A 54,325-nucleotide genomic window follows, 5' to 3' on the forward strand; every position below is an offset into this window, starting at 1 on the left:
AGAACGATTTCAAAAAGATAGCCATAGTAGGATATACTAATGCCGGTAAAACAACACTTTTTAACGCTTTAACTGGCTTAAGACAAAAAGTTGACTCCTCTATGTTCACCACAACATCTCCTAAGCGTTACTCAATCCCTATAAAACTTGACGGTAAAAAGGAGAAAGTGTTGCTAATAGATACTGTAGGGTTTATAAGGGGAATTCCTCCACAAATAGTAGAGGCTTTCTTCGTCACTTTATCTGAAGCAAAATATGCTGATATTCTCGTCTTAGTGTTAGACGCATCAATCAATGATAGTATGCTAATAGAAATGCTTACCAGTTCAATTGAAGTATTACGTGAACTAGGAATATCAGGCAAACCTATGCTTATAGTCCTTAATAAGGTAGATCTAGTCCAGAAAGAAGACGTAGAGAATAAGATAGCTATAGTAAAGAAAATAAGTGAGAATCTTTACTCCCCGATAGAAGATATAATTCCAGTATCAGCTTTGAAAGGTATTAATCTTAACTATTTAAAGGAGAAATTAACCCACATGGTATGGGCGTAGAACTTAAAGATATTTACGTATTAAGACTTGGACACAGACCTTTCAGAGATAAGAGAATAACAACTCATGTAATTTTAGTTGCTAGAGCATTTGGCGCTAAAGGAGTTTTCGTTGAGGGAGAAGATTCTCAATTAGCTAAGACTATATATAGTGTCTTGGAAGAATGGGGAGGAAAATCTTACTTTAAGTTAGAGTTTGTATCTAATCCTAAAACTTTGGTCAAAAACTGGAAAGAAAAAGGAGGTAAGGTAGTTCATTTAACAATGTATGGACTAAATCTTACTGAAAAAGTATCAGAGCTCGCTCAGATTAACGTTCCCTTATTAGTAATAGTAGGCTCAGAAAAAGTAGAAGGATGGTACTATTATAACGCTGATTATAATATAGCAGTAAGCAACCAACCTCATTCAGAAGTGTCTGCATTGGCTATCTTTTTAGACAGAATATATAAGGGTGAGGAACTAAATATATCATTTAGTGATGCTAGACTTCTTATTATTCCAAAAGAAAGAGGAAAGGAGGTGGTAAGACGTGAGTGATAAGACTGATACTTTAATCTTACAATTAGCGAAGGAATTGGTCGGTGAAGATGCAGCTGATTTATTAAAGTACTTACTAAAGAAAAGAACGGAAATAACTGATGAGGAACTGGCTAAAGAACTTAACGTTAAACCTAATGAGGTAAGGAAAAAACTCTATTTACTCTCTGAGCAGGGTTTTGTTACTAGCAGGAAAACAAAGGACAAGGACTCCAGCTTATATATTTATTATTGGAAGGTAAATCTAGATCAGATAAACGATGTTCTTTTGAATAGGAAGAGGATGATACTTGATAAGCTAAAGATTAGGTATGAACAAGAAAAAGACTCGTTATTCTACTTCTGCCCCCAAGATAACATAAAGTATACTATGGACGAGGCCTTAGAGAATGAGTTTAAGTGTCCTAAATGCGGAAGCGTTCTTCAGTATTATGAATCAGAAAAAGCTAGGCAGTTTTTAGGACAAAAAATTAAACAGTTAGAAGATGAAATAGAAAGAGAGACAAAACGTGGGAAAACTAACGGTAGTTGATCTATTCTCAGGTGCGGGAGGTTTTTCTTTAGGTTTCAGGAAAGCTGGATTTGAAATCAAAGTAGCTATAGATATAAATCATTCGGCAGCAAGGACATATTCAGCTAACTTTCCTAACACAATAGTCATTGAAGATGATATACGTAGCATATCTGGTGACGATATAATACATTTAGTTGGAGGAGAGGTTGATATAGTTATAGGTAGTCCCCCTTGTGAACCTTACACTGGAGCAAATCCGCTAAGAATGAAAGAGCCTCTTGATAGACTTTACTTAGACGAAAAAGGAGAACTAACTCTTGAGTACATAAGACTAGTAGGAGAGCTTTCACCTAAAATATTTGTAATGGAGAACGTTCCATCAATTACTAATACAGAAAGCCTGAAGGATGCAATTAGATTGGAATTTAGGAGAGTTGGTTATGAGAAAATATTCTTTAACTATCTAAAAGCTGAGGATTATGGAAATCCATCAAGAAGAATAAGGGTATTTATTTCTAACATACCTTTGGATCCTCCTAAGTCAAGTAGATACGTTATGGTATGGGATGCAATCAAAGATCTATCCGATCCTAAAACCTATAATGAAGTCCCAAATCATGAAGTTCAGGAGGTTAATGAGAGAAAGCTTAAGGAAATCGCAAAGACGGAAATTGATGATTATCTAACAATGTTCAGAGGGAGTTCTGGTAGGAATATCCCATTATACATAAGGCTTAACCCTAATAAGCTAGCTCCTACTGTAATGGGTAATTCCAGATTTATACACCCATACGAGAACAGGTTTTTAACAGTCAGAGAGCAAGCAAGATTAATGAGCTATCCTGATTTTCACGTGTTTCTTGGAAGTAGGGATGATCAGTTTAATCAAGTAGGTGAAGCAGTGCCAGTAGCCTTATCTACTGCGATCGCACGACAAATAATGAGTGAATACTATGCCCGAGATATTCGTAGTGTTGCATAATGTAAGTAGTGTTCAGAAGTTATTAGATTTCGCAAAACTAGCGTTTAATTTAGAAATTAAGTATGTTATAGTGACTAAAATAGGTGGGGTAGCCGCTCAAGCAGGAGTAGCAGATGCAAGTAAATTAGCTTATAAATTAAACAAATCATTTATAGTACTACCAGACTTAAAGGATGCTATAGAGCTTTTCTCGCCAGATACAATAATCTTAATTTCTCAACAAGCAGATAAGGTCTTTTCTCCATCAATAATTTCTAACAAAAAGAGAGTTATGTTAATCTTTTCAGGCATAGAATCTGGATTTAGTAAGATAGAGCAAAGTTTGGGAGAGGTTTATAAGTTACCTATCTTTAAGGGTGAAGTTCCACCAGTTGCTTCATTAGCCGTAATTTCATATATGTTAAGTGGAGAAGAATTTAAAAAAGATCAAAGCTAAAAAAGATGTAGTGGGCCCGTCGTCTAGCCTGGTTAGGACGCCGCCCTTACAAGCTCTGCTAGGAGAGGCGGAGGTCCTGGGTTCAAGTCCCAGCGGGCCCACTTTTATTTTAAAATAATTTTTAGGTGAAGTATGTAAGAAAGTATCATGCTACTTTTTTGTTAATAAATTTAAATTCACGCCAATTGCTTTTCTAAACTCGAGAGTTCCTACTTACCATTTTAGGTCCTCGATTAGTTCCTCGACAGTTTTAAATATTTTATATGATTAAAAATATGGTTTTGAGAAATATCAGAGCCAATTATGAAAAACGAGGAAATAACCGATATCAAAGAAATAAGGAAGAAAATAGGAGAAACAACTGGTAAATTAATTTTTTATATAGTACTCTATGTGGTAATAGAAGCGATAATCAACATCCTAGTTTTTCCCCATTTTAGAGAAAATGATTACCTCATTACCTAGTATATCTTATATCAGTTCGTCTAGCAGTTCTACCAACGCCTCTGCAAGTACACAATCAGTAGCCGGCTACGAACATTACATAAATGTTCTATTATCGCTATTATTTGGATACTTTATAGTTCAAGCGTTTGTTAATGTTTTATACTGGAATTTGAGATTAAAATATGACCATTCGACAGCTGCTTCAATGAGAAGTGTTTTAGACTAATAGGAATTGGAGCATTAGTAGCTGCAATAGCCGGTGGAATAGCTGGGGGGCCGCAGGTGTAGCATTAGGTGGTTTTATAAAAATTGTAATAGGTTTTGCATCACAACAAATTCTAGGCCAGGCAGTGGCTAGCATGTTCATCCTTCTAGCTAGGCCATTTAGAATTTTAAGGATCATATTAATATTCTCAGTGAAGAAAGAATAATTGAAGAAGTTAGTACATTATTATTCACATATTTAAGCAAGTCAGAGGAACAATAGTGCTGGTACCAAATAACTCTATAATAGGAAATAAGATCTATCTACTACATAAATCGGGACAGCAAGAAAAGAAGAGTTAGTTACTTTCTGAGTTCCATTTTAATACTCAGTAATACTTAACGTAATTTGTGGATAGAATAAAATTTTGGAATAGGTTCGTCTTACGTTTTTTAGAGATTTTCGCTGCACCATACTCAGTTCTTAGAAAAATATACCCTCAATTAGCAATTCTATCAATAGTAGTTTACGTAATAGCACTAGTATTCGTCTATTATCAACATCTCGACTGGATTTCAGCAATTTACGCTGCTGTAAACGTCATAACTACTGTAGGTCTTTACGCTCCAGACATCAACACCATGCCTAGTAATGAGAAATTGTTCTTAACCGTTCTTATCTTGTTCACGGTAGGTCTTTTTGCATCTATGATTCAATCTTTAATTGGAACCCTTGTAAATAAAAATATATGGATAGATGCCAGAGCGAGATGGAGAGGACAACACATGCTAAACCACATAGTCTTGATAGGAAATGCTGAAAGCATAGTTTCAGCTGCCAGAAAGTTACAGCAGTTAGGAAGGGATTACGTAGTTTTAACTTCGTCTAAGATTCTTTATGAAGAACTAAAAGGGGATAATGTAATCCTGGGAGATCCAAAAGACGAGAGTAATCTAATATCAGCAGGAGTTAAGAAGGCATCAGCCGCGATAATTGCAATGGACGACGATTCCGAAACACTTCTAGTAACATTAAGAGTTCAAAAACTAAATCCTCCTTTAAAAGTAGTTACCATGGTTAAGGACATTTCAATGGTAGATATTATGAAAACAGCTGGTGCAGATGTAGTTATACCCTATGAGGATATAATGGGAAGAATGCTAGCATTTGCCTCACTTTCTGACTCCTTTGCAGGTATTATCTACTCAAGCAGAGAAAGAGAGTACTCAATAGGAGTGTTCGACGTTAAGAAGGGAATAAAGTTAAAAGATCTTCCTCCCAGGGTAATTCCGATCGCAATTCTTAGAGACGGACATTTAGATCCCTATTTCGATAAAGAAACTGAAGTGAAGCCGGGGGAATCCTTGTTCGTTTTAGGAGATCCTTCAGCGTTTAAAGAGGTTGAAAAGCTTCTGAGTTAAAAAGATTGTTTTAAGTTCCGTATCTCCACTGTTTCATATATTCTATCTGCTCCTTGGTCATAGGCTCTAGCTCTATTCCCATTCCTCTTAGTTTTAGCATAGCTACAGTTTCGTCAATCTCTTGAGGAACATTATACACTTTCGGCTCTAACTTGTCTTTATTCTCGATGAGGTACTTTACTGACAAGGCTTGATTAGAGAAGCTTAAATCCATAACTTCGCTCGGATGTCCTTCAGCCGCCGCAAGGTTCACTAATCTACCGTCAGCTAATAAGTATATTCTTTTACCGTTATCTAGCGTGTACTCCTCAAGGTAAGGTCTTATAGTCCTTACTTGCTTTGCTATTTCTCTCAACCCTTTCACATTTATCTCCACGTTAAAATGACCTGAGTTAGCTAATATCGCTCCGTCTTTCATTTTCAGAAAGTGCTCTTTATTTATAACGTTAATATTTCCAGTTGCTGTTACGAATATCTCTCCGATTTCCGCAGCCTTACTCATAGGCATGACGTCAAAACCATCCATTACCGCTTCTAAAGCCCTTAAAGGCGATACCTCAACTACAATAACCCTAGCTCCCATACCTCTAAGCCTTTGAGCTATACCTCTACCTACCCATCCGTAACCTGCCACCACGGCAACCTTACCAGCTATCAAGATATTGGTAGCCCTCAAAATTCCATCGATAGTACTCTGCCCAGTCCCTATTCTGTTGTCGAATAAATACTTTGTAAATGCATTATTTACTGCTATCACGGGGTATTTCAACACTTTCTCCTCTTCCATAACCTTTAGTCTGATAACCCCCGTCGTTGTCTCCTCAGTTCCTCCTATTAGTTTCCCTGAGTAGTTCTCGTGTATGTAAGCATGTAGGTCGCCGCCATCGTCCATAACTATTTGAGGCTCATACTTCATTATCTCTTTGATGTTGTTGTAATAATCATTCTCGTTCTCGCCTTTCCATGCGAAGACGCGTATACCTTCTTCAACTAAGGCTGCGGCAACATCATCTTGTGTTGATAAAGGATTACTCCCAGCTAAAGCAACCTCAGCTCCTCCTGCTTTTAACGTCTTAACTAGTGCTGCTGTTTCCTTAGTCACATGAAGGACTGCACTTATTCTGATCCCCTTAAGAGGTTTTTCCGCTTCAAACTGTTTTCTGATCTCCATTAAAGCTGGCATGTGAAGTTCTGCCCATTCTATTTGCTTTTTACCTTGCTCTGCGAGTGAGAGGTCTTTAACCTTATAGTCCATATTTTAACCTCCTTTGCTTAATCTTCACATGGAAATTTAAGTATACCTACGGTGAATTTTCCAAAGAAAGGATTTAATGATAATAACGTGTCTTTCAAACTCTAGTATTTCATCAATTTTCATAGATATACTCTAGGTGCTCTTTCTATGACCCTATTATCATGTTGGACATGGAAAAATTAATTAGATAGGGAAGCTTTTTCCAAGGTTTGATTTAATCATAGTGTATCCGGTCTACTAATAGTAGGAATGATAAAGCTATACTTGATTTTATAAAGTTGTTGAACTTAAGTTCCTTTTCCCTTTATGGATTAACTCAGTTAACTAATTCTGATAGCGTGTAATATCGAGGGAGAGATGGGGATTACTCTGTTAGGTTTAGTTGGTAAAAGCGACCATAACATTTTTAAAACATTCCTTATCTACTAATATTGTATTTGGGCCCGTAGCTTAGCCCGGTAGAGCGCCCGGCTCATAACGTCTTTGAGAGACCGGGTGGTCCGGGGTTCAAGTCCCCGCGGGCCCACTGGTTTTCCTTAGTTCGTTTAATAAACAGGTTGATTTTCATAGGTGACTACACTTTTTTATATGTGCTCAAAATAAAAGGAGTATAAAGAACTTTCTAAAGGGTATATTATTTCTAACTAGAATGTGATTTAAAGATGAAGAATAACAATACAAAAAGCATGCGGGGGGTGGGACTTGAACCCACGCAGGCCTACGCCAGCGGATCACTTCCGCGGAGTCTTAAGTCCGCCCCCTTTGACCAGCTCGGGCACCCCCGCGCAAATATTTCATATTATGTCTGACTTTATATTTCTTTCCCATGCTATTTAAGGATCTATTTTACTCGTTCATACCTTATCTCCTCCCCGCCCTAAAAGGGCTAGAGCGGGGAGGTTTGGGACTACATCTTCCCGCCTAAGCAGGGATTTAGCCCGTCTTCAGCCCATTACCCCTATCCCCTTTGCGGAGACTCGGGGTTATCGAGATTCCCCTCGAGAGTATGTTATACGCTCCTACCAAGTCAGCGTTGAATGCCTTGCTCAGCCTAGCACATTTGAATAGCCCCTCAAAATCCTCTTCCCACAGCCTTTACCGTGCAGTGGACATGTTGAAGAGGTATATGACTCTGACATGAATCGTAGTTTGACTCCCTCCTCAGCAACCTCCTTGAGCCTCCTCTTGACGTACCCATACATCCGTATCCTTACAGTGTACTCACTATCTTTTTCATGGACAATATCATGTGGAAGCCCAACTACGGGAGCTCTTGTAGTAGTAGTCTTGCTGTCTTACCCTTGATATGTGCAGGGGCGAGGCGAGGAGGACAAATGGCAAACAAGTGAACATATCAGGCGTAACCTCCAGTGATTTAACTGAGCAACTCTACTCTTGTTCAGCTATTTTGACTATAACTCCTCTAGCTTCTTAGCTACTGAACCTACTAAGACATTCCCTCGATATCTAGGAACCCACACGAAGTGGTACCCACAGTGGTACTTTACATACCTTATGTTATAGTAACTATCTGTGGCCCTCTCAAACCTTGCCACCGTAGTCTAGAGAATTCACAACTTATAAGTTTTTTACCCTTCCTCCCCGCTTTAAAAAGTGAGGACCTCGGACATACATAAATGGTGAACTTATATAAATTAATGAACAGTATAGGGATTGTAATAAAAAGCAAAAATCTTAATTTATACCCCGTTTGTAGTTTTTAGGGGTAAATATAGTATGGTTGCTCACTCTAAAGGTTATAGGACTAGAACTAGAAAGTTACTAACAAAAAGTGTCAGGGAGCGTGGTGCTGTACCACCTTTGAGTTCTTTAATGTACGAGTATAAGGAGGGAGAATACGTAACAATAAAAATCAATCCCTCTATACATAAGGGGATGCCCCACAGAAGATATCATGGTAGAGTAGGTATAATAATGGGAAAAAGAGGAAAAGCCTACGAGGTTAAAGTAACCCTTGGTGATAAGGAGAAGGTAATTATCGTCAGACCTGAACATTTAGAACCTTTTAATGGCGTTAAAAGGTGAAAATTTTTGTCCTATTCCATTCGAGTTATAGAAGAACATTATATTCCTTATTCTGTAGCTAAAAAATACCTACAAGATTTAATAAGTAATGGTAATTCATCGAATCTACTTCAGAGGACGTTCGATTACTTAAATTCTATCTCAAAGTGTGATAGTAAGGGAGCAGAACAAATGATGGAGGAGTTAAAGGAAATAGTTAAAAAAGAAGAACTTAGGGCTATGATTGCTAGCCTATGCCCTCAGTCTATAGACGAGGTTAGAATTATTTTGGCAACTGATACTTCCACAACTTATACTACAGAACAAGTCCAAAAGATTATTGAAATAGTCAAGAACCATATGGAGAGTTGAGGTTTTTACTTTTAAAATTATATAATACAGTGTATGCAAAGGAAAAGACCAATTAAAGAGCGGATGGAGAAAGCAGTATACGTGCTAGACTATCTAAGGGAAGGTAATCCTCTTGATAAACACACTATGCATAAAAACAGACCAGTACTTCAATTAGTAGGAGAAGATTATTTCATGCTTATGGAAGCTTCTCCTCTTAATTCTCATCAAGACTTTCAGTTGGAGCAGAGAATAGAGTTGATAGATAACTCTTACCTGAAGATAGACTTTCACATCACATACGAGGATCTTACGTCTGTGGCTAAGGATGAATTACTGAAAGTATTGAGAGTAATAGTAGAAAATAAAGCTCAATTGTTTACGGAGTTTTTCAATAAAGCTGAACCTTTAACGTTAAAACTACACGCACTAGAGCTATTACCTAATATTGGGAAAAAGACGCTGAAAACAATTCTAGAAGAACGAAAGAAAGAACCCTTTAAGGATTTACGAGATATTGAACAAAGAGTCGGAATAAAGGACGTTATTGGAATAATAGTGGAAAGGATAATAAAGGAAATACAAGGGGGTGAAAAATATTATCTCTTTGTATATCCATTGGAAGAGAAGAAAAAACCCACAGAACACTTCGTGTATTTGGGCTATTTGGAAAGATTGAGTAAAGATGCCCAGTAAGGGTCAAAATTTTTTAATAGATTTAGCATTCATAAAGAAAGTAATTTCTTACGTTGATTTTTCTAAGAGACCTATTATTGAAGTAGGAGGAGGAAAAGGCGCTTTAACTACGTTACTAAGACCAGACTTAACTATTGAGATTGATAGTTCATTAGCTAACTATTTGAAGGATTATAACCTCGTAATAGCCGACGCTCTAGCTCCGCCCTTTTTTAGAGGGCAAGTGGTTTCATCACTTCCCTATTATATAACTTATAATTTTATGAGAGAAATGATAAAAAATTCTAGTATATCAAGACTAGTTCTAGTATTACAGAAAGATTTCATAGACAAAATTTTAAACAGGGCTGTATATATATCATTTACACTACACTATCATTTTAAAATACAGTCTAAAGATATAATTCCTCCTAGAGCTTTTTCACCTAGACCTAGAGTTTATTCTCAGATAGTAATCTTCGAGAGGGTTAGAAGTTATAATCAGTATGTGGACGATGTTCTGCAGTGTGTTAGTTCATATAAGAATAAAAAACTGAATTCAGTAGCTAAATTGTGCGGAATAAACGTCACTTCAGATAGGAGGGTAAGGGACTTTAAACCATGGCAAGTAATAGAGTTATTGAATTTTCTAGGTATAGAATATGTATAAATGAACACGTTTATGAACCAGCGGAAGATACAAAAATACTCCTAGATCTTTTGAAGATCAATCAAGGAGACAAAGTATTAGACATGGGATCTGGGAGCGGTATTCTAGGTTACTATGCAATAAGAAAAGGGGCTAAGGTTACGTTTATTGATATAAATCCTTATGCAACTGAGGCAACATTATGCACCCTTAAACTGAATAACGTAAATCCTGAGAAATTTGATATAATTAACTGTGATCTCCTCTCTTGTTTACGTAATGACGTAATTTATGACGTAGCTATTTTTAATCCACCTTACCTTCCTTTCGAAGAATACAATTCTTGGATAGGGTATAGTTGGTCTGGAGGTAAGAATGGGATTGAAGTCATAATGAGATTTTTTAATAATATTAGGGCTAAAAGAATATATATAGTAGTCTCCTCTTTATCAGATTTCGACAAGTTATTTATAGAAGTTAAACGTATGAATTATAAAATAACAGATAAGAGGGAAATAACAATAGGTTATGAGACGATTATGGGATTGGAGTTGGTAGCTGATGATACGACTCATAGTCGTGGAACCTGAAGGAGCATATAACGTAGGTTTTATAGCTAGGCTCGTAAAGAATTTTAGTGTAGATGAATTCTATTTAGTTAATCCTAAATGTAATATGCAGGAAGCAATTAATTTCTCTGCACAAGGCAGGGAGATATTAGAAAAGAAAGCCGTTATAGTTTCCAATTACGATGACACCATCAAAGACCTTGATATAAAGATAGCTACCTCGAGCATAGCGGATAATGAAGGAGATTTATTGAGAAAGTCAATCAAACCATGGGATCTGGATAGATTTATTGAAAATAATAAGAAAATAGGGTTAATATTTGGTAGAGAAAGTGTAGGATTAACAAGAGAGGAGATCATGAAGGCAGACTTCCTGCTACACATACCTGGAAATCCTGAATATCCGGTCTTAAATTTATCCCATGCAGTTGGTATAATTTTATACGAAGTTTTTAAGTTGAGAAACGTTAAAAATACAGAAAAAAATGAGGATGAAAGAATTTCGAGTGAGTCCATTAAACTCCTAGACTATTACTCTAAAAAAATAGTGGATATACTAAAACGTAGTGAAGGGGACGAGAATATGTATATTGCTCTTAAGAGAGTTCTTCTAAAAGGTGTAAGTGATGAGGTTGAAGCAAGAACTGTCATAAGGCTTTTACGAAAGATATACGTAAAAGTTAACATTGCTGAGGGAAAGAGTGAAGATGAAATGGAGTGAAAATTTTTATAAAGGTTGTTGGATTAAAAGTTAGTCATGTCATCAAAAGCTAGCTCGGCGATTAAGGACAAGTGGAAGCTTAAGAAGTGGTTTACGATCCTAGCACCTAAAGTATTTGGGGAAGTACCCTTAGGTAGTACTCCGGCCTTCGATGTATCACAGACGATTAACAGAAAAGTTGAGGCAACGCTTTATGATTTAACCGGAGATTTTAGCATGGTTTATGTGCACTTGTATTTCAGGATAGTAGGGAATGAAGGAGAAAGAGTAATAACGAGATTCGCAGGTCATGAGTTATCCAGGGACTATATTAGGTCATTAATTAGAAGAAAAAGTTCGAAAATAAACGCAATAATAGATGTAACAACTCAAGATGGGTATGTAGTTAGGGTTAAGGGATTAGCTCTTACTACATACAGGGCTCATAGGTCACAGAAAACAGCTATTAGGAAGATAATGGCTGACATTGTTACAAAGAAGGCTGCAGAATCTACATTTGATCAATTTGTACAAGATGTTGTATTTGGCAAATTAGCTAATGATATATTTCAAGAGTCTAAGAAGATATATCCTCTTAGAAAAGTTGAGGTTGAGAAAACTAAAGTAATTAAAGTCCCTGCATCATAACATTTTTATGAAAGCTGTAATATTAGCTGCAGGTCAGGGTGAAAGATTAGAACCTATTACTCATACTCGCCCTAAACCTTTTATTCCTATCTTAGATAAACCCTTGATTCTTGATACGATAGAGCAAATAAGGAAGTACGTAAGTGAGGTTTTTGTCGTAATAAGTCCTAGCCATAAAGAATATTTCGAAAAAAACATAAGTGGTGTAACGCTAATCGAACAGAAGGAAGGAAAAGGAACTGGAGCTGCACTGAAAGCTGTATCTTCAGTAATTAATGATGACTTTATCTTGATTTATGGTGACGTATTTATAGGAGATAAGAGTGTTCTTAAGCAATTCTTAAGCGAAAAAAACGCAATCCTTGGCGTAGAGGTGAAGAATCCTAAGGACTACGGAGTTCTGGTAATGAACAACGGTAACTTATCAAAAATAGTAGAAAAGCCAGAAATACCGCCTTCTAACCTTATCAACGGAGGGATCTACAAGTTTTCTCCTGACATATTTGCCTACCTAGATAAAATTTCCTTATCCGAAAGAGGTGAGCTAGAACTTACTGATGCCGTGACAATGCTAGCTAAAGAATCACAAGTCAAGGTTATTAGATATCAAGGATTTTGGATAGATATAGGGAAGCCGTGGAACATATTAGACGTGAATAAATGGGTTTTAGACAATTTACCTTCCAGTGAAAATTTCGGTAAAGTAGAAGAAAATGTAAAAATTAAGGGAAAGGTTGTCATTGGAGATGGAGTAGAAATAAAATCCGGTACATATATAGAAGGACCAGTTTTTATAGGGGAAGGAAGTGTTATCGGTCCCAACTCTTATCTACGTCCTTATACTGTTCTAGTAAAAAATAATAAGGTAGGTAATGCTGTGGAGATAAAGGAGAGCGTAATCATGGAAGAAAGTAAAATCCCTCATTTAAGTTATGTAGGGGACTCTGTTATTGCTGAAGACGTGAATTTTGGGGCTGGTACTCTAATCGCTAACCTGAGGTTTGATGAGAATGAAGTAAAGGTTAATATCAAAGGTAAAAAAGTAGGAAGCGGACGAAAAAAACTTGGTGCTATAATAGGAGGTCACGTGAGAACGGGTATAAATGTTACAATTCTACCCGGTGTTAAGATAGGAGCTTATGCTAGGATATATCCTGGGGCTGTAGTAAATAGAGATGTAGGGCTTGGTGAATTTTTCAGGGCTTAGCAGTAGATGAAACTATTTTTATTATATCGTTATTTTGTAACTTATAATCATCTCCTACTCTCATTTTGTTTCTAACATTTATTGCATAGAGAAAACCTTTGGCAAGCTCAGAGTGTATTTCTTGAGCTAAATCTTTCGGCGTGGATCCTTTTCGTATTAATATCGCGTCCGGAAGTACGTTACCATTATGGTCGGTTAACTTTTTCTCGTCCTCTACGGGATAAACAACTATCATTCCCAGAGCATCAAATACAGCTGAGTTTATCGCCTGCTGAACTCCGGTGCTCCCGTACTCCTCTAAAACGTTTTTCTTTATATAATCTAATGCGTCTCTCTGTTTTTGAGGGAGTTGTTTTAGCACCTTAAAGTCTCTTTCACCTGGAATATATTCTATCAAGCCGCTCTTAGCGGCTTTTCTTAGAGCTAATTCTGCCTCTGCGCTAGTTGGTATTACCCACTTGTATTTTTTAGTAAGTTTTTGGATAAATTGTTTTGCTTCTGGGATATCTGACTTGTTTGCTGCTATGATAATAGGTTTAGAAATTTCCCTAAGTTTTTTACTGAAATTTCTGAGATCTTCTTCACTCCATTGCATTAATTTTAGATTTTCTAACTTTGTTTCTCTGAGTGTTTCTATAATGTGATATTTGTTAATTGATAGCCCTGATAGCTTAGATAAAAGCTCGTCTACGGGATCTCTGTTAGTGAGATCGACAGTTCTTGCAAACTTTTGCCAATCTTTAGATATAATAGAGAAGAACCATTCCTCAATTTCTTTTTCTATGAAACTTATGTCTTCTTCAGGATCCCTTACACCCGGTTTTACTGGAATTCCTTCTTCATTTGTACTGCCGCTAGCATCTACTACATGAATTAGCACGTCAGCTTTTCTCAAATCGTCAAGGAATTTATTTCCTAATCCTCTTCCCTCATGCGCACCTGGAATTAACCCCGCCACATCTACTAGCTTGACTGGAATAAAGCGATAATCGTTGATGCATATTGAATTTCTGGGGTTACATTTAACATTAAACTCTTTATGTACACAGAGTTGTTTTACGTATGCAACACCTACGTTAGGTTCAATAGTTACGAAAGGTCTATTAGCTATCTCTACATCTAACATAGTTGCAGCTGCAAAAAATGTACTTTTCCCTACGTTCGTTTTTCCTATCAGTCCTATAGTTATCATTCAAGATATTATCGGACAAATGAGTTTATTAATTAGTTGTTGATTAAGTGAGTAGAAGAATTATGGCATTATCAATGTATAGTTACATAGAAGCGACATGGCAAAAAGAGGAGTGGAAAAAGAGTGTGCTGAGGAAAAGGTTAATAGAATGGAGAAGAGATGAAGCTATTGTAAGAATAGAGAAGCCGACTAGATTAAATAGAGCGAGGGCTTTAGGTTACAAGGCTAAGCAAGGTTTTGTAGTGGTCAGAGTCAGAGTAAGAAGAGGAGGTTTAAATAAGCCTAGACCTAACAGCGGCAGGAGACCCAAAAGAATGGGTGTTTATGGATACTCTCCATCTAAGGGATATAGGTGGATTGCCGAAGAAAGAGCTGCAAGAAAGTTCCCCAACTTAGAAGTCTTAGGTAGTTATTATGTCGGAGAGGACGGTTTATATAAATACTATGAGATAATAATGGTCGATCCAAACCACCCAGTCATTAAGGCTGATCCTAACTTAAAGTGGTTACAAGACCCTGCTAATAGGAAGAGGGTATTTAGAGGTTTAACAAGTGCTGGAAAGAAAGCTAGAGGATTAAGGAAGAGTAGAGGGTTAAAAGGAACGATATCACATAAATGGAAGAAGAAACAGAAGGAGAGAGAACTAAAGAAAAGACACGAAGCTTCAAAGTACTATAGATTGCAGAATTTCGATAAGATACCTGGGAAATGAAGGTAGCTTTTGTTTCAATTTCTGTATTTTGTCACGAAACAGAAGATAGAAATAAAATACTTAGCTCATTAGAGTCCTTTTTTAGCTTAGACAATGCCGAAGTCAAGGATAGCGTAGTTCAAGGCCACTACGGCAATAGAATTGAAATTATAGAATACAAAATGAAAGGAAGGGAGGCTCAAAATGTTTTCGAGAAGATTCTTAACTCATTAGACAAGATGGATCTAATTTTGTTAGCGTCTACTTTACAGTCAAGGACTGACAAAGGAAAATTACATTTAAGGATAGATAAACAGAGATTTATAGAGGAAAATAAGATTTTCCTAAGAGATGGAGATGATGTTATAAAATTAGTAATATCCTTTAAGAACTTTAGGAATACAGATGAAATTGTTGAAGAGCTGAAATATCTTGTTAGTAGAGACCTGCGTAAAGACAATTGAATTAAGAGAGTATGCTAAAAAACTGGGTTACGATGAAGTTCTTTCGGAGGATAAGTACGACTTCAGATATAGACTTTCTTTGGAATTAAGTTCTAAAGAGGAGATAGCTAAGTATATACGTAAGATTAAAGATAATAAGGTAATCTTGTTCGTAAAGCCACTATCATTTGAGGTTTTTAAGTATTCTTTACAATCTCCCAAAGTAGCAGCTTTAATACTAGACAGAAAAAACATAGGACTAATTGGTAAGAAGGGTAGTTTGAATTTAATAAGACAAGCCAAGAAGCCGGTTGAAATACAGTTAAAAAACCTAGAGATAGACGTCATCTACAAAGTAATCCAGTGGAATAAATGGATTGAATATCCTATCCTCTCATCTTGTGCTTCAAAGTTTAATGAAATATGGTCTCCATTATCAAAATTTTCCCTCTTAGTAACATTGGGTGCTAATGAGAGCGACGCGTTAAAGTGGATTTATAATAACCCTACATTACTAATTGGTAATTATGATAGGACAACTACTTATTGATGTCGTTATATTTATCTGGCTTGTCATTCTCACACTATACTCTATTAAGTATAAGGTGATATATTTCAAAAAATTGAGGGCTAGTAAAAACGTTAAGGTGAAAAGATATATAGTTTTCGAAATGATTCCTACTACTTTTCCACAAGCGGAATTAGAATTGGCAATTCGTAATGCTGTAAAGGAATTGGGAGGTAAGACTTGGCTAGAAATTTCTAACCCGAAAGTGATCTTAATTTACCAAAATTACGGGGTTATAGCAAGTACCAGAGCTGGATACAAAATAGTTATCGCTAGTCTACCTCTCGTAAAGAGCATTAACGGGCAAGAAGTTTTACTAGTTCCTAGAAGGACTACAGGAAGTTTAAAAAGGGCAAAGAAACTAATAGGTATTGGATGATGACGCCGTCCCAGACTGTAAGAATGATGTGTACGCGACGAGCTGAATAACACTTTTTTACCTAAAGTATGTACTCATAATTGGGAGAAAAAATTGGCATTTGGACCAGCTGCAATGGGATATGATAGAGCTATAACAATATTCTCTCCAGATGGCTCATTATACCAAGTAGATTATGCATTTGAAGCTGTAAGAAAAGGATGGACTACTTTGGGAGTTAAAACAAAGTCTGCAGTAGTACTATTATCAGAGAAAAAGAAAGCAACACAATTATTAGATGTTGACAATATAGAGAAAGTTTACCTGCTAGATGATCATGTAGGTTGTAGTTTTGCCGGTTTAGCTTCCGATGGCAGAATTTTAATTGACTATGCTAGATCTCAAGCATTACAGCATAGGTTAATTTATGACGAGCCTATAAATATTGACTATTTGACTAAACTTGTAGCTGATATAAAGCAAGCTTATACACAACACGGTGGAGTAAGACCCTTTGGTGTAGCACTGATAATCGGCGGAGTTGACAAAGGAGGAATACCAAAATTACTTATGACGGAGCCTAGCGGTCAGTTCATGCCTTATTATGCAGTAGCAATTGGACAAGGAGGTTCTGTGGCAACTGAGTATCTAGAGAAGAATTATAAAGAAGATTTATCAGTGGAAGATACGATACTTTTAGCACTTAGGGCTTTAGCTTCTACGTTAAAACCTGGTGAGAAATTAACTTCCTCTACAGTAGAAATAGGCTATGCCTCTACAGATGTCGGAATTTTCAGGAAGATGACGTTTGAGGAAAGAACTTCTATTTTACAGAAGTTATAGGGGGGCGTTAAGAAATATATGACGAAAAAGGAGGAAATGGTTATTGCTAGATACGAACACGGGGGAGAAAGGTTTGAAATATTAGTGAGACCGAAAGAGGCTATGGATTTAAGAAATGGGAAGAGTGTTAGCTTGTCTGACGTAGTCATTTCAGATACTATTTATAAAGATATTAAAAAAGGTTTGAAAGCATCGCCTTCTTCCCTAAAGAAAGTATTTGGAACTACTGATTTTGAAGAAGTGGCTAGGCAGATAATACTAAAAGGTGAGATACCGCTAACAGCAGAACAAAGAAAGGAAATACTAGAGAATAAAAGAAAACAAGTGATAGATTATATAGCGAGGAACGCGATAGATCCAAAAACTAATTTACCAATTCCTAGAACTAGAATAGAAATGGCTATGGAACAAGCTAAAGTTCAAATCGATCCAAATAAGGACGTCGAGGGACAAGCTTTACAGATTGTAAAGGAAATAGCTAAAGTAATTCCTATAAAGATAGCGAAGGCTTTAATTGAGATAAAAGTAGATCCTAAATACAGTTCAAAGGTTAAGTCCCAGTTACATAATTTGGGAGAGGTAAAGAAGACTAATTGGCTAGGAGATGGGACATTAGTAGCTGAAATAGAGATACCAGCTGGTGCTCAACAAGAAGTTATAGATAAACTAAATTCTCTAACTAAAGGAGAGGTTGAAGTAAAAATTGTTCTGGTGAAATAGATGGTAGAAAATTCAGGTTCTAAAATTTTCTATCAAGATAGGAGTATTGTTACACCTGGTGATTTAATAGCTGAAGGAGAATTCCAAGTTCCGTGGTCTCCTTATTTTTACAAGATAGGTAATAAGTATTATTCAGCAATTACGGGGCTTCTCAGTGTGAAAGAAGGAAATATTTTCGAGGTAATACCTCTTGAGGGTCAGCGTTATTATCCTAGAATCGGGGATACAGTAATAGGTTTGATTGAGGATATAGAAATATATGGATGGATAGTTGATATTAAATCTTTTTATTCTGCCTATTTACCAGCGTCTTCCTTGCTAGGAAGGGCAATAGCACCGGGAGAAGATCTGAGGAGGTTTCTAAACATAGGTGATTATATATTAGCAAAGGTTGAAGCATACGATAGGACAATTAATCCAGTTTTAACAGTTAAAGGTAAAGGATTAGGTAGAATATCTTCTGGGATTATAGTGGAGATCTCTCCTGCTAAAGTACCAAGAGTTATAGGTAAAAATAAGAGTATGTTAGAGGTTTTAACATCAGAGACTGGTTGTGATATCCAAGTAGCTCAGAACGGGAGAATTCTCGTAAAATGTGCAAATAGCTTAAGTGAAGAAGCGTTAATAAGTGCGATCAACGCCATTCAATCAGAGTCGCATATAAAAGGCTTAACAGAAAGAATAAGAGCTTATTTGAGAGAGAAATTAGGTGGGAGTAAAAATGATGCAAGTGCAGAAGCCAAGACTAATACTTGAAAATGGGCTAAGGACTGACGGTAGAAGACCTGACGAGATGAGGCCCATAAAAATAGAATTGGGAGTATTGAAAAACGCAGATGGTTCGGCTATTTTTGAAATGGGTAATACGAAAGTACTAGCGGCTGTTTATGGACCAAAGGAGATGCATCCAAGGCATTTAGCTTTGCCAGATAGGGCATCTTTGAGAGTAAGATATCATATGACACCTTTTTCGACAGATGAGAGGAAAAATCCGGCACCCAGTAGACGTGAAATTGAGTTATCTAAAGTTATAAGAGAGGCCTTAGAGTCTACAGTATTAACCGAATTATTTCCGAGAACAGTTATAGATATCTTTATGGAAGTCTTACAAGCAGATGCAGGAACTAGGTTAGTCTCTCTTATGGCAGCATCGATGGCTTTAGCTGATGCTGGTATACCTTTGAGGGATTTGATAGCAGGAGTGGCAGTAGGAAAAGCCGATGGAATAATAGTTTTAGATCTTAATGAGCCGGAAGATATGTGGGGAGAAGCTGATATGCCTATCGCAATGCTTCCCTCTTTAGGACAAGTTGCTTTGCTTCAACTTAACGGTAATATGACTCCTGAAGAGTTTAGGAAAGGTCTTGAACTTGCACAAAAAGGGATTAATGTTGTTTATAATTTACAAAAGGATGCTTTGAGGAAGAAGTATGCAGAATATAAGGAGGAGTAGAAAAAATGTCAATAACACCTTCTAATCAAAACATAGTTCCGTTTGTTAAAAAGGAGAGTATACTAGCAGCATTAGATAGAGGAGTTAGGATAGACGGCAGAAAGTTGAATGAGTATAGAAAACTTTCAATAACTTTGGGATATGCAAAGAAAGCCGAAGGTTCAGCCCTAGTTAAGTTAGGTGACACTACTGTTTTAGCTGGTGTAAAACTAGAAGAAGAGGAACCATTTCCAGATACTCCAAATCAAGGTAATTTGGTCGTTAACGTTGAGTTATTACCATTAGCTTATGAAACTTTTGAACCAGGCCCACCAGACGAGAATGCTATTGAGTTAGCTAGAGTAGTTGATAGAAGTCTAAGGGATTCCAAAGCAGTAGATCTTTCAAAATTAGTGATTATCCCTGGTAAAAAAGTATGGACAGCATGGGTTGACGTTTATGTACTTAATTATGACGGGAATATTCTTGATGCTTGTACTTTAGCTTCAGTGGCCGCGTTGTATAATACAAAGTTACCAAAGGTAGAGGTTGAGGGAGAGAATGTTCGCATTATAAGAGAGGAAAAAACTGATATTATTCCGATTAATTATCCAGTTGTTACTGTAACTGCAGCGAAAATAGGAAATCATATTATTGTAGATCCGAACATTGATGAGGAAAGTATAGCTGATGTGAAATTATCAATCTCATATACTAGAGATGGTAGGATAGTTGGTATGCAGAAGAACTTCAGTGGTAGTCTAACTTTGCAAGATGTAGATATGATGGAGAATATAAGTAGGAGTACAGCTCAGTATTTATTCGAAGAACTTAAAAAGTACCTTAACCTTTAAGAGTGTGAAGAAGTATGGGGAAAGTTACCGGAATAGCAGGTAGATTTGGACCGAGATATGGTTCATCGCTGAGGAAAAAGTGGAAAGAGATAATGGAGAAAAGGTATAAAGATCATCAATGTCCTGTGTGTAAAACTACCGGTAAGGTAGTCAGGTTAGCGGCCGGTATATGGTATTGTGAGAAGTGCGGCGCAAAGTGGGCGGGGCTTGCCTATACGCCGTACTAGAGTTATTCTCACGTCTACTAGAGACGCCCCTGTTAGAGTTAGATCGTTTTTGAATGAACTCGAAGATGTTATACCTTTTTCAAGGCGTATAAACAGAGGTAGGCAAGGCCTAGATGCGATTCTTAGGAAAGCCAAGTTTTTTCAAGCATCGTATCTTGTGGTTGTTGGGATAAGAAAGGGTAATCCCTGGTTTTTTCTAGTTTATGATCTCTATACCTCTTCTCTAAAGTATAACCTTAGAATTTTAGGAGTAACATTGAGGAAAGAAATACTAAAGGTCGAAAAAGATTCAAAAAAAGTAAGAAAAGGATGTATAGGGTCAATAGAACATGATATAATAAAGAAACTGCTATTAGATTTAGGCTATTATTCGATATCTTCATGTGATGCATATGCATATGGCGAGGTGATTATCACTGAAGATGATAGGAAGTTGTATCAAGTAAAGTTCTTAGATAACCAAAATAATATTTTGGGTCCTATAATTAGGTTTGATTATAATGAAGGTATTGATTGAAATCAAATTTGAGAATATAGATGACAGCTTGAGGAAAATTTTGTTTAATTCGATATTATTGGAGAAGGTAGATCAAAGAGTAGTAAATATTGACAAGGATAAAAGTCTTATTGTAATAAGTGCTAATTCGATAAGCAGGGGAAGAGCTATAATGAACTCTTATATATCCTGGATATACACAATAATAGAGACATTAAACAAGGTGAAAAATAATGACCGAAAGAATACCCCCCGAGCTTAAGGCCGAGATTGTAAAACTTCAGCAATTACAAGATCAACTTAATAGAGTGTTAACAGAGAAAAGTGTTATAGATAATCAATTACGTGAAGTAAATAAAGTTTTACAAGAATTAACTCAGCTACCTTCCGATGCTATAGTATATAAAATGGTAGGAAACTTATTAGTTAAGGTCAATAAAGATGACATTCAGAAAGAACTAGACGAACAGAAGACTATACTTGAGTTAAGGTCAAGGACTTATCAGAACCAAGAGGCTAAGTTGAGAGCACAACTCGAAGAGAGGCAAAAGAAGGTCAACGAATTAATGGCTAAGTATTATCCACAAGGCAGTGGAGTACCAAAGGCTTAAGTAGTCATTACAACGATTTTTTATACTGTGTTACGCATTTATGCAGACTATAGGGAAAAGGAAAGTGGGATTCCAGATCTTCTTAAAGATTTTGGTGTGGTCGTTGTTTTAGAAAATCTAAGCGTTGCAGATTATGTTATATCCGAGAGGATCGGGGTAGAAAGGAAGTCGGTTTCTGACTTAGTAGCTTCAGTTTATGACAAGAGGTTTTTCGACCAGTTGTCAAGGCTGAAGGAAGCTTATGAAGAACCCTTCTTACTCGTTGAAGGGAAGCTGGATTATGTGAGAAATATTACGGATAAATGGGACGCAATAAATGCTGCCCTTATATCCGCATTAGTGGACTACGGAGTTAGGATTATCTATTCTACGAGCAAAAGAGATACTGCTTATATTCTATATAAACTAGCTGATAAAGTAGTAAATTATCAAGATAATAGATATAGAAGTATTATCAATCTTCATGATAAGCCTAAGTTTGAGAGCTTGAAAGATATACAAATATACGTTGTGGAGTCTTTGCCTCATGTAGGTAGTAAATTAGCGCCTAAGCTTTTAGAAAAATTTGGTTCAATAGAGGGATTGTGCAAGGCCTCTATTACAGAACTGGAAAAAGTAATAGGGAGCAGAAAAAGAGCTGAAGAAATTTACAGAGTTCTTCATACAAAGTATGTTGTTGCTGATAGCAAAAATAAGCAGGAGAAAAAATCAGGAGGAATATTAGATTTTCTTTAAGTTATAATCTTAATTGTACACTGAATTTCTTTTTCTCGGCCTTCCAATCAACATTGACCGGTGGTAAGCCAGATTTACTCCTAAGATAATTGTATGCTGATAAGGCTGCCTTAACTCCCTCCGCTGCTGCTACTACTGCTTGCTTGTAGGGAGTTGATGTCACATCACCAGCCGCAAATACGCCCTCCATACTTGTTTTTCCTAGCTCATCAACTATAATTTCTCCTTTATCATTTAATTTCACTAAATCTTTTACAAAGTCAGTTCTCAGCTCATAACCCATCTCGATAATAACTCCTTCTACCTCTAGCACCTCAGTCTTTTCGTCTTTTAAGTTACTTATCACTATTCTAGAAACTTTCTGATCTCCTTGTATTTCCTTTACAGTATACCCTAAATATAACCTTATATTATTGTTACTAAGTACACTCTTAACTAGATTTTCGTCTGAACCTACCAACACTGTGGATCTGGATATATAATAAGCTGGCTTTGCATATCTGGAAAGTAACTCTATTGCCTCTAACCCCGGTTCTCCTTCACCTACTACAGCCGCAGGTTTGTCTTTAAAGAAAGCGGCATCGCATATTGCACAATATGACACACCTTTTCCTTTAAATTCTTGTTCTCCTTTCACATGAAGTTCTCTAGGAGTTTTACCGAATGCAAGGATCAAAGTCTTTGCTATATACTCTCCTTTTATTCCCTTTACTAAGAAAATATCTCCTTTTTTCTCGATCTTATTTATTTCTTCTCCATAAATAAACGTAGCTCCGAATTTTTTAGCCTGCTTCTCTACTTTTTGAGCTAAGGCAAGCCCAGTAGACGACTCTATTGCGGGATAATTCTCTATAAGTTCGGTCAACGTAAGTTGACCCCCTAAATCTTTTGACACTACTAATGTCTTCATTTTCTGTCTTGCTGTATAAAGGGCTGCACTCAAACCTGCTATTCCGGCTCCAATTATGATCACATCATATACAATATTTTCGCTCATATATTGATTAAGTAAGTTCTTATAATAAAAATTTAATTTATGAAACAATCTTATTGGATATTTTGATTCATATATTGAGTAAAATTGATAATCAATGAACTTTAATTAATTATTCTTACAGTTGAGAAAGTTACAAACTATCGTAAGTATAACTCCCAATACACTTTAATATTCAAACTCATTACTTACTAACTAAATACGGTGATATAAGCCTTGCCACGTTATAAGACAGTAGAACAAGTACTGTCTTTAATGAAAGATGTAACAAGAGTTAGAAATATCGGTATAATTGCTCATGTAGATCACGGTAAAACTACAACGAGTGATACATTATTAGCAGCATCAGGAATTATTTCCCAGAAAGTTGCTGGTGAGGCATTAGCTTTAGATTATCTATCTGTAGAGCAACAAAGGGGTATCACTGTAAAGGCTGCTAACGTCAGCCTCTACCACGAGGTTGAAGGTAAAGGTTACGTAATTAACTTGATTGATACACCGGGTCACGTAGATTTTAGCGGTAGAGTAACTAGAAGTCTTAGAGTTTTAGACGGATCCATTGTTGTTGTTGACGCAGTAGAAGGAGTAATGACACAGACAGAAACAGTATTGAGGCAGAGTCTTGAAGAAAGGGTAAGACCTATTCTATTTATAAACAAAGTAGATAGATTGGTAAAAGAGCTAAAACTTAGTCCTCAAGAAGTTCAGAAGAAACTTACGGATCTGATAATGGAAGTTAACAACTTAATAGAGATGTATGCCGAACCAGAATTTAAAGAGCAATGGAGAATTAGACCAGAACTAGGTAACGTGGTATTTGGTTCAGCTAAGGATAAGTGGGGATTCACGGTCCCCATGGCAGCTAAAAAGGGAGTCAAATTCAGTGATGTAGTAAACGCTTACTCAAGCGGAGATAAATCAAAGATCGAAGAACTAAGTACAAAATCTCCCATACATGAGGCACTTCTAGACACTGTAATTAGGTTAGTTCCGAACCCGAGAGAGGCTCAGAAGTATAGAATTCCGAAGATATGGAAAGGTGACTTAGACAATGATTTAGTAAAGGCGATGCTCAATGCAGATCCTAACGGACCTATAGTACTCATGATCAACGATATGAAAGTCGACCCTCATGCTGGTCTTGTTGCTACTGGTAGAGTGTTCTCAGGAACTTTGAGAGCTGGAGAAGAAATCTGGCTTGTGAACGCTAAGAAGCAGCAAAGAGTTTTACAAGTAAGTCTTTACATGGGTGCAACGAGGGAATTAGCCGAAGAGATTCCAGCAGGTAATATTGCAGCTGCACTAGGTCTTGACGCAGCAAGGTCAGGTGAAACAGCAATAGATGTGAAGTTCAAAGACGCTAATTTCGGAAGCTTTGAGAGCCTACACTACGTTTCAGAGCCAGTAGTAACTATTTCAGTAGAACCGAAGAATCCGAAAGACTTAACTAAGATGATTGATGCATTAAGAAAGCTAAGTATTGAAGACCCGAACTTAGTTGTAAAAATTAATGAGGAGACTGGCGAATATTTGCTTTCAGGTATGGGATTCCTTCATTTAGAAGTATCGTTACAGCTACTAAAAGAGAATTACGGTGTAGACGTAGTAACAACACCACCAATTATAGTTTATAGAGAGAGCATAAGAGCTAAGAGTCAAGTGTTTGAAGGTAAGTCGCCCAATAAGCACAATAAGTTGTATATAAGCGTAGAGCCGTTAAATAATGAGACTATCGAGCTTATTGCGAACGGTACAATAAAGGAGGATATGGACAATAAAGAGATGGCTAAGATATTGAGAGATAATGCTGGTTGGGACTATGACGAGGCTAAAAAGATAGTGGCAATTGATGAAAACATAAACGTCTTCGTTGATGCAACTAGTGGTGTACAACACCTGAGAGAAGTAATGGACACTATAATCCAAGGATATAGGCTAGCTATGAGAGAGGGTCCATTAGCATTTGAACCCGTTAGAGGAGTAAAAGTAGTGCTTCACGATGCAATAATACATGAAGACCCAGCCCATAGAGGCCCAGCTCAGTTATACCCAGCAGTGAGAAATGCGATTTTTGCGGGCTTCCTAACCGCTAAGCCCACGTTGTTAGAACCTTTACAGAAGCTTGACATAAGAGTACCAATGGAGTACGTAGGTAATGTATCTGGAGTTATAACTAGGAAGAGAGGAAAAGTACTTGATATGACTCAAAGTGGGAACGTTGCCAGAATTACCGCTGAGATCCCAGTATCAGAGTCTTTCGAATTAGCCAGTGAATTGAGAGCAGCAAGTGCGGGTAGAGCATTCTGGGGAACTGAGTTTAGCAGATGGGCTCCAGTTCCGGACAGCTTACTAACTGATATCATTATGAAGATAAGAGAGAGAAAAGGAAAGCCCAAGCAATTACCTAAAGTTGAGGACTTCTTATCGTGATTTTATATGGAAGAGATTAACGTTTTTAGAAATACTAATGCTATTTTTTTCGACTTTGATAATACATTGGTCTCTTTTGAGGAAAAATCTCACGAAGCATTACAGAAGGTGATAGATGATATTTACAATTACGTAGTAGAGAATTATTCAAATAATAAGCTTGAAAAAAATGAAATTAAAAAAGTTGTTTTTGAGATAGCTAAGTCTTTAGATGAAGAAGGTGTTTATGACAGAAAAATATGGTGGCAGACAGCTTTAGATAGGTTGGGAATCAAAGCAGGGATGGAGGATTTATACGAATGGACGCAAATTTATTGGAGCATTGCATCCAATAACGTACCTTACGAGGATGCAATAGACCTTATTGAGTACTTAAAGAAGAAAGGTTTCAAACTAGGCATAATAACAAATAGTGATGGAGAGTGGGGAGATAAGAAATCAAGGCTTTCAAAGTTTCCTCTAATTTCTTATTTCGACATAATCATCATAGGAGGAGAAAATAATATCAAGCCTAAGCCTAATGTAGAACCGTTTATAGTTGCTTGTGAAAAGATGGGCCTTAATACTAGTTCATGCGTTATGGTAGGCGACGATCCAGTAAAGGATTGTTTAGCGGCTAAAAAAGCAGGATTAAGAGCTATACTTGTTGATAGAAAAGGGCAAGTTAAATACGCAGAATTATATGCAGATTATGTCGTGAATAGTCTAAAGGAATTAGAAGAAATATTCTAGAATATATCTGATAACAGAGCACTAAATTTTTTAGTCTCTTCTCTATATAGACGATTTAAATACATGGAATAATTGGCTTCGTTAGAACCTTCTTTGTGTTCTATTTCTCCAAAGTCTTCTAGTGCTACATAAACATCAAAGTAACTTTCTTTTATCCCCTTAAGCGTATGGAATATTGTGGTTTTTATTTTTCCGTTAGAATAGAGGATTGATTTATAAAGAGGAAGAAGTGCATTATAATCAAATCTTTTACCTTCAATGTTAGTAAGTAGTGTTTTAATTTCTACGGGTAGTTCAATAACTTGGTTTTTAATATAGTTCATAAAAACTTCCAATGAAGTTAGCCTAGTATTCCTTAAGGTGTTTGTTATCAAAGGGATAATCTTATCCTCTATTATTTTCGCCTCCTCTTCTGTTAATATATCGTGACTAGAATGATAATACTTGTAATTTATGGAATGAAAGGATATGGTTGGGATTCCAGCACTTAAGAATCTATAACTATCTGTGTAAGGCGACGGATAACTCACATCTGTGATGCTATTAGAAAGGGGTATAGACAATATTGGCGTGTAGTATACATAGAGAGAGTCGGTTATATTATCAAGCGAAATAACAAACTTTGTACCTTCAAGACTCTTTGCATTATTTTTCACGAACGTTTTAGAGCTACATGCCCACGAGAAACTTTCAAAATAACAACCGCTCTCTTCCGCAGTAAATGATATAGCATGGATTTCATTATCATACTTTTCGTTCATGAGTTCGGTCAGTAACGCTACTCCAACGAGATCGTCATGCTCACCGTAAAACCAATGGTCGTGATGCGCAGTAACATATATTTTTTCATCATTCTTTCCGTTAGATATACCTTCTATATTGTAACCAATAGAATTTTTAAAGATATTCTCAGTATAGAATCTGCATTTACCTTTAAGAAATTTAAGCGCATTTTGGGTTACGAAAAATGCTGGAGTATAAGGTGGAGGTTGAGGAGAATTCTGAAGTAATATTCTATTTTTCAAAACTACCTTTCGTAAAGTCTCATCGTTTAATGTAAAAATTAGTACTTTTCCTTCGTTACTAAGTAATCCATATTTTACGCTTAGTTCCGTCAAGTTACTCAAACTAATTATCTTATAATTCTCAGTCTCAAGATCGGCTGAAGGTGAGTAAGGTAGTGTAACTATCTCGCTTTTAGGAACTTTTCCTTCCTCACATTCTACTTCTAGTTCCTTATTAGACCAACTAAGGACTTCAGTTGGGTATATCTTAATTTCATCGAAGTGAGACTCAAACTGAGCTTTAATTTGCTTTACAAGGTATTTTTCTTTCTTATCTCCGCTAACTACTTCCCCATATCGTGAAAGCTCTTTTACCTTTTCATATAATCCCATATTTATGAGTGTAGGTGAAGATTACATAAATAAGGTATTCCCTCATAATGGAGTTTTTGAGATCATACTTGGAACCTCAGGTATATCTGAAAATCTTTCTCCTATTGGTATAATTAGAGATGGAGATAATTACTTTTCAAAAATTTTTAGGAATACGCTAACTTATTATAATCTAAAAGCCAGAAACTCATGCATAATTAACGTTACTCGCGATCCTATGATTTTCTATAAACTTTTATTTAACGAAAAGAGTCCTGACTTAGGGGAAAGAGTATACGACGGTATCCCTTACTTAGAAAATTCCATAAGTATTCTTTCAAACTGCGAAGAGGTGGAAGTAAAAGAGGAATTCTCTATTTTCAAGTATAGATTTGTAAAAATAGTTAACGAAGGGGCTATCTATGAGGCGTTCAGTAGGAGTGATTCACTATTCATTGATCTACTTGTACATGTAACGAGACTTGATATTTACTCAAAGGAGGAATTGGAAACGTATTCAACAGTGATACAATATGAAGTGAAAACTATAGCGAGACTATCTCCTAATCTTTTGGAAATTCTTAAGGATCTTGTCGCATTAATTAATGCCAAAGGGTTAAAAATCAGTTTATAATGTTTATCATAATGAGCTTTACAGTAGCCCTTATTCAAGGAGATGGAATAGGTCCAGAATTAGTGTCAAAGTCAAAAATAATCTTAGCTAAACTCAATGAACTATACGGTTTACCTATAAACTACGTAGAGGTAGAGGCCGGTGATAGGGCTCTAGCTAAATACGGGGAGGCATTACCTAAAGAAAGTCTTAAAATTATAGATAAGGCTGATATGATCCTTAAGGGACCCGTAGGGGAGTCGGCTGCTGATGTAGTTGTAAAACTAAGACTTATGTATGATATGTACGCCAACTTAAGGCCTGCTAGGTCTCTACCAAATGTTGAAAGTAAGTTCTCGAATGTAGACATTTTGGTTGTAAGAGAAAATACGGAGGATCTTTATAAGGGCTTTGAGTATATTGCGGCTGACGGGGTAGCGGTAGGTATGAAAATAATTACATGGAAAGCCTCAGTGAGAATAGCCCAAGTGGCGTTAAATGAAGCTTTAAAAAGAAAGAAGAAAGTAACATGCGTTCACAAATCTAATGTAATGAGAGTTACTGACGGTTTATTTGCAGAGGCATGTAGAAGTGTGCTAAAAGGTAAAGTCGACTATTCTGAGATGTACGTTGATGCGGCTGCCGCTAATTTGGTGAGAAATCCTAATATGTTTGATGTAATTGTTACAGAGAACGTTTATGGGGATATACTAAGTGATGAGGCTGGACAAATAGCTGGAAGCTTGGGTATATCTCCTTCTGCAAATATTGGGGATAAAAAGTCTTTATTCGAACCCGTTCATGGTGCCGCTTTTGATATTGCTGGCAAAAACATAGCAAATCCTACGGCATTCTTGTTGTCTGTGGCGATGATGCTAGATAGGATGTATGATTTATCTAAAGAGGATAGATATGCAAAAGCTGCAGATGCTCTGCGTAATGCTATTTATAAAGTATACGAGGAAAAGAAATACCTAACTCCTGATGTAGGGGGTAACAGTACCACGGACGAGCTGATAAATGCGATTTCCCGTTATCTAAGTTAATGCTTAAATAACGTTAGTTAATAATTCAAGTAAGGTGATGTAAATTATCTCAGCGTCAGATAAGACCCCTAAATTCTAAATTTGATCCTCTAAAAACGGAGGATGAAGTATTAAAATACTGGAATGATAATAATATATATAAAAAGCTTAAAGAATATAATAATAAATTACCGAGAAAGTTTTTGTTCATAGACGGACCTCCTTATCCTTCCAGCCCCATTCCTCACATAGGTACTGTATGGAATAAAGTGATAAAAGATTGCATATTACGCTACGAGAGATTAGCTGGTTATCGTACTTACGACCAGCCAGGCTACGATACTCATGGTCTACCAATAGAAGTTGCTACCGAAAAGCAATTAGGTATACAGAAAAAATCAGACATTATAGAAAAAATAGGGGTTGCAAACTTTATAAATAAATGCAGAGAGCTAGCGTTAACTAACGCCTCAGCCTTAACACAGAACTTTAAGAATGTTGGAGTCTTCATGGATTGGGATAAGCCTTACTATACTCTCGACAACACTTATATTTCGAACTCTTGGGCAGTAATAAAGAAGGCACATGAAAGAGGGCTTCTATATAGAGATGTCCACGTCTTGCATTGGTGTCCTAGATGCGAAACTACATTAGCAGATTATGAAGTTTCTGAGTACAGAGATCTCGAGGATCCCTCTATATATGTAAAGTTTAAGGTTAAAGGATCTCCGAATAAATATTTGCTTATATGGACTACTACGCCATGGACTATCCCCGCTAACGTATTTGTCATGATAAATAAAGAGTATGAGTATGCTGAGGTTGAAGTGAAGGGTGAGATTTTGATCATCGCAAAGGACAGAGTAAGAGAAGTTATGAAAGACGCCGAAATAACGGAGTATAAAGTAATAAGAACATTTAAGGGAAGTGAATTGATAGGGTTAGAATACGAGCACCCTCTACGAGATATAGTACCAGCACAATCTAAAGCTGAAGGATATCATAAAGTTGTTGATGCAGGCGAGAATGTAACCTTAACTGAAGGTACCGGACTGGTTCATTCAGCACCAGGTCACGGTGATGTAGACTTTGAAATAGGCAAAAAGTATAACATGCCCGTTCTCATGTTTGTTAATGACCAAGGAATCTACACTGAAGAGGCTGGTAAATACAAGGGTAAAAAGGTAAGGGAAGTTGGTGATGAAATAATAAATGACCTGAAGGAGAGGAATGCTTTACTGCACGCTGGAAAAATAATTCACAGATATCCGGTATGCTGGAGATGTAAGAGTCCATTAATACTAAGAGCTATAGAACAATGGTTTATCGGTGTGTCTAAACTCAAGAACGAACTTATGTCAGAAATTAACAACGTGAATTGGGTTCCCGAGTGGGGGAAGATCCGGATAGGAAATATGGTTAAGGAAATTAGAGATTGGGTCATAAGTAGGCAAAGATTCTGGGGAACACCCTTGCCTATATGGGTATGTCAGAAATGCGGTAATACAATAGTTGTGGGTAGTAAGGAAGAGCTGAAAAAAGTTGCAATAAACGAAGTACCCGAAGACCTTCATAGACCTTGGATAGATAATGTCAAAGTTAGGTGTAATAAGTGTGGAGGAGAAGCTGTAAGAGTTCCCGATGTTGCAGACGTGTGGTTTGACAGCGGTGTAGCATTCTTTGCAAGTTTAGGCGAGAATTGGGAAAAGACCTGGCAGGAGATAGGTCCAGTAGATCTTGTGTTGGAAGGGCATGACCAGCTTAGGGGTTGGTTCTTTAGCCTCTTAAGAGCTGGAGTTATATTACTAGATAAAGCTCCTTACAAATCGGTTTTAGTTCACGGGTTTATGCTTGATGAACAAGGAAGAGAGATGCATAAGAGCCTTGGGAACTATGTCGAGCCTTCTCAAGTGATCAGTAAGTACGGTAGAGACGTTCTGAGACTATGGCTATTGAGAAACACTACCTGGGAGGACGCTAAATTCTCGTGGAAGTCTTTAGATCTTACCAGGAGGGATCTTAACATAATATGGAACGTCTACGTTTTTGCATCAACTTATATGAACCTTGATAATTTCGATCCTAGTCAATATACTTTTGAATCATTAAAGCCGTACTTCAAACCAGAAGATAAATGGTTATTATCTAGGTACTACAGAATGTTAAGGGAAGTTACAGAAGCAATGAATAGCTATAAAGTTCATGAACTGGCTAATAAGGTTACGACGTTTATAACAGAAGATATAAGTAGGTTTTACCTTAGGTTAACCAGAAAGAGAGCATGGAATGAAGCTAATGACCCTGATAAAATAGCGATGTACTATGTATTGTATCAGGTTCTCAAAGGTTCGTTAATATTACTGTCTACAGTAACTCCCTTCATAGCGGAGAAAATTTATCATGACTTCGTCGTTGACGGATTGGAGTCAGTTAGTATGGAGAGGATACCAGAGGTAAAGGAAGAGTTTATTGATAAAGAGATAGAGGAGGCATTTGAACTAGCTAAAGAAATAGCTGAAGCTGGTCTTAATGCTAGAGCTAAAGCTGAGATAAAACTGAGGTGGCCAATAAAAGAAGCGTATATATTCTTAGTTTCCGAGCAAGATCTTAAGTTAGTTAGTAACATAGTTAATGTATTAAGGTCAATGCTTAACTCAAAAGAGGTTAAAGTAGAAGGCATCGAGGGCTATAAGAGATTTAGCAAAGTAAAGGCAGTTCCTAACAGAGGAACTATAGGTCCAGAATTCAAGAAACTATCAGCTAAGATAGTGTCCTATATAGAGGAGAACGGAGAAGATGTTGCAAATGATATTGTAAACAAAGGAATACACGAAGCAGTGGTCGAGGGACAACCCGTCCAAATAAAAGTAAATCACGTCAATATTGTAGAGGAAACTCAGCCCGGTTATGTTTCTGCAAGGTTCAATAAAGGTGTAATTGTAATCAATAAAGAAATCAGCAAGGAGGAAGAAGAGGAAGGAATAATTAGAGACCTTGTAAGGAGAATACAGTTTATGAGGAAGGAATTATCCCTTAATGTTAACGATTATATAAATCTTACAATAAAAGCGCCTGAAGAAAGAGTATCTATAATACATAAATGGTTCAATTATATAAAAGAAGAGACTAGAGCAAAAGAAATAACAATCGGTGAAGCAAAAGGAGAATTAATTAGAGAATGGGAAATAGAAGATGAAACATATACGATAGGAGTAAGTAAGGCTTGATTTTTCCCTACCCTAGAAGGAAAAAATTAATCGTTCTACTCTTTATCTCAATTTTAGACGTAGAGAGTTCACTGAGTGAGATCACCATAAAACTATCTTATATACTAAGAACTCTAGTCGAGTTTAGAGTAAGTGAAGTATTGTGGATATATGAGACCGAGAAAGAGAGGAAAGAATGGAGATTGATTAAAGAAATTTCTGACTATGCGCTTACACCTCCCTATTTAAAGAAGTACATTCCTAAAAGAAACTCTCTCTCTAAGGTCGGTCTTCTTCAACCTCTTAATATTCCATCTCATCAAGTTTCGTCAGAATTTATTGAAGGAGAGATCCGTATGGGTAAAAAGGGAGATTTCGGGCTTAGGTGCTTATACGATTATCTGGATTCTGATTATGTTGTAGTAAGTGATAGCTTGGCAAAGAAGGTCAAACCTTACCCCTTTTACCCTTATTATAAAGGGTTTACTTCTAGATTAATATCCTATCAACAGATGCTCGAGAAAGTAACTCATTCAGATAATGTAATTATAGCCAGTAGATCTGGAGCTAACCTAAGCCAAGTTGAAGATAAGATTAGAGAGGTATATGAAGAGAATGGGTTATATTTAGTAATTGGTCCTCCTAAACACGGGGTTTTGAGAGACTTACATGATTTTAAGGGGTTTATAGTAAATTTTATACCGAAACAAGGAGTTAAGGACGTGAGAGCTGAAGAAGCTCTGCACGCCTCCTTAGCTTTACTTAACTTCATACTGAATTAAAATAGTTACACTTATAAGCTAATGGAATTTAAGAAAGAGGGACTGAGGGAAATTTAATGGGTCATCGTAAGTTATCCTCGCCAAGACGTGGATCAGCAGCTTTGCGTCCCAGAAAGAGGTCTAGAGAGTTCCTTCCAACTCCTAAAAGCTGGCCTGTAATTCAATCTAATGAGCCCAAGCTACTCGGCTTTATCGGTTACAAAGCTGGAATGACTCATATTTTCATGATCGATGATAAACAAACTTCTCCAAATTACGGAAAGGAAATATACGTTCCAGTTACTGTATTAGAAACACCGCCAATCATACCAGTTGCCTTGAGAGCTTACTACATTAACTCAAAAGGAGAGCCAGCAGTTCTAACAGAATATTGGGGTGATATTAATGATAAACTAATGAAGGTATTGAGCGAGAGAAAGATAACTAATCTGAAATTAGATAAGGAAAAGATGAAGGCTAAACTTGACGAAATAACAAATAATCTAGACAAGATAATAGCCCTACGAGTTTTAACTGTAACACAGCCTTATCTGGTTACCTCTTTAGGGAAGAAAAAACCCGATATAGCTGAGATACAAATAGGTGGAGGTAGTAGTATAAAACAGCAACTCGAGTATGCCCTATCAATATTAGGTAAGGAAGTACCGGTGAAAAATGTGTTCAAGGAAGGGCAGTTGATCGACATTAACGGAGTGACAAAAGGAAAAGGATTCCAAGGAGTAATAAAGAGGTATAGTGTTGTTGAGTTACCAAGATGGCATAAGCACAGGAAAGGGAGCAGAAAAATAGGTGCTAGAGGTCCTTCAATACCCACTCCAAGTTATACTCCCCAACCTGGTCAGATGGGCTTCCACAGAAGAACCGAGTATAATAAGAGGATACTTAAGATAGGAGAAGATCCCAGAGAGATAAATCCAGCAGGAGGATTTGTTAATTACGGTCTAGTGAGGAACACGTACTTAGTGATCGAAGGATCTACTATAGGCAGTAAGAAGAGGCCATTATTCTTGAGATATCCTATAAGACCTTCCTGGACTCCTCAGTCAACTCCTAAAATAACATATGTAAATCTGGCCAGCCAACAAGGGTGAAGAATATGTATTTAGAACTCGTATCTAAAAAGATTCAAATCCTAGATCTTCAAGGTAATAAAATAGGGGAGTTAGAATTACCATATTTCTTTAGTTACCCGGTTAGAAAAGATCTAATAAGGAGAGTATTTATCTCTGAATTTACGAAATCCCTTCAGCCCAAAGGAAGAGATCCTATGGCAGGAAAGAGGACAAGTGCATTAAGCTTTGGGATAAACCTAGGATTAGCAAGGGTTCCTAGAGTTAAGCAGAGCGGAGAAGCAGCACTAGCTCCGAACACCGTGGGTGGAAGATTAACATTTCCTCCTACCGTAGAAAAGAGAATAGTCGAGGAAGTTAATGAAAAGGAGAAAAGATTAGCAGTGATAAGTGCACTTGCAGCGACCACATTACCAGAGTTGGTAAAAGCTAGAGGTCATAGGTTTTCAGCACAAGAACTCCCCATAGTTGTAAGTGATGATTTAGAGAAGGTAGATAAAGCTAAAGTATTAGTTAATGAGATATTCCCCAAACTTGGCGTTTATGAAGATATTGAAAGAGTTAAAGATAGAGTAAGAATAAGAGCGGGCAAAGGAAAAATGAGAGGTAGGAGATATAAAAGGGCTAAGGGTCCCCTTATAATTGTTTCAGACATTAAGGCTCCTATTGTAAAAGCTGGCTCAAACATAGAGGGAGTAGATATAGTTGCGGCAAATTTAGTAAGTGTTATTCATTTAGCTCCGGGCGGTCATCCCGGTAGGTTAACAATATATACGAAGTCATCTATCGATATCTTGTCTAAAAGATTACAAGGGAGAGTGGTTTCATGATAGTTAAAGAGTTTTTAGCTACAGAAAAAGCTATTAGGCTACTTGAGTCTCAGAATACCCTGACAGTTATAGTTGATAAAAATGCTACAAAACCTCAAATCAAGAAAGAGATAGAAAACATGTTTAATGTAAAAGTAGAAAAAGTAAACACACTCATTACACCGCTTGGAGAGAAAAAAGCATATGTTAAGCTCAAGAAAGAGTTTAATGCGAGTGAAATAGCCCACAAATTAGGTATATTGTAAGGTGATGTAAATGGGTAAGAAGTTACTCCAACAAAGAGCAGGACGCGGAGGAATTAATTTCAGAAGCCCCAGTTGGAGGAGAGTAGGTCCTGCAAGGTATCCCAATGTTACTGGGGATCATAAAGGCAAGGTAACAGACATACTGCATAATCCGGGAGTAAATGCACCGGTTGCACAGATTAAGTTAGATACTGGAGAGACGTTCTTCATTCCTGCTGTTCAAGGACTTACAGTAGGTCAAATAATTCAGATAGGAAGTAATGCTCCAGTTAGTAACGGTAATATAGTTGAAGTAGGCAATTTACCAGAGGGAACAGTAGTTTGTAATGTAGAGAAGACCAGAGGGGATGGTGGTAAATTCGCCAGAGCTGCTGGTACTTACGCAACTATAATAGGAAGAAGCGGCGACAAGGTCTTAATAAAGCTTACCTCAGAAAAAATAGTTCAGGTAAGTGCGTCTGCAAGAGCGACTATTGGTGTAATAGCCGGGGGAGGAATTACAGAGAAACCGTTATTAAAAGCTGGGAATAATTATTGGAAATATAAAGTTAAGGCTACTAAATGGCCACATGTAAGGGGTGTAGCTATGAATGCTGTATCACACCCACATGGTGGTGGATTACATCAGAGCGTAAGCAGGCCATCAACTGTTTCAAGGAATGCACCTCCAGGCAGGAAAGTTGGCCACATAGCAGCTAGAAGGACTGGAAGGCGTGAGGGAGCATGATTTTTTATTTAACTTTTAAATATGAATTCGGGGTGATTACGTGTCAATAGAATATCCATCAGAGTGGAAAAAGTTCAAATATAGGGGTAAGACGTTAGACGAACTTGTAAATATGCCTATGGATGAATTTATAAAGCTCTTACCTGCAAGGCAAAGAAGGTCTCTAGTTAGAGGATTTTCTGATAGGCAAAGAAGACTTCTAGAAAAAATAAGAAAATATTTGAGAGAAGGAAAATATAATAAGGTGATTAAAACTCACGTGAGAGATATGATAATATTACCTGAAATGGTGGGTTTGAAGTTTGCAGTTTATAATGGTAAGGAGTTCGTTGAGTTTCAAGTAACGCCTGAGATGATAGGTCATTACTTGGGTGAGTTCTCAATAACTACGAAGAAGGTAGAACACGGCGAACCTGGGTTAAAGGCGACTAGATCAAGCCTATTCCTGGCTATGAAGGGATGAAATATGGCTTCATGGACTTATCCTCAACTATCCATATCCGAAGATAGGATTGCTAAAGCTGTGATAAAGAACGTGGACGCTTCAATACGTGATTTATATAATGTTTGTAAAGCCGTGAGAGGTATGAAATTAAATGAAGCTAAAGCTTTCCTAGAGAGAGTACTAAGGCAAGAAGAGGCATTACCTTTTTGGAGATATTCTCACGGTGCATCCCACAAGTCGAATATATCAGAGAAATGGAAAGTTAAGAGCGGTCGATACCCCAGAAAAGCAATAAAGTACGTACTTAAAGTCTTACAAAATGCTGAAAATAATGCATCCGTAAAAGGACTAGATATTGATAATGTAAGGATAGTTCACATAGCCGCTCATAAAGGAGTAACTATAAAGAGGTTTATGCCTAGAGCCTTTGGCAGAGCAACACGTAAGTATAAATACACTTCTCATATTGAAGTAGTTTTGGCTGAGGTGGAGTAAATATGGTTTTGGTAAAGAAGTATTTCCTACAAAAGTCTATGATTAAGGTTAAGGTAGACGAATATTTAGCTAAGCAGTTCTACAATGCAGAATATGCTGGCGTAGATATAATAAAAACTCCTATTGGGACTAGAGTTGTTATATATGCGGGGAGGCCTGCTTTCATTATAGGGAAGCAGGGTAAGACAATTAAGCAGTTAGCACAGATTTTGGAAAAACTGTTTGGGTTAGAAAATCCACAAATAACCGTAACAACAGTTGAGAATCCAGAACTTAACGCTAGAGTTATGGCATTTAGATTAGCAATAGCTCTAGAAAAAGGATATCATTTCAGGAGAGCTGCGTTCATAACGATTAGGAGAATTATGAAAGCTGGTGCTTATGGTGCAGAAGTTGTAGTGAGCGGAAAGTTAACATCCGAGAGAGCGAAATATGAAAAGCTTAAAGAAGGAATTGTGTATAAGAGCGGACAGCAGTTAGAAAGGATTATAGATAGGGCAATAGCGATCGCGATGCTAAAACCAGGCGTATATGGTGTTGAAGTTATAATTACAAAGCCTATGAAGAGTGTGGATAAGATAGAACTGAGAGAAAAACCAAAGGGAGGAGAAGAAGGAGGAACTGTTACAGTTACAAATGTGAGTTTTATTGATGAAAACAAAGGAGGTAGCTAAAGATGCCTCTAAATCCAAAGGAACTTAGAGAAAAAAATGTGAAAGAGTTACTCGATCAATTAAAAGAGTTGCAGTCGCAGATGTTAAGGCTGAGGGCTGAGGCAAGATTAGGGACTTTAAAGAATACGGCTGCCATTAGGAATACAAGAAAAGATATCGCAAGAATATTGACTGTTTTGGCTGAGAAAAAGAAAGGGAAAACCAAACAAACTGCTTCCCAGCCTTCTTCAAAACAGGAGGCTAAACAATAGTGGATTTGATTGGCGCAAAAGTTACTATTTTATCCTATCCTGATTCTTCTCTACTAAGTAAAACTGGAGTTATAATAGATGAAACATATAAGACTTTAGTTGTAGGCTTCGATAAAAGGAAAGTCAGGCTCTTAAAAGAAAATGGAATTTACGCGATAAATTTTAAAGGTAGATTTTTTGTGGTATCTGGGATCAAGTTAGTTGGTAAACCTGAGAAAAGGTGGATGTGATGGGTAAAAAAGGTCAGCTGGTTAAAAGCGTGGGCATAGAGGGTGTAGAAGTTCCTTCAAAAGTTTGTGATGATCAAAACTGTCCTTACCATGGGAGTTTAAGAGTAAGAGGGTTAATACTGGATGGTATTTTAATAAAGTTTAGAGCCATGAGGGCAGGAGTAGTTGAAAGAGAGTATTTATATTACAATACGAAATACAAGAGATACGAAAGACGTAGGAGTAGGATTCACGTTCATATACCTCCTTGCCTGGATGTAAAGGAAGGGGATAAAGTTATAATCGGGGAATCTAGACCAATAGCTAAGTCAGTATCATTTGTGGTTTTAGGAAAGTCTAGGTGAGATCCATGCCTGAGAAGTTAAACGTTTTAGGAAGTAGGAAAGGCTTCACCCCCGCACTTCAACATTACAGCAGAGTAATTGTTGCAGATAATAGTGGCGCAAAAGAAGCTATGATAATTGGAGTTTATGGATATAGAGGAGTGTTAAGGAGGGTTCCTTTTGCTAACATAGCTGATCTAGTAATGGTAAGTGTTAAGAAAGGGACTCCAGAAGTAAGGAAACAGAAGTTCAAGGCAGTCATAGTAAGACAGAGAATGCCCTTTAGAAGACCAGATGGGACATGGATATCTTTTGAAGATAATGCCGTAGTGATAGTGAACCCTGATGGAACTCCTAAAGGTACGGAAATTAGAGGGCCTATTGCTAGAGAAGCTGCTGAAAGATGGCCTAAAGTAGCAAGTATAGCTACCATGGTGATTTAAAATGGTTTCATCTAAGCCGGTTAAGCAAAGACGATTAATAAGGGAGCCACCTAAGCATCTAAGACATAAGTTACTAACAGCCAGACTTTCAGAGGATTTAGAGAAACAATATGGAATTAAAAGATTGTCGGTAAGAAAGGGTGATACCGTGAAAGTTATGAGGGGAGAACACATAGGATATGAGGGTAAAGTTATTGACGTAAATACTAAGACAGGACGAATTGCAATAGAAGGTTTAACTAGGAAGAAAGCAGACGGAACACCTGTTTTCATTTGGGTTCATGCCTCTAAAGTCATGATAACTAAGCTAGATATCAGTGACAAAGAGAGAGTAGCTGCTATCGATAGAAAAAGAAAAGCTAGAGAGGAGTATCTAAAGAGAAAAGAGGATAAAAAGGAGGGAAGTTGAAATGGTACACATTACACGTTTTGAAGCTCCTTGGTTCCTAAAGGCACCTAAAAAAGAGTATAAATGGATAATTAGGGCTTCAGCTGGCCCTCATAAGCTATCTGAAAGTATACCTTTAACTATTCTGTTAAAATACTATCTAAAAATAGCGGAGACGACGAGGGAGGCAAAAAGGGTAATTTTTGATGGTAAAGTACTTGTAGACGGTAGAGTTAGAAGGGATTATAAATATCCAGTAGGTCTGATGGACGTAGTTGAAATACCATCGGCTGATATAAGAGTAAGGCTTGTTCCGAATAATATAAGGTTCCTAGATATAGTAACCATTAGTAAAGAAGACGCTAGATATAAATTTGTCAGAATTTTGAATAAGACTACTCAAAAAGGTGGAGACATTCAGCTAAATCTCGAAGATGGTAGGAATGTGTTGATATCTAAAGATAAATTAAAAGACTATAATTTATCTACTCTTGATACATTAAAAATTGAGATACCTTCGCAAAATATTATCAGGAGTTATTCGATAAAGGAAGGAAACTATGCCATAATAACGGGAGGTAAAAACGTCGGTATAGTAGGTAAAATAAAGAGTATACAGTGGGCTAAATATAAAAGAAGAGTATATAGTATAGTAACTCTCGAATCTAATAATGCAACTTATCAGACTAATCTTATAAATGTGATGGCCTTAGGAGAAAACGAGTTAGATCCAAATGTAGGGGTGAAGTTATGACTGAGCAGGTTGTTCAGAAAAACTGTATGAGAAAGATTATTCTTGATAAAGTAACGGTGAATATAGGATTAGGGGAGTCAGGGGAAAGATTACAGAAAGCTTATCAATTACTACAGGATTTAACTGGAGCTAAGCCTGTATATACTAAAGCTAGAAAATCAATAAGAGAATTTGGTGTAAGAAAAGGAGCACCAATAGGAGTTAAGGTGACTCTAAGGGGAGAAAAGGCTGTAGAATTTCTTAAGAAAGCATTAGCTGCTGTTAACTACAGAATTAAGGCATCAAGTTTTGACGATTATGGAAATGTAGGTTTTGGAATTGCTGAGCACGTTTTAATACCAGGTACTAGGTATGATCCTGAGGTTGGTATATTTGGTATGGATGTCGTCATAACTTTGATAAGACCTGGCTATAGGGTTATGAGGAGGAGAAGAAAGTATACAAGGATACCTAAGAGGCATAGGGTAACTAAAGAAGAGGCAATGGAATTCCTTAAGCAAAACTTTAATGTGACAATAATAGAAGGGTGAGGGATATGGGTAAGTATAGACCTCCGGCCGAGAGAAAGCATGGTAGAGGAGTTCAATTTTGCCAAAGATGTGGTAGTAGAGACTCTGTAATTCAAAAATACGGAATATACTTGTGCAGGCAATGCTTTAGGGAAGTCGCGTATAATATGGGGTTTAAGAAAACGAGGTGACAGTTATGCCTTCCTTAAATCCTCTCGCAAATGCGTTAACTACACTTTATAATAATGAAGTGAGGAGAAAGAAGCAGGCAATAATCATCCCTGCATCAAAGCTAATAATAAATGTGCTCAGAGTGCTCCAAAAAGAGGGTTACATTGGTGAGTTCGAATATATTGATGATGGTAGAGCAGGTAAGATAACAGTGCAGTTACTGGGTAGAATAAATAAGTGTGGTCCTATTACGCCTAGATACCCCCTCACCTATAAAGACTTGTTAACTCTCCAAGACTATGTTAGAAAATACTTACCATCTAAAGAGATAGGAATACTAATAATATCGACTTCGAAAGGAGTGATGTCTCATAAGGAAGCTTTAAAAGAAAGGATAGGTGGAGTCGCTCTTGGGTATGTATATTGAATAGGGTGGTAGGATGAAGGCAGTGTATTTATATGAGGAGATCCAGATTCCTGAAAAAGTAACAGCAAGATTAGAAGGCACTACTTTGGTAATAAAAGGTCCTAAGGGAGAGATCAAAAAAGATTTCGGTTATGCAAAAGGGATTTTAATAAGGCAAGAGGGCAATAAGATAATTTTAGAGACTACATTTGCGGATAGGAGAAAGAAGTCCTTATTCTACTCGATTAAAGCGCATATGGAAAATATGATAACGGGTGTTACTAACGGCTATAGGTATTACTTAAAGATAATATATACTCACTTTCCAATGACGGTAAAGGTGGTTGGAGACGAGGTTCAAATAACTAATTTAATAGGTGAGAAAAACGTAAGAAGGGCTAAAATTCTACCTGGTGTTAAAGTAACTGTAAAAGGAGAGGATATTGAAGTAGAAGGTATTGATGTTTATAATGTCTCCCAGACTGCTGCTAACATTGAAAGGGCAGCAAAGATAACAGGATACGATAGAAGAGTGTTCTCAGATGGTATTTTCATGTATAAGAAAGAGGTGATTGGCAATGAGAAGTAAAGAACTTTATAAAATTAAGGAAGAAATAGAAAAAATAAGAAGTTCTAAACCAGATTTCTACAGATACGATTGGGATAAGTATTATAGAATAGGGAGACAAGAGACATGGAGGAGGCCAAAGGGAATAGATAACGCAATGAGATTAGAGTTAAAGGGGTATGCTCCTAAAGTAAAAATTGGCTACGGTAGTCCTAAAGAGATCAGAGGTCTACATCCCTCAGGGCTTATTCCCGTAGTAGTTAGTTCCGTTACTGACTTAGAAAAAGTAAAGGATAAGAAGGATAAGGTTATCGTTATTTTAAGTAGCAGGTTAGGGTTAAAGAAAAGGTTAGAGTTATTAAAGAGGGCTGATGAATTAGGTATTCGTGTGTCCAATAGGTGATAAATATGCCAGAATTGGCCTTACAGAGGAGGTTAGCTGCACAAATAAAGAAAGTTGGAGAGAACAACGTCAAATTTAATCCAGAGTATCTTGATGAAATAGCTGAAGCCTTAACGAGAAAAGATGTAAAAAAGCTGATAAAAGATGGTAAGATAATAGTAGAGGAACGTAAGGGCATTAGTAATGGTAGACTCAAAGAGAGAAAAGAGAAAAAGAGAAAAAGAGGAGAAAGGCGTAAGGAAGGTAGTAGAAAAGGTAAAGCTGGTGCTAGGAGAGGAAAGAAAGAATTATGGATTTCCAAAATAAGAAAGATACGAAAATACCTCAAGTGGTTGAGGGATAATAATATAATCGATAAAAAGGCTTATAGGTTAGCTTATAAGAGAGCAAAGGGGAATGCGTTTAAGAGCTTGAATGATGTTAAAACGTTCCTAAATCAGTTAGGTTATAAGGTGGAATAGATGGCTCACGGTTCAAATTATAAGGTTAAGTATAGAAGGAGAAGAGAAGGTAAAACTAATTATTATAAGAGATATGTATACGTCATCAACAACGCGATAAGGTTTGTACCTAGAATAACTAACGAGTATGTAATAATTGATGTTACTAAATTCGATCCTAAGGGGGACGTAATGTTAGCTGTAGCTCACTCGATAGAACTAGTGAAGAAGTACGGATGGAAGGGAGATACTAACAATACGCCTGCAGCTTATCTTACGGGCTATTTAGCAGGGTTAAGGGCTCTTAAAGCTGGAGTTAAGAATGCGGTTGCTGATATAGGCTTATTTGTACCGACAAAAGGAGGAAGAATCTTCGCAGCAATAAAAGGTGCGATAGACGCAGGTTTACAAATTCCGGTAGGAGATTTAGGAGATATTGAAGAAAGAGTAAAAGGTGTACATATATCCGAATATGCTAAGAAGTTACAATCCGAGAACCCGGAGCTTTATAAGAAACTATTCTCAAGATATATGGCTAGAGGCTTAGATCCTCAAAATCTTCCTCAACATTTTGAGGAAGTCCTAAAGAAGATAAAGGAGGCGGGTTCATAATGGCAGAAGAAGTTCCAGTTTTAAATCCAGAGGAGTGGAAACCTAGGACTAAGATAGGGCAGATGGTTAAAGAAGGGAAGATAACTTCAATGAAAGAATTATTCGAAAAGAATTATCCAATAGTGGAGCCAGAAATAGTAGACGTTTTACTACCTAAATTAAAATATGAAGTTTTGGACATAAAGATAGTACAAAAGCAAACTGATGCCGGAGAAATATCGAAGTACAAGGTACTTATAGTAATGGGTAATATGGATGGTTACGTAAGCTACGGCACTGGAAAAGCTAAACAACTGAGAGTCGCAATCCAAAAGGCTGTAAGAAATGCGAAACTTAATATTATCCCAGTAAGGAGAGGATGCGGTAGTTGGGAGTGTACGTGTGGTGAATCTCATAGCCTTCCCTTCAAAGTTTATGGTAAAGCAGGTAGTGTGGAAGTGTTCCTATTACCTGCACCGAAAGGAACAGGCTTAGTTGTAGGCCCTGCTCTGAAGACATTATTAACTTATGCAGGAATAAGGGACGTTTGGTCGCGTACTAGAGGTTCAACGTTTACAACGGAGAACTTTATTAAAGCTGGTTATAATGCTTTATACAATACTTACAAGTTTGTAACTCCAACTGATTGGGGGAGAAAGAAATGACTGAGCTTGTTGGTATCATAAGAATAAGGGGTTGGGCTGCAACACCGTGGTACATTCAAGACACTCTAGAGATGTTAAGGCTAAAACAAAGGTTTAGCGCAATGATCTATCCGAAGAGCTCAGCGTTGGAGGGGATGTTGAAATTGACTGCCCCCTATGTAACTTGGGGAGAGCTAAATGATGAAGGTCTGAACTTATTGCTAACAAGGCTGAAGACTATTGACGGGAAAAAGGTAAATGAAGAGTTTGTGACTAAGGTTATGAAGTTAAGCGGATACACAGAGTTTGTTAAGAAGGTAAAAGAGGGCGAACTGAAATTAAATAAGCTGGATAATTATTTTAAGCTTCCAATCACTTTACATCCTCCTAAAGGAGGATTTAAGGGAAAGGTTAATAGACCATATGGTTCAAAGGGAGAGTTTGGGTATAGAGGAGAAAAAATTAATGAATTGATTAAGAGGATGGTGTAAGATGGTAGTAAGAAAAGAAAAGAAAAGTAGGAAGTATAGGGGATACAGAACACATGGATGGGGAACAAAAGGGCAGCATAGGGATAGAGGTGCGGAAGGTGGAAGAACTGTAGGAATGCATAAGGAGAAGTGGTCTTGGTTAGTTAAGTATGGAGAAGGCTGGTATGGTAAGCACGGATTTAGGAATCCTACGTCTAAAGTTATTAATTCAATTAACTTAAGAAAACTTCAAACTTTAATAGACAATGGGACAATTATACTCACGGAGGAAAATGGTAAGCAAGTAATAGATTTAGAGAAATATGGATATGAGAAGTTACTTGCTGGTGGTAGTTTAACTTCTAAGGTTGTAATAAAAGTTAAACATGCTACGGAAAAAGCTGTCGAAAAGGTCAAACAATTAGGAGGAGAAATTATATTAACCTCAAAGGAGTAAGGCTTTTTAGATTACAATGGGTTTTGTTGACTTCTTAGAAAAATTAGGGGAATACTTACCAGCTGTAACTAAACCTAAGCAAAAGCCTTCTTTGAGCCAAAAGTTAATGTGGTCATTTATCGCTCTTATTGTATATCTAGTAATGTCATCAATCCCCTTGTATGGTGTCTCATCTACAAATTCTTTTTTAAGTAACTTTTTAGCTGAACAAATAATCTTTGCATCTTCTCAAGGCACTTTAGCCCAATTGGGAATAGGTCCTATAATTACGTCAGGACTTATAATGCAAATTCTTGTTGGTTCTAAACTTATAGAGATGGATTTAGCAAATGAGGAAGACCAGATCAAGTTTACTGAAGCTGAAAAGGGATTAGCTTTCATATTCATTATCGTGGAGTCAGCTCTTTTCGGATATGTATTTACAAAAGCCACTAGTAGCCTACTTTTAGCTGCGATAGTGACTGCCCAATTAATAGTAGCGACATACATAATTTTGCTCTTAGATGAAATGATCCAGAAAGGTTGGGGCTTAGGATCAGGGATAAGCTTGTTCATTCTCGCTGGTGTAACAAAAATAATGTTCTGGGATATGTTTGGAATAGCTAATGTTCAAAACCAAGATTTGCCAGTTGGATTTTTCCCAACTTTAGTATCGTATATTGTATCTGGAAAGAATTTGCTTAACTTAATTGTGAACACTAGCACAAAAACGCCATTTCAGCCGGACTTAGTAGGGTTAATATCAACTATTGCATTAATTTTGTTAATAATTTATTTAACTAATATTAATGTACAAATTCCGGTTACTAGTCCTAGACTTAGGGGTATAAGAAGTACCATTCCTTTAAACTTCTTGTATGTAAGTAGCATTCCAGTTATATTTGTAAGCGTTCTGGGTGCTGATTTTGAATTATTTGCCTCAATAGCTTCTGGAGTATCTTCTGCTGCTGGAACAATACTAGGGGATATAGCTAATGCTTTCTTCTTCCCTCCTTCAAATATACCTCACAGCGTATACGCTTTAGTTCTAGATCCGGTAGGTGCGGTAATATATGCTGCTGTATTTATAGTCCTATCGATAGTTTTCGGAATATTATGGATTGATGTTGCTGGGCTAGATCCAGCTACACAAGCTCAACAAATGGTGGAAGCTGGAGTAGAAATACCGGGTATGAGGAATAATCCGAAAGTTATTGAATCTATCTTAGCTAAATATATTTACCCCTTAGGGTTCTACAGCTCACTTATTGTCGGTGTAATAGCTGTGTTAGCAACATTTCTAGGTGTATATGGAACTGGAGTAGGATTGTTATTAGCTGTTACTATAGCGGTTCAATACTATAATTTATTAGCCTATGAGAGGACACTAGAGATGTACCCGTTATTAAAGAGAATTATTGGTGAGTGAGAGTTGAAAATAGGTATAGTAACTGGTATTCCGGGTGTAGGTAAAACTACTGTTCTACAAAAAGTCAAGGAAATTTTAGATAAAGAAGGTATAAATAACAAGATAATCAACTATGGTGACTTCATGTTAAAGACTGCAATAAGCCTTGGTTATGTAAATAATAGGGATGAGATGAGAAAACTTCCAGTAGAGAAGCAGAGGCAACTTCAAATTGATGCAGCTAAAGGCATTGCTAAAGAGGCAAAAGAAGGAGGAGACGGTATGCTATTCATTGACACACATGCTGTCATTAAAACTCCTTCGGGTTATCTACCTGGTCTACCGAAATACGTAATTGAAGAGATAAATCCCTATATTATATTCCTACTTGAAGCGGAACCTAGGTTAATACTTGAAAGACAGAAAAGGGATACGACGAGAAGCAGGACAGACTATAGCGATGAGAAAGTAATTATTGAGACTATAAACTTTGCTAGATACGCTGCTATGGCCTCTGCTGTACTGGTGGGAGCTACTGTGAAGGTAGTTATTAACGCTGAAGGGGATCCGAGCATAGCAGCAAATGAAATAATAAGGTCGATGAAGTGAACTGCTAGATGTTTTATACAATTTTAGAAATATTTTTTATATCTTTTTTATTTAACTTTATTCTATATCTATGGTATAGGTTTTATTTAAATCCAAAAATGACTGAAACAATATTGTTAATAAGAAAGTACGAAGATAGAATATCCTCTATCACCTCTAACAAAAGGAGAAACAAAGTAATGAGAGCTATATCCTCTGAAGTTCAGACTTATACTAACAAGTTGAGAAATTATATGTTCTTCCAGTCATTAACAGTCATAATGGTTTATATGGTAGGTTTAGTTATAGTTCTAAACTATATATACCCTTCCTATGTGTATTTTCCATACTCTACTATAGTCACTCCCCCAATCAACGGTAAGCCCGAGATAAATAACTTGTTCGTTTATATTCTGTCATTCTTGTTGTTTACGCCCTTGTCATTAAGGAGACCAAAGCTTTTATAAACTTAGGATAAATTCATTTAAACATGCCTTCTCCTCAGCAAAGGTCAAGGTCGTTGAGAAAGGTTCAGGTTAGAACACCTTCTGGAAGAACGGTAACTCATTATGAGGATAAGAAAAATTCACAAGCCTTGTGTGCAATATGTAAAAAGCCTTTAAGAGGCGTAAAAACCAATAAGATTCATAAGTACAGTAAAACTGAAAAGAGGCCTGAGAGACCTTTTGGAGGTTATTTATGTCATAATTGTTTAGAAAGATTAATAAAACTAGCAGTAAGAGGGTTTTGATGTTAATAATAATAAGTGGCCCTCCAGGTAGTGGTAAGTCGTCTGTAGCTAAGATTTTGGCTAGTTCTTTAAAGATAGAATATGTTTCGGCAGGAATGATTTTCAGAAAGATGGCAGAAGAGAAAAAGTTATCACTAATCGAACTGAATAAAATGGCTGAAAAAGACTTTAACATTGATAAGGCTATAGATATGGAATTATTTAACATAATAAGAACAAGCAAAAACTTAGTAGTAGAATCCCATATTGCAGGATGGCTATTTCATAATTACTCGGATTTAACAGTGTATTTAACAGCATCCCTACATACTAGGGCTCAGAGAGTAGCCAAAAGAGATAACATATCAGAAGCCGAAGCATTGGATCAAATAATAAAAAGGGAAGAAAGTCATAGAGACCGTTTTTTACGATATTATGGTATAGATATGTTGGATCTCTCTGTTTTTGATTTAGTAATAAATACTGAAAATATTACACCTTCATCTATAGTTAACGTAATAGTTGAGTATCTAAAAGGAAAACAAATTCAGTTATCTCCCTCACGTTAAAATAAAATGATATTTTCGACTGAGAAATGACGTTAGAATCTTTTATAACAAATTTAACTGGAACAGTCACTGAAATAGGCTGGAGTATCTTCATATTAGCGTGGGCTGTTGGGTGGGCCCTCAGAGGTTCACCAATACCTATATTTAGGATAAAAAGAGGAGGACAAGATATTCTTGAGGATGCTATAATAGCCGCCTTCTTCTTAGCAATAGGGAGTACTGTGTTCTATCTAATATCATATGTGGCATCGCAGGTGTGAGGCAGGTGTGAGAAATGTACAATATATTTAACATACTTTATTATGCACAGCTTCTTGCCACTTTAACCTATTTTTTAGGTTCCTTAATTTACGGCCTTCCTATTCCTATATATGGAGTGAAAAAATGGGCTCCTAGACTTATAACGGATGCTATTTACGTGATAGTATGGAATAGCATTTACTTAGCAGTCCTTTCTTTCTTAACTCAATTATTAGACATGTTAGGGGTTAGTTGGTCTAATTATGTGATATGGTTAAACCAAGTATTGAATTTTGAGGAAGTATTATATGCTATTTTGAAGATATTAATAGCAACTCTAAATATTACCGAGGCAGGTATGGTTTTGACAATCCCTTTAGGCCAGCTTATGTCTATTCTACTTACAATTATCACTTACACTGAAAGTTTAATTTCGATATCAAATTTGATATATCAATATGTAGGGGTTCTAATAGCTTTAGGAATACTGTTCTTAGCAATTCCATTCAGGATAGGACGAGGTGCAGGTGGTGCCATGATAGGAACTTCTATAGTATTTTACGTAGGTTTACCTTATTTACCCCAGTTCCTTGATAACTTAGGGCTTAACCCCTTAAACTATTCTGTACCTCCATCAAGCCAAAACGATATGTACTCATACTTTTACCAGCAGGTATTGCCTCATCTAATTACTTCGCTGATTCTAGGCCCTTCAATTTATATATTTCTACTACTGGCTTTTAGTGCGGGTTTATCTAATCTAATATCTGGATATGGTAGTAGATTACCTTTACCTATAGACTTATACTGAGGTGTAAGAAGTGAAATCATACGAATTAGTTAGTATATTATTAATCATAGATTCTATGATATTTTATATAAATAATCAAAAAAATATTTATATAATGTTCTTTGGAATACTGTTATCACTTGCTATTTTATTTTCTCTGAGTTTTATTTACCGCCGCTTTGTGAAGTAGTAGTTCCCTTTTTACCCTCTTTCTTGACCTCTTTATTCATAAAAATTGTAGTTCTTTGCCTACCTCCCATTTAATATCAGTTAAAGTTAAAGTTTTGCTTCCTTTTAATTTCTTGGGTTTATGTCAATCGGTAAAAAATACGAATTTTTTGACCATACTGCAGACATAGGGATTAAGGCTTATGGAAGGGATCTAAATGAGGCCTTTGAAAATGCTGCTCTAGCTGTGTTTGAAGTAATGACAGACACTTCTAAGGTAGAACCTAAGGAAAGTAGAGAAATAGAGATTAACGGAATGGATCTTGAAAATTTACTTTATAGATGGATAGAGAGTTTATTAGTTTATTATGATTCCGAACTACTTCTTTTTGGAAAATTTAAGGTAAAAATAGATCTCGAGAACTTAAGACTTAATGCAATAGCGTGGGGGGAGAAGTTTAACCCCGATAAACACGAAAGGAGAACAGTTGTAAAAGCCATGACCTATCACGAAATGAGTATAGTAAAGACCAATAATGGTTATGAACTAACCTTTGTTGTTGATATTTAATAACAAAGCTGTACATTTGGGACAAAAAACATAATCTTTTTTGTCTATATCCTCAACCGAATTTACCTCATTCATAACACAGCCTGGAGTTGAACAATCATTTAGTCCTAAAGTATGTCCTATTTCATGTACTATCTCTTTTTTAACTCTGGATACAAACTTATCTATACTTCCTTTTTCATCCTCGTATTTATAAGAGAAAACAATACCTATCTTTTCTTTGTGAAGTCCTATAACGTACTTCTCGTTATTTATGTATACATTTAAATGACCAATAGCTATAATTGAGTCATAAGGAAAATCTGAGAATCTTTCGGATAAATAATTTACAATTTTTTCAGCATCATACTGTAGTCTGTCCCAGTTAAACATAAGCATGTTAAGGTGCACAACTTCATTGAGATAATGAACTTCGAAGCCCAATTTCCTCAAGTGACATATAACCTCTTTAAGTATTAAGTGATCAAATGTAGTGAGCTTTACCAACAATACCCTATACATTATTACCTCTTCTCCTAAATGATCTAAAGATAATAAGAAATTAATTAGTACTAAAATCAAGTTAAGCCCCTAAAGCAAGAGTAGCTACCATTAAATAATCCCTGAGCTCCCTAGTTATGAGGAAGTTTCTCCTTACGTGTTCTCTTCCAGCTTTTCCAAACTTCTCTCTTATATCCTTTTGTCTTATTAGATATAGTGCGTAATGTGCTGCTTCCTCCGGAGTATTTACAAGATATCCGTTCACGCCATGAATTATTTGTAAGGGTATACCTCCGGTATTACCACCTATTACAGCCTTTTTCTTCCATAGTGCTTCGCTAACAGTCAGACCAAACCCTTCCCTAATGGACTTCTGCATGACTACAGTTGATCCCCTTTGGAATGCATTAATCTCTAGATCGCTATTAGGAGGTAACATTAGAAGCTTAATGTCTTTATCATCTCCAGCGGCTTGAACAGTCTCTCTATACACAATCTCTCCTTCAGGATCATCTGATGCTGGACTACCTACATAAGCTAGCTGTACATCTGCATGCTTCTTAACTAATTTATAAGTCCTTATAACACCTAACGGGTCTTTTGCTCTATCAAATCTTGATACTTGACTTATAATAGGTCTACCTGGATCTAAGTCGAACTTATACAAGATTCTCTTAACTGTAATCTCTGGAATATCTCTATTCTTTATACTCAAGGGATCTATAGATGGAGGAATTATAAACTGGGGATTCTTTAAGTCGTCCCTCGCAAATACAGCTGAAGATATTATTACTGAATCATATTTCTGTATGTATTCACGTAAGAAGTTCCATACTGGTTGATATGGGTTTGATATATCAATATGACATCTCCATATCCATTTGCCTTTCTTTCTGAAGGTTATTAGCCCGGCTGGTTGCGGGTCGTGAATAAACACTACATCATAATCTAAATCAAGTTCGTTTCCGTTTATTTCTTGCCATTTTCTATAAATCTCAAATGAACCTTGTGGCAACTCTCCTAATCCGTTTTGTAAGGAGTTATGAAAGGACTTAGTGACTTTGAAAAACTCAGGATCCCCTCTTATAATCTTCCAATCCGTGTTGATTCCTAGCTCTCTCATCAAGGGAACTAGCTTACTTAGAATCTCTGCTACTCCTCCTCCAGCTGGAGTAGAATTAACGTGAAGAATTGATAAACCTTTTAGTTTTTCGGCTATCTTAAAAATACTATCCAATTCATTTTCTCCTATAATCTCTGAGAATCTCTCTATCATTTTGACAACAACTCCTGCTCAAATATTTTTAGAAGATCTTCCCTTAACATCTCCTCATCAGTATATGTTTGTGGGTCGAGTGAACTAAGCTTCTTTGATAGTTCAGTCAATCCATAATTATCTTCTATCCATTTTGAGAAATCATTCTTATCTTCGTATCCAATAATACGCCTAAAGATAAAGTGATAGGCAATAGACCTAATACTTATTGAAGCGATTATGTCAATGAACTCAGCTAAGCTCTTTGCTACTCTCCCTGTATTGTACACTACCGGTTTACAAGTTATGAAATAAAATGGTTTATTAGCTGTTTTCGAGATCCTCGCCTCGGATAAAATTTTTATTAAATCTTCCCTTACGTTTTCAACAGTCCTTGGCTCTTTTCCTTCTATATCAGATATTTTTTGAGCTAAAAGTCTATCACCTAGTTCATCTCTTATCCATGTTGCAAAATCGTTACTCATATCTTCTGGTACTACATGGCTCGAAAACAGAGGGTGAAATACGTGATAAAAGATTGAAAACCCGTCAACCTTCTTTATACCCTCTATTAGTTCGTCAATAGTTGCAGCCTTAAAGCCTGCATAAATCGGCGGATAGTAGGCTGCATAAAATTCAAACGGTTTATTTGCAGGTTTTTCAAGTATCTCATACATTCCAAATCGAAATATATTTGTTTTATATTATACAAAAACATTATCCCAGCTTATTATACCAAGCAGGAAAAATCAGAATTTTTATAAGGGACTAGGAGGGAAAACAGTGCTTATGAAAGAGAAATCAGCATTTCCAGCGTTGGCTCACGGATCACACGACCCTCTTTTCATCATCAACTTTAAAATCCAGCTCCTATATAATTAAAATTGCGGCCGTCGTCTAGTCTGGATTAGGACGCTGGCCTTCCAATGAGCTAGAGGAAAGCCAGTAATCCCGGGTTCAAATCCCGGCGGCCGCACTTAATTATAATATATCATTAATACAACTCTTTTCACATCATACATATAGTATAGAATTTGGTGCATGAGAGATTTATTAGACCTTTTCTTACTTATTCGAAGCACTAACTAAAGTATTGTATTCATTATGTAATACCTAAATTTGTTAAAAATAGTATTTGTAGGGACCTCTGGAGACTCTGTATCATCGTAACCCCAAACTTGGGGAACTCAACAGAGTGTCGCCCGGTCCCAACAGAAACATTAACCATTAAACCTATAAATTCATTCTTCATAAAATAATAATGCCGCCGTAGCTCAGCCCGGGAGAGCGCCCGGCTGAAGGCCAGATCACGCAGAGACCGGGTTGTCCGGGGTTCAAGTCCCCGCGGCGGCATTACTTGGATATGGATTATTCGTGAATGTACTACGTAACTTACTTAGAAAATTTCATGCGAATATTTAGAGCTTCAACAAATTAAAACTTCTATCCTTATAGTTTAATTATAAGGTCTTAATATATAAAGGAAAATAATTATTTATATTATAAAAAACTAGAAGTATTCTTGAAAGTAGTTCGAAGTGCTATTTGTTCTTATTCTATCTAATAGGTAAATGACAGCCTTTGTTAGCAAGTGCTACCTCTTAAGGAGATAATAACGCCGGGGGCGGGATTCGAACCCGCGCACGGTGACCCGTACTGGCTATCCTAGTAAGCTCTCAAGGCCAGCCCCTTAACCGCTCGGGCACCCCGGCATTCATCATATTTTATTTTATTCCTTTAATACTTAACTTCAGTCTTTCCTTATAACTATAATCGAGTATCCCTTAATCCTCTTATAAACCTCAACGTTTTTGAATTTCTGTCTAAATAAATTAATCACGTTTTCTTCACCCTTGTATACTACGAGCTGTATTAGTCCACCTTCGGAAACTCTGTCGTAGCTAGTACTTGCTAGTCTCTCTATGAATGCTTTTCCAGCCTTTAAGGGTGGGTTAGAGTAAATTGCATTAAATTTAATCTCTGGTGGTATGTTTTCAAATATATCACTTTGGATAACGTGGACTCTGTTTTCAAGCCCGTATCTACTAACGTTTTTTCTGGAATAATAGACAGCTTTCTTATCAACATCAAGCATGTAAACCTTAAGACTAGGGTTTTTTAATGCCAAATAAATTCCTATTGGACCGTAACCACAACCTACATCGGCAACTACCCCGCTCTCGGGTATTATTAGGTTCTCTAGCATTACCTTAGTACCTAAGTCTAGTTTATCCTTAGAGAATAGACCATAAGAACTCTCTAAAGACAAGGGTATACCGTTAACTACATCGTTTACAAAAATTATTTCTTTAATCTTTTTCATTCTTTTTCCATCCCTTCGGATAAACGTCTCTTTCCATTAAGACTCTCTTAGGTTTTACTACAATTCCTTTCTTCACGTTTTGTAGTTCGTTACTGTTTATGTTACTTTCCCCAATTGCTACAATTTCTCCTTTTAGTGTCATTATGGCCACATTTTCACCTTTCTTAAAGTTCTGAAATGCCAC

The 54,325-nt window shown here is 36.7% G+C and carries 75 protein-coding genes and 6 tRNA genes (2 of these 81 cut by a window edge); 69 read left to right on the forward strand and 12 right to left on the reverse strand.

Annotation, left to right across the window (positions count from 1 at the left end):
- The 8 genes from D1868_RS01995 to D1868_RS02035 all read left to right on the forward strand — a co-directional run.
- Positions 1 to 554 carry the 3' portion of a GTPase gene (locus D1868_RS01995; RefSeq protein ID WP_156005112.1) on the forward strand. 514 nt of this gene lie to the left of the window's left edge, so the window shows 554 of its 1,068 coding nt (coding positions 515–1,068); the start codon falls outside the window, past its left edge; its stop codon occupies positions 552 to 554.
- Between the two features lie 56 nt (positions 555 to 610).
- Positions 611 to 1,093: a tRNA methyltransferase gene (locus tag D1868_RS02000; RefSeq protein ID WP_338055770.1), complete on the forward strand. Its 483-nt coding sequence runs from the start codon at positions 611 to 613 to the stop codon at positions 1,091 to 1,093.
- Positions 1,094 to 1,109: 16 nt separating this feature from the next.
- Positions 1,110 to 1,625: an Rrf2 family transcriptional regulator gene (locus D1868_RS02005; protein WP_156007919.1), complete on the forward strand. Its 516-nt coding sequence runs from the start codon at positions 1,110 to 1,112 to the stop codon at positions 1,623 to 1,625.
- Positions 1,603 to 2,589 carry a DNA cytosine methyltransferase gene (locus D1868_RS02010; protein ID WP_156005113.1) on the forward strand — a complete coding sequence of 329 codons (987 nt, stop codon included), beginning with the start codon at positions 1,603 to 1,605 and terminating at the stop codon, positions 2,587 to 2,589. Before D1868_RS02005 ends, D1868_RS02010 begins: the two co-directional genes overlap by 23 nt.
- The gene (locus tag D1868_RS02015) at positions 2,561 to 3,025 is read left to right on the forward strand and encodes a RecB-family nuclease (RefSeq protein WP_156005114.1); all 465 of its coding nucleotides are present in this window, start codon (positions 2,561 to 2,563) and stop codon (positions 3,023 to 3,025) included. The genes D1868_RS02010 and D1868_RS02015 overlap by 29 nt, the downstream gene beginning before the upstream one ends.
- Positions 3,026 to 3,037: 12 nt before the next feature.
- Positions 3,038 to 3,126 (forward strand) — tRNA-Val (locus tag D1868_RS02020).
- 202 nt (positions 3,127 to 3,328) lie between these two features.
- Positions 3,329 to 3,490 (forward strand): hypothetical protein, encoded by a 162-nt coding sequence (locus tag D1868_RS11315; RefSeq protein ID WP_156005115.1) that lies wholly within the window; start codon positions 3,329 to 3,331, stop codon positions 3,488 to 3,490.
- Between the two features lie 597 nt (positions 3,491 to 4,087).
- On the forward strand, positions 4,088 to 5,098 hold the full coding sequence (locus D1868_RS02035; protein WP_156005116.1) for a potassium channel family protein: 1,011 nt from the start codon (positions 4,088 to 4,090) through the stop codon (positions 5,096 to 5,098).
- 10 nt (positions 5,099 to 5,108) lie between these two features.
- Here the strand turns inward: D1868_RS02035 and ahcY are convergent, their stop codons facing one another.
- The gene (gene ahcY, locus D1868_RS02040) at positions 5,109 to 6,353 is read right to left on the reverse strand and encodes an adenosylhomocysteinase (RefSeq protein ID WP_156005117.1); all 1,245 of its coding nucleotides are present in this window, start codon (positions 6,351 to 6,353) and stop codon (positions 5,109 to 5,111) included.
- 439 nt (positions 6,354 to 6,792) lie between these two features.
- Here ahcY and D1868_RS02045 point away from each other — a divergent pair.
- A tRNA-Ile gene (locus D1868_RS02045) sits at positions 6,793 to 6,879 on the forward strand.
- Positions 6,880 to 7,040: 161 nt separating this feature from the next.
- Here D1868_RS02045 and D1868_RS02050 read toward each other — a convergent pair.
- Positions 7,041 to 7,138 (reverse strand) — tRNA-Leu (locus D1868_RS02050).
- A 627-nt stretch (positions 7,139 to 7,765) separates the two neighbouring features.
- Positions 7,766 to 7,909: a transposase gene (locus tag D1868_RS02055; RefSeq protein ID WP_156005118.1), complete on the reverse strand. Its 144-nt coding sequence runs from the start codon at positions 7,907 to 7,909 to the stop codon at positions 7,766 to 7,768.
- Between the two features lie 181 nt (positions 7,910 to 8,090).
- Here D1868_RS02055 and D1868_RS02060 point away from each other — a divergent pair, with 181 nt between their 5' ends.
- From D1868_RS02060 to spn, 8 genes are read left to right on the forward strand one after another with little or no spacing between them, the layout of a single operon-like run.
- Positions 8,091 to 8,399 (forward strand): 50S ribosomal protein L21e, encoded by a 309-nt coding sequence (locus tag D1868_RS02060; RefSeq protein ID WP_156005119.1) that lies wholly within the window; start codon positions 8,091 to 8,093, stop codon positions 8,397 to 8,399.
- Positions 8,400 to 8,405: 6 nt separating this feature from the next.
- Complete coding sequence (locus D1868_RS02065; RefSeq protein WP_156005120.1) at positions 8,406 to 8,750, forward strand: DNA-directed RNA polymerase subunit F; 345 nt, start codon at positions 8,406 to 8,408, stop codon at positions 8,748 to 8,750.
- 33 nt (positions 8,751 to 8,783) lie between these two features.
- Positions 8,784 to 9,425 carry a DUF655 domain-containing protein gene (locus D1868_RS02070; RefSeq protein ID WP_156005121.1) on the forward strand — a complete coding sequence of 214 codons (642 nt, stop codon included), beginning with the start codon at positions 8,784 to 8,786 and terminating at the stop codon, positions 9,423 to 9,425.
- Positions 9,415 to 10,074 (forward strand): 16S ribosomal RNA methyltransferase A, encoded by a 660-nt coding sequence (locus tag D1868_RS02075; protein WP_156005122.1) that lies wholly within the window; start codon positions 9,415 to 9,417, stop codon positions 10,072 to 10,074. Before D1868_RS02070 ends, D1868_RS02075 begins: the two co-directional genes overlap by 11 nt.
- Positions 10,026 to 10,643, forward strand: a complete 618-nt coding sequence (locus D1868_RS02080; RefSeq protein ID WP_156005123.1) for a HemK2/MTQ2 family protein methyltransferase — start codon at positions 10,026 to 10,028, stop codon at positions 10,641 to 10,643. The genes D1868_RS02075 and D1868_RS02080 overlap by 49 nt, the downstream gene beginning before the upstream one ends.
- Positions 10,615 to 11,343, forward strand: coding sequence for a tRNA (cytidine-2'-O-)-methyltransferase TrmJ (trmJ, locus tag D1868_RS02085; protein WP_156005124.1), 729 nt, complete (start codon positions 10,615 to 10,617; stop codon positions 11,341 to 11,343). The genes D1868_RS02080 and trmJ overlap by 29 nt, the downstream gene beginning before the upstream one ends.
- Positions 11,344 to 11,379: 36 nt before the next feature.
- A complete protein-coding gene (locus D1868_RS02090) occupies positions 11,380 to 11,970 on the forward strand; it encodes a 30S ribosomal protein S3ae (RefSeq protein ID WP_156005125.1) in 591 nt (196 codons plus the stop codon).
- Positions 11,971 to 11,977: 7 nt separating this feature from the next.
- Positions 11,978 to 13,177, forward strand: coding sequence for a bifunctional sugar-1-phosphate nucleotidylyltransferase/acetyltransferase (gene spn / locus D1868_RS02095; RefSeq protein WP_156005126.1), 1,200 nt, complete (start codon positions 11,978 to 11,980; stop codon positions 13,175 to 13,177).
- Here the strand turns inward: spn and D1868_RS02100 are convergent.
- Complete coding sequence (locus tag D1868_RS02100; RefSeq protein WP_156005127.1) at positions 13,167 to 14,369, reverse strand: redox-regulated ATPase YchF; 1,203 nt, start codon at positions 14,367 to 14,369, stop codon at positions 13,167 to 13,169. The genes spn and D1868_RS02100 overlap by 11 nt on opposite strands.
- A 62-nt stretch (positions 14,370 to 14,431) precedes the next feature.
- On the opposite strand from D1868_RS02100, the gene D1868_RS02105 reads away from it, so the two are divergent.
- The 13 genes from D1868_RS02105 (at position 14,432) to xpf (ending at position 22,348) form a co-directional block, all read left to right on the forward strand.
- Positions 14,432 to 15,082, forward strand: a complete 651-nt coding sequence (locus D1868_RS02105; RefSeq protein WP_156007921.1) for a 50S ribosomal protein L15e — start codon at positions 14,432 to 14,434, stop codon at positions 15,080 to 15,082.
- Positions 15,079 to 15,525, forward strand: coding sequence for an RNA-binding domain-containing protein (locus D1868_RS02110; protein WP_156005128.1), 447 nt, complete (start codon positions 15,079 to 15,081; stop codon positions 15,523 to 15,525). The genes D1868_RS02105 and D1868_RS02110 overlap by 4 nt, the downstream gene beginning before the upstream one ends.
- Positions 15,494 to 16,054, forward strand: a complete 561-nt coding sequence (locus D1868_RS02115; RefSeq protein WP_156005129.1) for an RNase P p30-like protein — start codon at positions 15,494 to 15,496, stop codon at positions 16,052 to 16,054. Before D1868_RS02110 ends, D1868_RS02115 begins: the two co-directional genes overlap by 32 nt.
- Positions 16,032 to 16,451 (forward strand): Rpp14/Pop5 family protein, encoded by a 420-nt coding sequence (locus tag D1868_RS02120; RefSeq protein WP_156005130.1) that lies wholly within the window; start codon positions 16,032 to 16,034, stop codon positions 16,449 to 16,451. Before D1868_RS02115 ends, D1868_RS02120 begins: the two co-directional genes overlap by 23 nt.
- Before the next feature lie 93 nt (positions 16,452 to 16,544).
- The gene (gene psmA, locus D1868_RS02125; RefSeq protein WP_156005131.1) at positions 16,545 to 17,273 is read left to right on the forward strand and encodes an archaeal proteasome endopeptidase complex subunit alpha; all 729 of its coding nucleotides are present in this window, start codon (positions 16,545 to 16,547) and stop codon (positions 17,271 to 17,273) included.
- A gap of 18 nt (positions 17,274 to 17,291) precedes the next feature.
- Entirely contained in the window at positions 17,292 to 17,993 is a 702-nt protein-coding gene (locus tag D1868_RS02130) for a ribosome assembly factor SBDS (protein ID WP_156005132.1), read from the forward strand.
- Positions 17,994 to 18,749 (forward strand): exosome complex RNA-binding protein Rrp4, encoded by a 756-nt coding sequence (gene rrp4 / locus D1868_RS02135; RefSeq protein WP_156005133.1) that lies wholly within the window; start codon positions 17,994 to 17,996, stop codon positions 18,747 to 18,749. It abuts the gene before it with no gap.
- Positions 18,715 to 19,446 carry an exosome complex exonuclease Rrp41 gene (rrp41, locus tag D1868_RS02140; RefSeq protein WP_156005134.1) on the forward strand — a complete coding sequence of 244 codons (732 nt, stop codon included), beginning with the start codon at positions 18,715 to 18,717 and terminating at the stop codon, positions 19,444 to 19,446. The genes rrp4 and rrp41 overlap by 35 nt, the downstream gene beginning before the upstream one ends.
- A 5-nt stretch (positions 19,447 to 19,451) precedes the next feature.
- Positions 19,452 to 20,279 carry an exosome complex protein Rrp42 gene (gene rrp42, locus D1868_RS02145; protein WP_156005135.1) on the forward strand — a complete coding sequence of 276 codons (828 nt, stop codon included), beginning with the start codon at positions 19,452 to 19,454 and terminating at the stop codon, positions 20,277 to 20,279.
- Between the two features lie 14 nt (positions 20,280 to 20,293).
- On the forward strand, positions 20,294 to 20,506 hold the full coding sequence (locus D1868_RS02150; protein ID WP_156005136.1) for a 50S ribosomal protein L37ae: 213 nt from the start codon (positions 20,294 to 20,296) through the stop codon (positions 20,504 to 20,506).
- Entirely contained in the window at positions 20,487 to 21,023 is a 537-nt protein-coding gene (locus tag D1868_RS02155; protein WP_156005137.1) for a Brix domain-containing protein, read from the forward strand. The genes D1868_RS02150 and D1868_RS02155 overlap by 20 nt, the downstream gene beginning before the upstream one ends.
- A 212-nt stretch (positions 21,024 to 21,235) precedes the next feature.
- Entirely contained in the window at positions 21,236 to 21,613 is a 378-nt protein-coding gene (locus tag D1868_RS02160; protein ID WP_156005138.1) for a prefoldin subunit beta, read from the forward strand.
- A gap of 27 nt (positions 21,614 to 21,640) precedes the next feature.
- Positions 21,641 to 22,348, forward strand: coding sequence for a 3'-flap repair endonuclease Xpf (gene xpf / locus D1868_RS02165; RefSeq protein WP_156005139.1), 708 nt, complete (start codon positions 21,641 to 21,643; stop codon positions 22,346 to 22,348).
- Between the two features lies 1 nt (position 22,349).
- Here xpf and D1868_RS02170 read toward each other — a convergent pair whose 3' ends face one another.
- Positions 22,350 to 23,345, reverse strand: coding sequence for an NAD(P)/FAD-dependent oxidoreductase (locus D1868_RS02170; protein WP_156005140.1), 996 nt, complete (start codon positions 23,343 to 23,345; stop codon positions 22,350 to 22,352).
- Between the two features lie 213 nt (positions 23,346 to 23,558).
- On the opposite strand from D1868_RS02170, the gene D1868_RS02175 reads away from it, so the two are divergent.
- Together D1868_RS02175 and D1868_RS02180 are read left to right on the forward strand one after the other, a co-directional pair.
- Entirely contained in the window at positions 23,559 to 25,772 is a 2,214-nt protein-coding gene (locus D1868_RS02175; RefSeq protein WP_156005141.1) for an elongation factor EF-2, read from the forward strand.
- A gap of 6 nt (positions 25,773 to 25,778) precedes the next feature.
- Complete coding sequence (locus D1868_RS02180; protein ID WP_156005142.1) at positions 25,779 to 26,504, forward strand: HAD family hydrolase; 726 nt, start codon at positions 25,779 to 25,781, stop codon at positions 26,502 to 26,504.
- Here the strand turns inward: D1868_RS02180 and D1868_RS02185 are convergent.
- Positions 26,501 to 27,901, reverse strand: a complete 1,401-nt coding sequence (locus tag D1868_RS02185; protein ID WP_156005143.1) for a M28 family peptidase — start codon at positions 27,899 to 27,901, stop codon at positions 26,501 to 26,503. The genes D1868_RS02180 and D1868_RS02185 overlap by 4 nt on opposite strands.
- 4 nt (positions 27,902 to 27,905) lie before the next feature.
- Between D1868_RS02185 and D1868_RS02190 the strand changes: the two genes are divergently transcribed.
- The 35 genes from D1868_RS02190 (at position 27,906) to D1868_RS02360 (ending at position 50,083) form a co-directional block, all read left to right on the forward strand.
- On the forward strand, positions 27,906 to 28,514 hold the full coding sequence (locus D1868_RS02190) for a DUF447 domain-containing protein (RefSeq protein WP_156005144.1): 609 nt from the start codon (positions 27,906 to 27,908) through the stop codon (positions 28,512 to 28,514).
- 11 nt (positions 28,515 to 28,525) lie between these two features.
- Positions 28,526 to 29,539 carry a 3-isopropylmalate dehydrogenase gene (leuB, locus tag D1868_RS02195; RefSeq protein ID WP_156005145.1) on the forward strand — a complete coding sequence of 338 codons (1,014 nt, stop codon included), beginning with the start codon at positions 28,526 to 28,528 and terminating at the stop codon, positions 29,537 to 29,539.
- A 59-nt stretch (positions 29,540 to 29,598) separates the two neighbouring features.
- Positions 29,599 to 32,745: an isoleucine--tRNA ligase gene (gene ileS, locus D1868_RS02200; protein WP_156005146.1), complete on the forward strand. Its 3,147-nt coding sequence runs from the start codon at positions 29,599 to 29,601 to the stop codon at positions 32,743 to 32,745.
- Positions 32,742 to 33,506, forward strand: a complete 765-nt coding sequence (locus D1868_RS02205) for a putative RNA uridine N3 methyltransferase (RefSeq protein ID WP_231112426.1) — start codon at positions 32,742 to 32,744, stop codon at positions 33,504 to 33,506. Before ileS ends, D1868_RS02205 begins: the two co-directional genes overlap by 4 nt.
- A 56-nt stretch (positions 33,507 to 33,562) precedes the next feature.
- Positions 33,563 to 34,597, forward strand: a complete 1,035-nt coding sequence (locus tag D1868_RS02210; RefSeq protein WP_156005147.1) for a 50S ribosomal protein L3 — start codon at positions 33,563 to 33,565, stop codon at positions 34,595 to 34,597.
- Between the two features lie 5 nt (positions 34,598 to 34,602).
- The gene (gene rpl4p, locus D1868_RS02215; RefSeq protein ID WP_156005148.1) at positions 34,603 to 35,406 is read left to right on the forward strand and encodes a 50S ribosomal protein L4; all 804 of its coding nucleotides are present in this window, start codon (positions 34,603 to 34,605) and stop codon (positions 35,404 to 35,406) included.
- Entirely contained in the window at positions 35,403 to 35,651 is a 249-nt protein-coding gene (locus tag D1868_RS02220) for a 50S ribosomal protein L23 (protein WP_156005149.1), read from the forward strand. The genes rpl4p and D1868_RS02220 overlap by 4 nt, the downstream gene beginning before the upstream one ends.
- Positions 35,652 to 35,661: 10 nt before the next feature.
- Positions 35,662 to 36,378, forward strand: a complete 717-nt coding sequence (locus D1868_RS02225) for a 50S ribosomal protein L2 (protein ID WP_156005150.1) — start codon at positions 35,662 to 35,664, stop codon at positions 36,376 to 36,378.
- Between the two features lie 40 nt (positions 36,379 to 36,418).
- The gene (locus tag D1868_RS02230) at positions 36,419 to 36,841 is read left to right on the forward strand and encodes a 30S ribosomal protein S19 (RefSeq protein WP_156005151.1); all 423 of its coding nucleotides are present in this window, start codon (positions 36,419 to 36,421) and stop codon (positions 36,839 to 36,841) included.
- 3 nt (positions 36,842 to 36,844) lie between these two features.
- Complete coding sequence (locus D1868_RS02235) at positions 36,845 to 37,318, forward strand: 50S ribosomal protein L22 (protein ID WP_156005152.1); 474 nt, start codon at positions 36,845 to 36,847, stop codon at positions 37,316 to 37,318.
- A 2-nt stretch (positions 37,319 to 37,320) separates the two neighbouring features.
- Positions 37,321 to 37,992, forward strand: coding sequence for a 30S ribosomal protein S3 (locus D1868_RS02240; RefSeq protein WP_156005153.1), 672 nt, complete (start codon positions 37,321 to 37,323; stop codon positions 37,990 to 37,992).
- Positions 37,993 to 37,994: 2 nt separating this feature from the next.
- Positions 37,995 to 38,243: a 50S ribosomal protein L29 gene (gene rpmC / locus D1868_RS02245; RefSeq protein ID WP_156005154.1), complete on the forward strand. Its 249-nt coding sequence runs from the start codon at positions 37,995 to 37,997 to the stop codon at positions 38,241 to 38,243.
- The gene (locus tag D1868_RS02250) at positions 38,243 to 38,473 is read left to right on the forward strand and encodes a ribonuclease P protein subunit (RefSeq protein WP_196770256.1); all 231 of its coding nucleotides are present in this window, start codon (positions 38,243 to 38,245) and stop codon (positions 38,471 to 38,473) included. The genes rpmC and D1868_RS02250 overlap by 1 nt, the downstream gene beginning before the upstream one ends.
- A complete protein-coding gene (locus tag D1868_RS02255; protein ID WP_156005156.1) occupies positions 38,473 to 38,817 on the forward strand; it encodes a 30S ribosomal protein S17 in 345 nt (114 codons plus the stop codon). Before D1868_RS02250 ends, D1868_RS02255 begins: the two co-directional genes overlap by 1 nt.
- A gap of 5 nt (positions 38,818 to 38,822) precedes the next feature.
- On the forward strand, positions 38,823 to 39,239 hold the full coding sequence (locus D1868_RS02260) for a 50S ribosomal protein L14 (protein ID WP_156005157.1): 417 nt from the start codon (positions 38,823 to 38,825) through the stop codon (positions 39,237 to 39,239).
- 1 nt (position 39,240) lies between these two features.
- Positions 39,241 to 39,648 carry a 50S ribosomal protein L24 gene (rplX, locus tag D1868_RS02265; RefSeq protein ID WP_156005158.1) on the forward strand — a complete coding sequence of 136 codons (408 nt, stop codon included), beginning with the start codon at positions 39,241 to 39,243 and terminating at the stop codon, positions 39,646 to 39,648.
- 1 nt (position 39,649) lies between these two features.
- Positions 39,650 to 40,381: a 30S ribosomal protein S4e gene (locus tag D1868_RS02270; RefSeq protein ID WP_156005159.1), complete on the forward strand. Its 732-nt coding sequence runs from the start codon at positions 39,650 to 39,652 to the stop codon at positions 40,379 to 40,381.
- On the forward strand, positions 40,378 to 40,911 hold the full coding sequence (locus tag D1868_RS02275; RefSeq protein WP_156005160.1) for a 50S ribosomal protein L5: 534 nt from the start codon (positions 40,378 to 40,380) through the stop codon (positions 40,909 to 40,911). The genes D1868_RS02270 and D1868_RS02275 overlap by 4 nt, the downstream gene beginning before the upstream one ends.
- Before the next feature lie 5 nt (positions 40,912 to 40,916).
- Positions 40,917 to 41,081: a 30S ribosomal protein S14 gene (locus tag D1868_RS02280; RefSeq protein ID WP_156005161.1), complete on the forward strand. Its 165-nt coding sequence runs from the start codon at positions 40,917 to 40,919 to the stop codon at positions 41,079 to 41,081.
- A 5-nt stretch (positions 41,082 to 41,086) separates the two neighbouring features.
- Positions 41,087 to 41,488, forward strand: coding sequence for a 30S ribosomal protein S8 (locus D1868_RS02285; protein ID WP_156005162.1), 402 nt, complete (start codon positions 41,087 to 41,089; stop codon positions 41,486 to 41,488).
- A 13-nt stretch (positions 41,489 to 41,501) separates the two neighbouring features.
- Positions 41,502 to 42,056, forward strand: coding sequence for a 50S ribosomal protein L6 (locus D1868_RS02290; protein WP_156005163.1), 555 nt, complete (start codon positions 41,502 to 41,504; stop codon positions 42,054 to 42,056).
- Complete coding sequence (locus D1868_RS02295; protein WP_156005164.1) at positions 42,046 to 42,438, forward strand: 50S ribosomal protein L32e; 393 nt, start codon at positions 42,046 to 42,048, stop codon at positions 42,436 to 42,438. Before D1868_RS02290 ends, D1868_RS02295 begins: the two co-directional genes overlap by 11 nt.
- Before the next feature lie 5 nt (positions 42,439 to 42,443).
- Positions 42,444 to 42,899 (forward strand): 50S ribosomal protein L19e, encoded by a 456-nt coding sequence (locus D1868_RS02300; RefSeq protein WP_156005165.1) that lies wholly within the window; start codon positions 42,444 to 42,446, stop codon positions 42,897 to 42,899.
- Positions 42,900 to 43,490 carry a 50S ribosomal protein L18 gene (locus tag D1868_RS02305; protein ID WP_156005166.1) on the forward strand — a complete coding sequence of 197 codons (591 nt, stop codon included), beginning with the start codon at positions 42,900 to 42,902 and terminating at the stop codon, positions 43,488 to 43,490. It abuts the gene before it with no gap.
- Positions 43,490 to 44,134 (forward strand): 30S ribosomal protein S5, encoded by a 645-nt coding sequence (locus tag D1868_RS02310; protein ID WP_156005167.1) that lies wholly within the window; start codon positions 43,490 to 43,492, stop codon positions 44,132 to 44,134. The genes D1868_RS02305 and D1868_RS02310 overlap by 1 nt, the downstream gene beginning before the upstream one ends.
- Positions 44,131 to 44,604 carry a 50S ribosomal protein L30 gene (locus D1868_RS02315; protein WP_156005168.1) on the forward strand — a complete coding sequence of 158 codons (474 nt, stop codon included), beginning with the start codon at positions 44,131 to 44,133 and terminating at the stop codon, positions 44,602 to 44,604. The genes D1868_RS02310 and D1868_RS02315 overlap by 4 nt, the downstream gene beginning before the upstream one ends.
- A gap of 1 nt (position 44,605) precedes the next feature.
- Complete coding sequence (locus tag D1868_RS02320; RefSeq protein WP_156005169.1) at positions 44,606 to 45,040, forward strand: uL15 family ribosomal protein; 435 nt, start codon at positions 44,606 to 44,608, stop codon at positions 45,038 to 45,040.
- Between the two features lie 16 nt (positions 45,041 to 45,056).
- Positions 45,057 to 46,448 carry a preprotein translocase subunit SecY gene (gene secY, locus D1868_RS02325; protein ID WP_156005170.1) on the forward strand — a complete coding sequence of 464 codons (1,392 nt, stop codon included), beginning with the start codon at positions 45,057 to 45,059 and terminating at the stop codon, positions 46,446 to 46,448.
- 3 nt (positions 46,449 to 46,451) lie between these two features.
- Positions 46,452 to 47,036, forward strand: coding sequence for an adenylate kinase (locus D1868_RS02330; protein ID WP_156005171.1), 585 nt, complete (start codon positions 46,452 to 46,454; stop codon positions 47,034 to 47,036).
- 98 nt (positions 47,037 to 47,134) lie between these two features.
- Positions 47,135 to 47,482 carry a hypothetical protein gene (locus tag D1868_RS02335; RefSeq protein WP_231112427.1) on the forward strand — a complete coding sequence of 116 codons (348 nt, stop codon included), beginning with the start codon at positions 47,135 to 47,137 and terminating at the stop codon, positions 47,480 to 47,482.
- Between the two features lie 23 nt (positions 47,483 to 47,505).
- Positions 47,506 to 47,766: a 50S ribosomal protein L34e gene (locus tag D1868_RS02340; RefSeq protein WP_156005173.1), complete on the forward strand. Its 261-nt coding sequence runs from the start codon at positions 47,506 to 47,508 to the stop codon at positions 47,764 to 47,766.
- Positions 47,766 to 48,314, forward strand: coding sequence for a (d)CMP kinase (gene cmk / locus D1868_RS02345; RefSeq protein WP_156005174.1), 549 nt, complete (start codon positions 47,766 to 47,768; stop codon positions 48,312 to 48,314). The genes D1868_RS02340 and cmk overlap by 1 nt, the downstream gene beginning before the upstream one ends.
- 26 nt (positions 48,315 to 48,340) lie before the next feature.
- A complete protein-coding gene (gene cedA1, locus D1868_RS02350) occupies positions 48,341 to 48,574 on the forward strand; it encodes a DNA import protein CedA1 (RefSeq protein WP_156005175.1) in 234 nt (77 codons plus the stop codon).
- 14 nt (positions 48,575 to 48,588) lie between these two features.
- Positions 48,589 to 49,365: a DNA import protein CedA gene (cedA, locus tag D1868_RS02355; protein ID WP_156005176.1), complete on the forward strand. Its 777-nt coding sequence runs from the start codon at positions 48,589 to 48,591 to the stop codon at positions 49,363 to 49,365.
- Positions 49,366 to 49,654: 289 nt separating this feature from the next.
- Positions 49,655 to 50,083 carry an archease gene (locus D1868_RS02360; protein ID WP_156005177.1) on the forward strand — a complete coding sequence of 143 codons (429 nt, stop codon included), beginning with the start codon at positions 49,655 to 49,657 and terminating at the stop codon, positions 50,081 to 50,083.
- Here the strand turns inward: D1868_RS02360 and D1868_RS02365 are convergent.
- Genes D1868_RS02365 through D1868_RS02375 form a run of 3 tightly spaced genes read right to left on the reverse strand, consistent with a single transcriptional unit; the run spans position 50,060 to position 52,495 of the window.
- Positions 50,060 to 50,644, reverse strand: a complete 585-nt coding sequence (locus D1868_RS02365; RefSeq protein ID WP_156005178.1) for an archemetzincin — start codon at positions 50,642 to 50,644, stop codon at positions 50,060 to 50,062. The two genes, D1868_RS02360 and D1868_RS02365, sit on opposite strands and share 24 nt — an antisense overlap.
- 1 nt (position 50,645) lies before the next feature.
- The gene (locus D1868_RS02370) at positions 50,646 to 51,839 is read right to left on the reverse strand and encodes a glycosyltransferase (RefSeq protein ID WP_156005179.1); all 1,194 of its coding nucleotides are present in this window, start codon (positions 51,837 to 51,839) and stop codon (positions 50,646 to 50,648) included.
- Positions 51,836 to 52,495, reverse strand: a complete 660-nt coding sequence (locus D1868_RS02375; RefSeq protein ID WP_156005180.1) for a DUF5752 family protein — start codon at positions 52,493 to 52,495, stop codon at positions 51,836 to 51,838. Before D1868_RS02375 ends, D1868_RS02370 begins: the two co-directional genes overlap by 4 nt.
- 209 nt (positions 52,496 to 52,704) lie before the next feature.
- Here D1868_RS02375 and D1868_RS02380 point away from each other — a divergent pair.
- Both D1868_RS02380 and D1868_RS02385 read left to right on the forward strand, forming a co-directional pair.
- A tRNA-Gly gene (locus D1868_RS02380) sits at positions 52,705 to 52,794 on the forward strand.
- Positions 52,795 to 53,081: 287 nt separating this feature from the next.
- A tRNA-Phe gene (locus D1868_RS02385) sits at positions 53,082 to 53,171 on the forward strand.
- 263 nt (positions 53,172 to 53,434) lie between these two features.
- Here D1868_RS02385 and D1868_RS02390 read toward each other — a convergent pair.
- The 3 genes from D1868_RS02390 to D1868_RS02400 all read right to left on the reverse strand — a co-directional run.
- Positions 53,435 to 53,530: transfer RNA gene (locus D1868_RS02390), tRNA-Ser, on the reverse strand.
- Positions 53,531 to 53,568: 38 nt separating this feature from the next.
- On the reverse strand, positions 53,569 to 54,141 hold the full coding sequence (locus D1868_RS02395) for a class I SAM-dependent methyltransferase (protein WP_196770257.1): 573 nt from the start codon (positions 54,139 to 54,141) through the stop codon (positions 53,569 to 53,571).
- On the reverse strand, positions 54,128 to 54,325 hold the 3' end of the coding sequence (locus D1868_RS02400) for an RNA-guided pseudouridylation complex pseudouridine synthase subunit Cbf5 (protein ID WP_231112428.1). Its footprint extends 546 nt past the window's final position; the window shows 198 of its 744 coding nt (coding positions 547–744); its start codon lies beyond the right edge, outside the window — the gene reads right to left on this strand; it ends in the stop codon at positions 54,128 to 54,130. Before D1868_RS02400 ends, D1868_RS02395 begins: the two co-directional genes overlap by 14 nt.

This window comes from Stygiolobus azoricus, from assembly GCF_009729035.1.
Classification (GTDB): domain Archaea; phylum Thermoproteota; class Thermoprotei_A; order Sulfolobales; family Sulfolobaceae; genus Stygiolobus; species Stygiolobus azoricus.

Coding starts and splice junctions, on each gene's coding strand:
- D1868_RS02015 (WP_156005114.1), top strand. CDS start 2,561: ATGCCCGAGATATTCGTAGTGTTGCATAATGTAAGTAGTGTTCAGAAG.
- D1868_RS11315 (WP_156005115.1), top strand. CDS start 3,329: ATGAAAAACGAGGAAATAACCGATATCAAAGAAATAAGGAAGAAAATA.
- ahcY (WP_156005117.1), bottom strand. CDS start 6,353: ATGGACTATAAGGTTAAAGACCTCTCACTCGCAGAGCAAGGTAAAAAG.
- D1868_RS02060 (WP_156005119.1), top strand. CDS start 8,091: ATGGTTGCTCACTCTAAAGGTTATAGGACTAGAACTAGAAAGTTACTA.
- D1868_RS02070 (WP_156005121.1), top strand. CDS start 8,784: ATGCAAAGGAAAAGACCAATTAAAGAGCGGATGGAGAAAGCAGTATAC.
- D1868_RS02075 (WP_156005122.1), top strand. CDS start 9,415: ATGCCCAGTAAGGGTCAAAATTTTTTAATAGATTTAGCATTCATAAAG.
- D1868_RS02080 (WP_156005123.1), top strand. CDS start 10,026: ATGGCAAGTAATAGAGTTATTGAATTTTCTAGGTATAGAATATGTATA.
- trmJ (WP_156005124.1), top strand. CDS start 10,615: ATGATACGACTCATAGTCGTGGAACCTGAAGGAGCATATAACGTAGGT.
- D1868_RS02090 (WP_156005125.1), top strand. CDS start 11,380: ATGTCATCAAAAGCTAGCTCGGCGATTAAGGACAAGTGGAAGCTTAAG.
- spn (WP_156005126.1), top strand. CDS start 11,978: ATGAAAGCTGTAATATTAGCTGCAGGTCAGGGTGAAAGATTAGAACCT.
- D1868_RS02100 (WP_156005127.1), bottom strand. CDS start 14,369: ATGATAACTATAGGACTGATAGGAAAAACGAACGTAGGGAAAAGTACA.
- D1868_RS02105 (WP_156007921.1), top strand. CDS start 14,432: ATGGCATTATCAATGTATAGTTACATAGAAGCGACATGGCAAAAAGAG.
- D1868_RS02110 (WP_156005128.1), top strand. CDS start 15,079: ATGAAGGTAGCTTTTGTTTCAATTTCTGTATTTTGTCACGAAACAGAA.
- D1868_RS02120 (WP_156005130.1), top strand. CDS start 16,032: ATGATAGGACAACTACTTATTGATGTCGTTATATTTATCTGGCTTGTC.
- D1868_RS02130 (WP_156005132.1), top strand. CDS start 17,292: ATGACGAAAAAGGAGGAAATGGTTATTGCTAGATACGAACACGGGGGA.
- rrp4 (WP_156005133.1), top strand. CDS start 17,994: ATGGTAGAAAATTCAGGTTCTAAAATTTTCTATCAAGATAGGAGTATT.
- rrp41 (WP_156005134.1), top strand. CDS start 18,715: ATGATGCAAGTGCAGAAGCCAAGACTAATACTTGAAAATGGGCTAAGG.
- rrp42 (WP_156005135.1), top strand. CDS start 19,452: ATGTCAATAACACCTTCTAATCAAAACATAGTTCCGTTTGTTAAAAAG.
- D1868_RS02150 (WP_156005136.1), top strand. CDS start 20,294: ATGGGGAAAGTTACCGGAATAGCAGGTAGATTTGGACCGAGATATGGT.
- D1868_RS02160 (WP_156005138.1), top strand. CDS start 21,236: ATGACCGAAAGAATACCCCCCGAGCTTAAGGCCGAGATTGTAAAACTT.
- D1868_RS02170 (WP_156005140.1), bottom strand. CDS start 23,345: ATGAGCGAAAATATTGTATATGATGTGATCATAATTGGAGCCGGAATA.
- D1868_RS02180 (WP_156005142.1), top strand. CDS start 25,779: ATGGAAGAGATTAACGTTTTTAGAAATACTAATGCTATTTTTTTCGAC.
- D1868_RS02185 (WP_156005143.1), bottom strand. CDS start 27,901: ATGGGATTATATGAAAAGGTAAAAGAGCTTTCACGATATGGGGAAGTA.
- D1868_RS02190 (WP_156005144.1), top strand. CDS start 27,906: ATGAGTGTAGGTGAAGATTACATAAATAAGGTATTCCCTCATAATGGA.
- leuB (WP_156005145.1), top strand. CDS start 28,526: ATGAGCTTTACAGTAGCCCTTATTCAAGGAGATGGAATAGGTCCAGAA.
- D1868_RS02210 (WP_156005147.1), top strand. CDS start 33,563: ATGGGTCATCGTAAGTTATCCTCGCCAAGACGTGGATCAGCAGCTTTG.
- rpl4p (WP_156005148.1), top strand. CDS start 34,603: ATGTATTTAGAACTCGTATCTAAAAAGATTCAAATCCTAGATCTTCAA.
- D1868_RS02220 (WP_156005149.1), top strand. CDS start 35,403: ATGATAGTTAAAGAGTTTTTAGCTACAGAAAAAGCTATTAGGCTACTT.
- D1868_RS02225 (WP_156005150.1), top strand. CDS start 35,662: ATGGGTAAGAAGTTACTCCAACAAAGAGCAGGACGCGGAGGAATTAAT.
- D1868_RS02235 (WP_156005152.1), top strand. CDS start 36,845: ATGGCTTCATGGACTTATCCTCAACTATCCATATCCGAAGATAGGATT.
- D1868_RS02240 (WP_156005153.1), top strand. CDS start 37,321: ATGGTTTTGGTAAAGAAGTATTTCCTACAAAAGTCTATGATTAAGGTT.
- rpmC (WP_156005154.1), top strand. CDS start 37,995: ATGCCTCTAAATCCAAAGGAACTTAGAGAAAAAAATGTGAAAGAGTTA.
- D1868_RS02255 (WP_156005156.1), top strand. CDS start 38,473: ATGGGTAAAAAAGGTCAGCTGGTTAAAAGCGTGGGCATAGAGGGTGTA.
- D1868_RS02260 (WP_156005157.1), top strand. CDS start 38,823: ATGCCTGAGAAGTTAAACGTTTTAGGAAGTAGGAAAGGCTTCACCCCC.
- rplX (WP_156005158.1), top strand. CDS start 39,241: ATGGTTTCATCTAAGCCGGTTAAGCAAAGACGATTAATAAGGGAGCCA.
- D1868_RS02270 (WP_156005159.1), top strand. CDS start 39,650: ATGGTACACATTACACGTTTTGAAGCTCCTTGGTTCCTAAAGGCACCT.
- D1868_RS02275 (WP_156005160.1), top strand. CDS start 40,378: ATGACTGAGCAGGTTGTTCAGAAAAACTGTATGAGAAAGATTATTCTT.
- D1868_RS02280 (WP_156005161.1), top strand. CDS start 40,917: ATGGGTAAGTATAGACCTCCGGCCGAGAGAAAGCATGGTAGAGGAGTT.
- D1868_RS02285 (WP_156005162.1), top strand. CDS start 41,087: ATGCCTTCCTTAAATCCTCTCGCAAATGCGTTAACTACACTTTATAAT.
- D1868_RS02290 (WP_156005163.1), top strand. CDS start 41,502: ATGAAGGCAGTGTATTTATATGAGGAGATCCAGATTCCTGAAAAAGTA.
- D1868_RS02295 (WP_156005164.1), top strand. CDS start 42,046: ATGAGAAGTAAAGAACTTTATAAAATTAAGGAAGAAATAGAAAAAATA.
- D1868_RS02300 (WP_156005165.1), top strand. CDS start 42,444: ATGCCAGAATTGGCCTTACAGAGGAGGTTAGCTGCACAAATAAAGAAA.
- D1868_RS02305 (WP_156005166.1), top strand. CDS start 42,900: ATGGCTCACGGTTCAAATTATAAGGTTAAGTATAGAAGGAGAAGAGAA.
- D1868_RS02310 (WP_156005167.1), top strand. CDS start 43,490: ATGGCAGAAGAAGTTCCAGTTTTAAATCCAGAGGAGTGGAAACCTAGG.
- D1868_RS02315 (WP_156005168.1), top strand. CDS start 44,131: ATGACTGAGCTTGTTGGTATCATAAGAATAAGGGGTTGGGCTGCAACA.
- D1868_RS02320 (WP_156005169.1), top strand. CDS start 44,606: ATGGTAGTAAGAAAAGAAAAGAAAAGTAGGAAGTATAGGGGATACAGA.
- secY (WP_156005170.1), top strand. CDS start 45,057: ATGGGTTTTGTTGACTTCTTAGAAAAATTAGGGGAATACTTACCAGCT.
- D1868_RS02335 (WP_231112427.1), top strand. CDS start 47,135: ATGACTGAAACAATATTGTTAATAAGAAAGTACGAAGATAGAATATCC.
- D1868_RS02340 (WP_156005173.1), top strand. CDS start 47,506: ATGCCTTCTCCTCAGCAAAGGTCAAGGTCGTTGAGAAAGGTTCAGGTT.
- cmk (WP_156005174.1), top strand. CDS start 47,766: ATGTTAATAATAATAAGTGGCCCTCCAGGTAGTGGTAAGTCGTCTGTA.
- cedA1 (WP_156005175.1), top strand. CDS start 48,341: ATGACGTTAGAATCTTTTATAACAAATTTAACTGGAACAGTCACTGAA.
- cedA (WP_156005176.1), top strand. CDS start 48,589: ATGTACAATATATTTAACATACTTTATTATGCACAGCTTCTTGCCACT.
- D1868_RS02360 (WP_156005177.1), top strand. CDS start 49,655: ATGTCAATCGGTAAAAAATACGAATTTTTTGACCATACTGCAGACATA.
- D1868_RS02370 (WP_156005179.1), bottom strand. CDS start 51,839: ATGATAGAGAGATTCTCAGAGATTATAGGAGAAAATGAATTGGATAGT.
- D1868_RS02375 (WP_156005180.1), bottom strand. CDS start 52,495: ATGTATGAGATACTTGAAAAACCTGCAAATAAACCGTTTGAATTTTAT.
- D1868_RS02395 (WP_196770257.1), bottom strand. CDS start 54,141: ATGAAAAAGATTAAAGAAATAATTTTTGTAAACGATGTAGTTAACGGT.